Here is a 57671-nt window from a genome sequence, read left to right as displayed (position 1 = left end):
CATTGGCAGGCTATGACAGCTATTATTTAAATGTTATGGCGGGGCCTGTACGGTTATGGAAATTCACTTGGGAAAAAGATCATGCTTGGATCAATAGTGATCAATATCCGATAGAAAAAAACTAAGCCGCTGCTTGAAGAATTAATTGAATGGGTAGGCGGGCTGCTACCCATATTATTGATCCCCGAAGATGATATTTGGCTCTGACGAGCCTGATGACCTTACCCGAAGACTTACTCTTTTGCGTTATTGAGCGCCAATGAAACCGCCAATGTTTGCGCCAAACACATAGAGGCCACTTGGGAACGGAACCCATCAACTTGTGCTTCTCTCACCACAAAACAGACATCGCTGAAAGCCGCTAATGGGCTTACCTGACTATCAGTAATGGCGATCTGCTGGGCACCACTTTTCGCACCCAATTCAACCAGTTCTAATGCTTCTTGTGCATAGGGTGAATAACTGATGGCAATAACCACGTCTTTGGGTTTTACCATACTCAATTGTTCCGCGAACATTCCACCTAGCCCATCAATCAGAAAGGCTCTGCGTTCTAAATGACGCAATGCATAGGTCAGGTAAGAAGCAACGCTGAAAGAGCGCCGCAAACCAATCACGTAGATATTTTCAGCGTTATTCAACAACTCAACTGCTTTATCCAATTGTTCTGCATTGGTTTGCACCGCCAGTTGTTGCAGAGCTTGCGCATTTACCATTGTGAATACATTCAGTATTTCAGCAGGTTTCTCTGGTGCAGTGTTGCCGTCGGTTGAGGTTTGACGGAATAACCGTGCACGTTCGGTATAGTTAACCGTTTCCTCCATCAAGTGTTGGCGAAATACCTGTTTCATTTCGTTAAAACCACTGAAACCGAAGGCATTTGCAAACCGAATTAATGTTGATGGTGGCACACTAGCTTGAGCCGCAATGGAGGCAACTGTATCAAATGCAATGCTATTACTGTTATCCAATATATAACGGGCAACTTGTTTTAAGCGTTTGCTTAATGTCTCATAACGATGACGAATCTGGTCTTGTAACAATGATAGTTGAGTAGGGTTATTCATCCATTCGGCCCACGGCAGAGGAAAATTCAAGGGTTATTCACGTCGTACTTGATGTTGCAGAGTGGTTAGCTACATATACTCAGCTGAATCACTTATTTACGTAAGTTCATCGGGATTTGCCCGCTTTACCAGGCCGCAACTGCAAGTTTTGGGTATATCTGTCTGGTATTCTAACAGATGGTTGGAAAATTTCATTTATTGATGTTTGCATTTGTTTTTATTTCATTGCGAATTCAAATTATTCACTAAACCATAATAAAGGAAATGGTTGTAAGCAAAAGGTATTACTTTATTAAGTTTGACAAAAATCAGGATTTTTTCAGGCTGATAAGGATGAAACAATGCAGATGGCAGCATAATGGCGCTGACGGGTTTCCACGGCAGCGCTAATAAAGTGGTATTTAACTCAGTCTACTGGGCGGTAGTCTCGCCAATAACCTATTAGTGTTTGATAATTTTGTTTCACTTGTTTGATTAATTCCGCATCACTCAGTTCACCTTGCAACCAATGCCGAGATGCCTGGCCGAAGATTGTGCGGCCGACAGCAAAACCTTTAACCCATGGAGCTTTTGCTGCCGCAGCAAAACCTACTTTTAATGTAGCTTCTGGAGAATCTAATCCAAGAATTAATACGCCTCTGCAATAGGGATCTTGGGTTTCAATCAGTTTACCCACTTGCTGCCAGTTTTCTGCACTAAGGGGGGGCAGTTTCCACCAATCTGGCTGAATACCTAGCTCATAAAAATGAGCCATAGTTTCGATGTAATAACGCTCATCTTTATCTTTATTGTCTTCAGGTAAAATGACTTCTAACAGTAATTCATGCCCCGATTTACAGCATCCGCGGTAAACATCAACAATCACTTCATCCTGCTGCTGGCGTAGCTCCTCACTGTCTTTAGGATGATAAAAGACTAAACATTTCACAACATGTTCCAGCGGCCAATCAATGAGTTGGGAACCAATATTGCCATGCTCAAGGCGTAATGGCCTTGAACTAGGCAACTCAATTGGGCGGCCAATCCACCACCCTTGGCCAGTAATGGTATTGAGTGCTTCCTGCCCGTAAGTCGTGTCTGCCAGAATGCCACTTTTATGCTCCAGCCCAGATTCTTGAGCTGCTTGTTGTGCAGCCTGCAATAATAAAGTTTTGAGTTTAGGGATACGGCCTTCACTCACTCCCGCCTCACGGGCCATGTCGGCCAGCTGTTTGCGGTGGTCAAAAGCAAAAACACACAGTTCTGGCCACTGCTGTTTACGGGTTGTCACCCGATGCAAATGATTAAGGTGGGCATCACGATCAGGGTACGGTACGGAGTGCTCGTGGCTAAGGTAATCGTCTAATTCTATTTTGGTCGGCATGGCAGGTGCGCAGCCATGACGTGAAACAACAAGTGCGCCACAGGCATTAGCATAGCGACAAGCTTGATCCCAGCTTTCATCATTAAGATAACCGCGCAGCAAGCCAGACATGAAGGCGTCACCGGCCCCCAATACATTGAGCACTTCTACGCGAACGCCAGAATGGAGTTTGACGAACTCCCAACTGAGGGGAATTTCTCCTTCGAACACTGAACAACCCTGTGCTCCGCGCTTACAGACCAGTGTCGCTTGTGTTGCTTTACGTACATTTTGTAGGGCTACCAGGGTATCCGTGCTACCTCCGGCAATATGGAATTCTTCTTCGGTGCCGACAATTAAATTGAAATGGTGTAGGACTTCTTGCAATTGTTGAGTCACTTTTTCCGATTCAATAAAACGTGTTTCACCGTCACCCAGTGAAGTTAGCCCCCATAATACCGGGCGATAATCAATATCCAGGGCTGTTCGTAGCCCATTCTTATGCGCATAATCTAATGCTCTCAATACAGCTGCGCGTGTATTAGGGTGCGAAAGGTGTGTACCCGTGATAGCGAGTGCTCGTGATGAAGCGATATAAGACTCGTCAATATCATCCGGTGTTAGCGCCATATCTGCGCAGTTTTCACGGTAAAAAATAAGTGGAAAAGTCTCTTTATCTTTAATGCCCAAAATAACTAAAGCGGTTAGTCGTTGCTTATCAGTAATAAGGAAACGGGTATCGGCCCCAACACGTTGTAATTCCTCACGTAGAAATCGGCCCATATGCTCATCGCCGACACGTGCCAACATACCTGACTTCAAGCCTTGAATTGCCGTACCATAGGCGACATTACCTGATGACCCTCCTAAGTATTTGGCAAATGTACTGGTATCTTCCAGCCGGGAACCAATCTGTTGCCCATAAAAATCGACGGCGATTCGCCCGATACATATGACATCCAGCACTTTGTGTTGTGTACCCATCCCCATTTCCTTCTGTATTAAATCAAACCCCGACAATGACCGATGAAATAAACCTGTATTAACGTTTCTGAAACCAGTATGAGGAATAAAAATTTCAACTTCAAGATTAAATGAAATTTATTCCCCGGTTATGTGACACGGATAAAAGCCTTATTTAACGCTCAAGAATAGGGTTTACACCAAAGAATAGTGCAAGTTATTGGTGGTTTTCTTATGGGAAATACAAGGTATCAAATATATTAATAACTTAATAATATCAATTAATTAATTATATGCTTGGTGAGGGCTGCGTGCTGCTATTTCTAATGAGTAGACGAAGGTTGCGCTGTTTCAGTGTTTCTCAGATTATTTGATCTTCATCGCATAATGAAATATTTTTTCTGTAATGTGATTTTATGAAAAAAATATTTGTTTATAATCTCTGCTATGTTTCACCTTATTGTTGTCAACATAGAGAAAGTTACCAAAGTCTGCTTCTTCTCTCCGGCAAACGTATCCTCAGGGGCTGAAAATACTCGGCCACCATGGTATCGCGCAAACAGAGCAAAGGATGGGTAAATGAATAAGATTCGGCTAACCACAGCACAGGCATTAGTCCGGTTTTTGGACAATCAATACCTGCAAGTTGATGGTCAGGAAATCAAATTTATCAAAGGGATTTTTGCTATTTTTGGCCATGGCAATGTACTGGGGGTCGGGCAGGCGCTAGAACAAGATTGCGGCGAGTTAGTGGTTCATCAAGGGCGAAATGAACAAGGAATGGCACATGCTGCTACTGGGTTTGCAAAACAAAAATTACGTCAGCAAATTTATGCTTGTACATCATCTGTCGGGCCAGGTAGTGCCAACATGGTTACTGCTGCCGCTACTGCAACGGCTAATCGGATCCCATTGCTATTGCTTCCTGGTGATGTGTTCGCATCGCGTCAACCTGATCCCGTACTACAGCAGATTGAACAATCGCATGATCTGAGTATCAGTACCAATGATGCCTTTAAGCCCGTCAGTAAATATTGGGATCGCATTACACGGCCAGAACAGTTGATGAGCGCGTGTCTTAATGCCATGCGAGTCCTAACTGACCCAGCAGAAACGGGGGCTGTAACACTTTGTCTACCGCAGGATGTTCAGGCGGAAGCTTATGATTATCCTGACTATTTCTTCCAAAGGCGCATTCATCGCCTTGACCGGCGGCCAGCCAGCGCTGCTATGTTGGCTGATGCTATTGCTTTGCTGACCTCAAAACGTAAACCGATTTTGGTATGTGGCGGGGGGGTTAAATATTCACAAGCCGGTCAGGCATTGCAACGATTTGCGGAATGTTTTGGTTTGCCATGGGTAGAAACACAAGCCGGTAAAGGCACAATCAGCTCCGAACATGAACTGAATCTCGGCGGCATAGGTGAAACCGGCTGTCTTGCGGCTAACACATTGGCAAAACAAGCTGATCTCGTGATTGGTATTGGCACTCGCTATACCGACTTTACGACCTCATCTAAGTGGTTGTTCCAGAATCCGGATGTTTCATTCCTCAATATTAACGTTAGTGCGTTCGATGCTGGAAAACTGGATGGTTTGCAATTATTAGCGGATGCGCGAGAAGCATTATCAGCATTGCATCAACAACTCGGTAGTACTGGTTATCTGGCGAATTGGGGCGGTGAAATTGCGCGGATGCGTGCTGAACAATTAGCGGAGACGAAGCGGGTCTACCAGGTGGAATACAGCGCCGATGATTTCACTCCTGAAATTAATGACCATTTAGATCGTGAACAGGTATTTGCTGAATTCATCAATAAAACCGGCTCGTCTCTAACACAAAGCCAGGTTATCGGGATACTAAATAACCAATTACCTCAAGATGCCATCATTGTTGCCGCCGCCGGCAGCTTACCCGGTGATTTGCAGCGAGTGTGGCGCACAAAAGGGAGTAATGGATATCACGTCGAATATGGTTACTCCTGTATGGGTTATGAAGTCAGTGCTGCATTAGGTGTGAAGCTGGCCGAACCCGATCGCGAAGTTTATTCGTTAGTCGGCGATGGTGCTTTCATGATGCTGCATTCTGAGTTGGTCACATCCATCCAAGAGCGCTGCAAAATTAACGTGGTGTTGTTCGATAACATGACAAACGGCTGCATCAATAATCTCCAGATGGAACATGGGATGGACAGCTACGCCACTGAGTTCCGTTTCCGTAATCAGGAAACTGGCCAACTCGATGGTGATTTTGTTCCGGTAGATTTTGCCATGCTGGCTGCGGCTTATGGTTGTAAGACATACCGTGTTTCTACTGAACAACAACTGATCGATGCATTGGCAGATGCCCGTATGCAAACGGTTTCAACTTTGATCGACATAAAAGTTCTGCCAAAAACCATGGTGCATAAGTATTTGAGTTGGTGGCGAGTCGGGGTTGCTCAGGTTTCTGATAGTGAAAGGACGGACGCCATAGTGCGGGTATTAGAGCAAAATATCGCTAAAGCTCGTGATTATTAGTGCTTGCGCTGGCCCGTAGGATGAGCCTCTGATGAGACTCATAATCCCCATGAATCTACACAATTAAGTTATTTGCGTGAACACATCTTCAACTTGAAAGATGGTGGGGACGTTTGATCTGGATGTGAAGTCGTACAACTAGCAGGTATCACCTGCAAACCGAAACTTCATGAGGGAAATGATATGTCGTTAAATATTGGTGTGATTGGAACAGGGGCTATTGGCCAGGATCATATTCGCCGTTGTAGCAAGGTTTTGCAGGGTGGTCGCGTAGTCGCTGTAACAGATATTAATCGTGAGCATGCCACTAATGTTATTCGTGACTTGGGTATTGAAGCGAATATATATGCTGATGGCTATGAAGTGATTAATGCAAAAGAAGTGGATGCGGTGTTAGTTACCTCTTGGGGGCCAAGTCACGAAGAGTTCGTGTTGGCGGCGGTTGCTGCGGGTAAGTACGTTTTCTGTGAAAAACCCTTAGCGATTACCGCTGAAGGATGTAAGCGAATTGTAGAAGCGGAAACTGCACAAGGTAAACGATTGGTTCAAGTCGGGTTTATGCGACCTTATGACCAGGGTTATCGTGCACTGAAAGAGGTCATTACCAGTGGCAAGATTGGCGAGCCATTAATGTTACATTGCGCTCACCGTAACCCGCGAGTGGGTGAAAACTACACCACGAACATGGCTATCACTGATACATTAATTCATGAAATTGATGTACTGCGCTGGCTATTAGATGATGATTATATCTCTGTTCAGGTTGTTTTTCCGCGTAAAGCCAAGTATGCCAAAGCACATCTGAAAGACCCGCAAGTCGTGCTGTTTGAAACGGCTAAAGGGACTCGTATTGATGTTGAGATTTTTGTGAACTGCCAGTATGGCTATGATATTCAATGTGAAGTTGTGGGCGATAATGGTATTGCAAAATTACCTGAACCCTCTTCAGTATTGTTGCGTAGCGAAGCTCGCTTATCACATGAAATTCTCACTGACTGGAAAGATCGTTTCATCGATGCCTACGATGTCGAGTTACAAGCCTTTATCAACGATGTGTTAGCGGAAAAACTCACCGGGCCTTCTGCTTGGGATGGCTTTGCAGCTGCAGTTACCGCAGATGCCTGTATTGCTGCGCAGGATAATGGCGAGATTGTGCCGATAAGTTTGCCGCCACGGCCCACTTTTTATAATAAATAATATCAATATCAGCTGACTATGCGTCAGCAAACAAACTGTCGCATAGCCAGGTTTTTATTGGCGAACGGGCCTATCTCAAGCTTGCATATATCTCACGTGAAACTGGGAGTGCGATGAAGATTTGGAGTGTCGCCAGTATGCTGAAATATGCTGGTGATAACCTTTCTCATGCATTGATTGCCGTCACCATGAAGCATTGCCGCTATATTGTGAATCCGCTAGGTGTTAATGCCGTGATTCTTCAACACATAAGTATTAGTGAAAGGGAAGTTGATTTCTCTTTTTGGTTATCCGGAAAAAATGGTGCATCAGGCTGTTGCTACCCGCGAACGTATTGAACGCGAATTGTTGGGTAAATAAAACCCTATAGTAGCCTGAGTATTAGGCACTATTTAAAATTTCAATAAAGACTATTTTTTGCATTAAAGGACGGGCAATTAATTACCTTTTAATTGTATTCATCTGTATAAATTAGATGTATCGCAGAGGTTCATTATGAATAAAGATCGTGTGAAGTTGGCAATCGCTCCTATTGGTTGGACGAATGACGATATGCCAGATTTAGGCAAAGAAAATACTTTCCAACAATGTATCAGTGAAATGGCACTGGCTGGGTTTACCGGTAGTGAAGTTGGCAGTAAATATCCACGAGATCCTAACGTATTGAAACCTATGCTTGAACTACGTGGTATACAGATTTGCAATGCATGGTTCAGCACTTTCTTTGCTGATGATCAACGTGCCAAAACTATTGACGAATTCACTAACCACATGAATTTTCTTTATGCCATGGGAGCAAAAGTGATTGGTTGCTCGGAACAAAGCAAAAGTATTCAGGGAACCACAAAAGCTGTTTTTGAAGAGAAGCCTTACTTTACTGATATTGAATGGCAACGTATCGCGGATGGATATAACGAGTTAGCCAAAATTGCTGCCACGAAAGGGATGCAGGTGTGTTTACATCACCATATGGGGACAGGTATTCAAACTAGTGAAGAAATAGATCGTTATATGAGTATGGTTAACGACGATGTTTATCTGCTATTTGATACTGGTCATGCCTATTATTCCGAGGGCAGTCAGGAAGCGATGTTAGCTATTTTAGAGAAGTACTTACCGCGTATTAATCATGTTCATCTAAAAGATGTTCGTGATGAAGTTGTTGCGGAAGTTAAAGCGAAAAAACTCAGCTTCCTTGATGGTGTGAAAAAAGGCTCTTTCACAGTTCCCGGTGATGGTGTTATTGATTTCCGCCCAGTATTTAGCTTGCTGGACAAAAAAGGCTATCAAGGATGGATGGTGGTAGAAGCAGAACAAGACCCAGCTCTTGCTAACCCATTTGAGTATGCGGTGAAAGCCCGTCGTTATATCAAAGAAACCGCGGGTATTTAGAGACAACTATTATCTTTTAAATTGCAGATTTATTGATGATCTTGCGTGTTGCCAGCTGGCAAACAGTTATCGCAGGGGATAGGCATAAACCTTATCCCCTGGTGGTTATCCTGATATCTTAATTCGGCCCATATGATAGGCATCAACAAACTGGCCATCACGGAAAGCATAGCGTGGGCTGGTACCTTCAATTTCAAATCCAAATTTACGGTAAAGGGCGATTGCTGCTTGGTTATCGACAAAAACTGTTAGCTCAATACGCTGTATATTCAGCCAGTTATCGCATAAGTCAATCATGGCTGACATCAATGCACTGCCTACCCCCTTCCTGTAAAAACCAGAATTAACAGCAATGCCAAAAGTAGCAACATGACGGCGGCGTGCTCGTTGGTTTGCTTCAACAGTCAGTTGGCCAACAATATTCTCATCAATACATGCCACCAAATTATGTACCCCTGGTGGTATCTCTTTGATTTTTTTCGCCCACATATCTAGAGATGGTAGAGGAAGCTGTAATGTGTCGCGATAAACCTGTGGATGAGCAAATAGCTGTTGCAAGGCCGAATAATCGGTGGGTTCCACATGGCGTATCTGCACATTTTTCATGAATATATCCCTACTCTTTCTGTTTGAATTAACTAGTAAAATAGTGTTTTATTTACCGGAGTCAATAATATTGTCAGTGGCTAAAAAAAACACTTTACAAGTGAGAGTGATAATGATTATCATTGTCGTGCTTTCAGATGAGACCATCAAAGTTTAGGTGTTCACATTACGAAGGCACGACATTGCTCACATTGCTTCCAGTGTTTACTTAGCCAGCCGGGTGCTGGCTTTTTTTTTGCCTATTCTCATCATCCGCTTTCGTTAACTTCCGGTCTAACACACTCATATACCCAGAAATTGGTCTGTTCTCGTTCTCTAATTATTTCAAATTCAAATGATTTGTCTTTTAACTTATTAATCAGTCGAATTTTTTGAACAGAGGAGTGAGTTTTTTGCGCTTTCATATTTTCCAGCGGCATCTAGACTAAAGAAAACGTTGAGGAGAACTGAACATGATTTATTTACGCAAAGCAGAAGAACGTGGCCATGCTAATCACGGTTGGCTGGACAGCTGGCATACCTTCTCATTCGCCGATTATTACGATCCAGAATTTATGGGTTTTTCAGCACTACGTGTGATTAATGAGGATGTTATCGATGCAGGTCAGGGTTTTGGTACCCATCCACATAAGGACATGGAGATCCTGACTTATGTGTTGTCCGGTACTGTTGAACACCAAGACAGTATGGGTAACAAAGAGCAAATTCATGCCGGTGAGTTTCAAATTATGAGTGCCGGCACCGGTATCCGCCATTCGGAATATAATGGTCGCGATGATCAACCGCTGCATTTATACCAAATTTGGATTATTCCAAATAAGACAGGTTTGGCCCCACGTTATGAGCAGCAGATGTTTGATATCCCGCAAGGGCGGCAGCTTGTGCTATCACCGGATGCCCGTGATGGGTCTTTGAAAGTCTTCCAAGACATGACTCTGTGGCGCTGGGCATTGAAACGTGAAGAGCAGTCGATATATCAGATTCAGGCTGAGCGCCGCATCTGGATACAAGTCGTACGTGGTAATGTGTCTATCAATGGTCACCGTGCTGGGGCTAGCGATGCATTGGCTATTTGGGATGAAGCGGCACTTTCTATTCATGCCGATGAAGATAGTGAAATCTTGCTGTTTGATTTACCACCAGTTTAACGTTTGTCATTCTATACCCTAATAATTCGAGTTGCAGGAAAGCGGCAATTGAATGAGTTCCTATGAGCTTACTGAGGTAAGTGGCCCGGATGAACGAAAAATGCCAACACACATGCAGCTTGAAGTATGATGGGAATACGTAAAAAAGGGTATGCGCATCGCGTCATACCCTTTTCTTTGCTAGAATGGCACCCCATTTACTCTGCCTCAGTTCATTGATAATGAAGAAAAAAAGGCCAGTGCTACAAGATGTTGCCAATATGGTTGGAGTCACTAAAATGACAGTCAGCCGTTATTTGCGCAATCCAGAACAAGTTTCTGCGGTGTTGCAGGAAAAAATTGCATTGGCGCTAGATGAACTTGGCTATATCCCTAATCGCGCGCCCGATATCCTCTCCAATGCTACCAGCCATGCTATTGGTGTGTTACTGCCGTCATTAACTAACCAAGTTTTTGCTGAGGTGCTGCGAGGGATTGAAAGCGTAACGGATGCCCATGGCTATCAAACCATGTTGGCACATTATGGTTATCAGAAAGAACGTGAAGAGCAGCGGCTGACCTCTTTGCTTTCCTACAATATTGACGGGCTGATCCTCTCTGAGCGCCATCACACGGTGCGTACACTGAAAATGATTGAGGTCGCAGGCATTCCTGTTATTGAGCTAATGGATTGTTCCTCACCTTGCATTGATTTGGCTGTGGGTTTTAATAACTTTGAAGCCGCAAGGCAGATGACGCAGCAGATTATTGCCAAAGGCCACCGTTATGTGGTGTATTTTGGCGCGCGTCAGGATGAGCGGACGGTTATTAAGCAGCAAGGTTATGAGCAGGCGATGCGTGAGTCAGGTTTAGAGCCGAGGAGTGTGATGACCAGTCGGTCTTCATCATATTCTGCTGGAGCCGAGTTACTGCGCGAAGCACAGGCGAATTACCCGCAAATCGACAGTATTTTCTGTACCAATGATGATTTGGCAATTGGTGCTGTATTTGAGTGTCAGCGGCAGGGGCTTTCTATTCCCCATGATATGGCAATAGCCGGTTTCCATGGTCATGATATTGGCCAGTCGATGGTACCGAAGCTGGCCAGTGTGCTGACCCCACGCGAAAGAATGGGGCAAATCGGCGCTGAGCGTTTGTTAGCTCGGTTACGCGGGGAGGTGGTCACACCCAAGATGGTTGATGTCGGTTTCACCATCCTCCCCGGCGGCAGTATTTAACATGCTGATTCTGTTATGTTGCTGTTATATAAGTATTAAATTTATATAACCATTGCTAGCAACAGGCAACCGACCAATCCGCAGACGGAGATAATGGTTTCCAGCACGGACCATGATTTGAAGGTCTCGACGATAGTCAGGTTAAAGTATTCCTTAAATAGCCAGAAACCAGGGTCATTGACGTGAGAGAAAATCACGCTGCCTGAACCAACGGCAATAACCATCAATTCAGGGCTGGCGCCGGTGGTGGCGATTAATGGTGCCACAATGCCCCCCGCCGTAATGGCAGCTACCGTCGCTGAACCCAGTGCAATACGCAGGACGGCGGCGATTGACCATGCCATCAGAATTGGTGATAACCCGCTGCTGTTCATCATGCTGGCGATATAGTGATCAACACCGCTGTCGACTAAAACTTGTTTGAAAGCCCCGCCACCGCCAATAACCAACAGCATCATCGCAATAATTTTGATGGAGTCAGTGACGGTATCCATCACAGATTCCATTGAGCGACCACGGTTTAGGCCGAAAGTGAAAATTGCGATTAACACGGCAATCAATGTGGCGATCACTGGGTCGCCCAAAAACTCGGCATATGAGAGGACAGGGTGGCCTTTTGGCAAAATCATCTCTGCCACCGCCCGCATTGCCATCAAAATAACAGGTACCAGCGCAGTGCTCACACTGACGCCAAAACTTGGCATTTCTTCATCGGTAAAGGTTTTTGGGTTATACAGCCCTTCAGGAACTGGCTTATCAATACCTTTCAGGAAACGAGCAAATACCGGGCCGGCCAGAATAACGGTTGGAATGGCCAGCAACGTCCCGTACAACAAGGTTTTACCCATGTCGGCGTGGAAAATAGTGGCAATGGCGGTTGGGCCGGGGTGAGGGGGCAAGAAGCCGTGAGTCACAGACAACGCAGCAGCCATCGGGACACCCACATATAACAATGGAATGCGCGCTGAAGCGGCAATGCTGAATACCAGTGGCAGCAACAGTACGAACCCGACTTCATAGAACAGAGCAAAACCGACGGTGAAACCAGTCAGCACTACCGCCCACTGAATATGCTTTTTACCAAATTTATCAATTAAGGTCGTGGCAATTCGTTGAGCGCCACCGCAATCAGCCAGTAATTTACCGAGCATAGCACCGAAGCCCATAATGAGCGCCAGGCTACCGAGTGTTCCACCGACCCCTGCTTTGATTGAGCCGACGACTTTATCGACCGGCATCCCTTGCATCACACCCACTGCCAGCGCGACCAGTATCAGGGAGATAAATCCGTTGAGTTTGAAACGGATCATCAGTAACAGCAGCATGGCAACGCCAACCGCAACAATGACTAATGGCATAATATTTCTCCACTTACTTTGGGTATTTATCGCTTTTTATTATGGTTACAGTCAGCTGCGGCCAGCGTGATTGCGCGATTGAGTTCAATTACGATGTTCTATCCTTTGTGATAACAGTCACATCTCCATTTGTTACCGGTATCATGATACCGGTAACATGGTAAAATACGGAACCATAGCAAGCAGTAAAATTCCCATTCTGAGATAGAGATCAACATTATGGCTGGACGTAGCATTATCGTGATGGGTGTATCGGGTAGCGGTAAAACCACGGTGGGAGAAGCCGTAGCGCGCCGAATTCATGCCAAATTTATTGACGGTGATGACCTGCATCCCCGTGCCAATATTCAGAAAATGGGCAGTGGGCACCCTCTCAATGATGAGGACCGCATGCCGTGGCTGGAGCGCTTGAGTGATGCAGCTTATAGCCTGCACCATAAGAACGAAACCGGCATTATTGTTTGTTCGGCACTGAAACGGCGTTATCGCGACCGGCTGCGCGAAGGTAATCCGGAAATGGTGTTTTTATATCTGAAAGGCAGTTTTGAGGTGATTATGGAGCGGCTAAAAGCTCGTTCTGGTCATTTTATGCCCACTGATTTATTAAAAAGCCAGTTTGAAGCATTAGAGGAACCGGGGCCAGAAGAGCCGGATGTTATCTGTGTGGATATTGATGCGGATATTGATGAAGTTGCACAGCGGTGTGTGTTGGCGCTGGAAAAGCAAGCCCGATAGTTGCGTGATGAAAACTGCTGACAAACCTCGACGACGCGAGATCTAGAGGGAAGGACTGGCCGAAGAGTCAAGCGTCCGCGCCAGATATGGCGCGGTTCTAGCCGATATAAATGATTGTTTTAAAAAGAAGTTCGGCGTCATTACTATCAGCCTGTTCTCACCGCTGCTGGCACTTTGTCATTAACTTCATCCCTCTTTGGCCAAAGATTTACTGAGTCAGGTACGCGCGTACGCCATCTAAAAACATCTGCGTTGATAGCATCACCAGAATTAACCCCATCAGCCGTTCCAATGCGCTGACGCCTTTACTGCCCAGCAAGCGCAGGAATAGATTCGACATCAATAAAATTGCCGCCGATAGACCCCAGGCAATCATCAATGCCAGCACTAAATGACTCAGTTGATTAGGATATTGATGGGACAACAACATCAGGGTCGCCAGAATCGACGGGCCGGCTACTAATGGAATTGCCAGCGGAACCAGGAAAGGTTCCTCCCCCGCAGAAAGTCCGGTCACATTGCTTTCGGGCGAGGGAAAAATCATTTTAATAGCGATTAAAAACAGAATGATACCGCCGGATATCGATACCGTTTCAGTCCGCAGATTCAAGAATGCCAGAATTTTCTCGCCCGCAAACAGGAAAACTAGCATCAATATGAGTGCGATCAGCAATTCGCGAATCAAGACCACGCGCCGCCGCTTGGGCTCAAGATGTTTAAGCACCGACATAAAAATCGGTAAGTTTCCCAGTGGGTCCATAATCAAAAACAGTAACACTGTTGCCGCAATCATCTCAGTCATTATTACCTCAAAATAATCAAAACGGCTGGCGTTTCCCGCCAGTCAAAGTCACATATTAGGAAGATTGCTTTGAATCATTCTGGTATCGAATAATTTAACTTGCCACTTTGTCCATATTTTGTAAGGTGGTATTAGGTCTGTCCTCGTCAGTTTGCCGATTATCACCAGCAATGATGCGAGACAGACATCCATTAATCGGTGTCACCTTCCAAGGCAGGGCAGTAAACATGAAAAACGTTGGTTTTATCGGCTGGCGCGGTATGGTCGGCTCAGTACTCATGCAACGCATGATTGAAGAACGCGACTTTGACGGGATCCGCCCAGTCTTTTTCTCTACCTCTCAACACGGCCAAGCCGCACCGTCTTTCACCGGCCAGCAGGGAACGCTGCAAGACGCTTATGATATTGATGCGCTGAGTGCATTGGATATTATCATTACTTGCCAGGGAGGAGATTATACCAACGAAATTTATCCAAAGCTGCGAGAAACTGGCTGGCAAGGTTATTGGATTGACGCCGCTTCTTCTCTGCGTATGCGGGATGATGCGATTATTATTCTGGACCCAGTGAACCACGGTGTGATTCAACAGGGGCTGGACAAGGGCATCAAGACCTTCGCGGGGGGTAACTGTACTGTTAGCCTGATGCTGATGTCATTGGGCGGTTTGTTTGCTAATGATTTGGTTGAATGGGCATCTGTCGCGACCTATCAAGCAGCATCTGGCGGCGGCGCGCGCCATATGCGCGAGTTATTAACTCAAATGGGCATGTTGCACGCTGATGTGGCCAAAGAGTTGCAAGATCCCGCCTCGGCCATTTTGGATATCGAACGTAAAGTGACTGCGGCGACCCGCAGCGGCAAACTGCCGACCGATAACTTTGGCGTGCCACTGGCGGGCAGTTTGATCCCATGGATAGACAAAGCGTTGGATAACGGCCAGAGCCGTGAAGAATGGAAAGGTCAGGCTGAAACAAACAAAATCCTGAATACCAGCCATGTTATCCCGGTTGATGGCCTGTGTGTTCGTATCGGCGCACTGCGTTGCCATAGCCAAGCCTTCACGCTGAAGCTGAAAAAAGACGTGCCACTGCCAGAAATCGAGCAACTGCTGGCAACTCATAATGACTGGGTTCGTGTCATCCCGAATGACCGCGAGCTAAGTATGCGCGAACTGACACCCGCTGCGGTGACCGGTACATTAAACACTCCGGTTGGCCGCCTGCGTAAACTGAACATGGGGCCGGAATATCTCTCCGCCTTTACCGTCGGTGACCAGTTGCTATGGGGTGCGGCAGAGCCACTGCGCCGGATGTTGCGCATTTTGCTGTAATTGCGGATCTCAACATGATGATAAAGCCCTGAATTTAGACATCAGGGCTTTTTTGTTTCTGCTTATTTGCGGCATGATAAAAACCGACAGCGCTACAACAACTGACTGATATTCAGCTCTTCCATCAAACGATAATTATCCGAATAATCCACCGGAATGGCGATGACTGCGGGGCCTTGGACATCCATGGCCTGATGTAACTTTGTGGTTAGCTCATCGGCAGATTCGACGGCGAAGCCTTTTGCACCAAAGGATTCCGCGTACATTTTGAAGTCTATTGGACCAAAACGGACACCGGATGGCCGGTGGTATTTTTTCTGCTCCTGAATTTCCACCATGTTGTAACCGTTATCGACCCAAATGATATGTAACAGGTTGCTTTTTAACCTCACCGCGGTTTCTAACTCCATGCTCGATTGCATAAAACCCCCGTCGCCAGAGACAGAAACCACTTTTTGCTGCGGATTCACCAGTGCGGCCGCTATTGCCCACGGCAGGGCAACGCCCATTGTTTGCTGGCCATTTGACATCAAAATTTGCCGGGCGCGGAAGCTGTAGAGATAGCGGGCAATCCAGATATGAAAGCTCCCCATGTCGACACAGAGTGTCACGTCGCTATTGACGATATCCTGCATGGCATGCACCAGCCGCAAGGGGTGGATGGCGAAACCACTCATAGCATCCGCCCGGTTAGCCAGGTCTTGCCGTTGACGACAGCAATCTTCCAGTATGATTTGCGAATATGAGGTTAAGGCCAGTGGGCTGTGTATTTGCTGATTGAGAGCCCTTACTGTGGTGGCAATATCACCCAATAGCTCTTTTTCTGGTTGATAAGCGGCGTCTATTTCGGCAGGTAAAATATCCAGATGTATCAATGTTGCCCGGCCGTTATTCCACAACACCGGGTCATATTCGACAGGGCTGTAGCCGATTGTCATAATTAAATCAGCCTGTTGCAGTAGCTTATCGCCAGCCTGATTATTAAATAACCCCACGACTCCGGCAAAATGATCGAAATGGGCTTGGTCAACTACGCCCGCGGCCTGATAAGTACTGGTGACCGGTATTTTGCTGTTATGAAGCAAGAGCCGTATGGCTTGTGCATTCGCCGGCTGGCTGGCCATCAATCCCAACAACAAGATGGGATTTTTCGCCTGACTAAGTAACTTGGCGACCGCCATGATTTCATTGTGTGGCGCGCCGCCGTTGTGTGGACAAGCTTGGTGGCTCAGCGCCAGGCCGGTGATGGGCTTGTTGAGAATATCTTGTGGCAAACTCACGAAGGCCGCGCCCTGCCTGCCAAACTCAGCGGTTCTGAAGGCATTTCCCAGCACTTCGCTGAGTGCTGCGGAAGAGGTGACCTCGGCGCTAAATTTGGTTACTGGGCGGAAAATACTGACGGTATCCATACTTTGGTGGGTTATTTTCAAGCTATCAGAGCGCTTGACGGCCCCTCCTAACGCCACGACCGGATCTCCTTCGGAAGTTGCCGTGGCTAAGCCAGTCACTAGATTGGCACAACCCGGTCCGGAGGTGACCAGAGCAACCCCAGCTTTCCCGGTCAGTCGGCCCACTGCTGCGGCCATAAATGCGGCATTGGCTTCGTGGCGCACGATAATAGTGTTGATGTGGGAATCTTCCAGTGAATCAAAAACCCGATCAATTTTAGCACCAGGAATACCGAATACCTGTCTCACACCTTGCTGCTCTAAGTAGTTTACGACCATATCGGCACCACATTTCCAGGCGAGAATATTGGGTTCACTCATCATGATATTGAGTCCTTTTTAAGACGGAGTGAGTCATTCAGTCGTTGGATTCATTTTTACGGCTGATTAACTTTCTACGGCGCAGATAGCGCTATTGAGATTCTGAGGGGAGAGATTTGCCTTAAGAAAATCAGTCTCTTGCGGCAGGTCGATAACTAACTTGGCGACGGTGCCAAAGGTCAAAATGCCGTTCTCCAATTGGTAATCCAGTACGTGTCCGCCGCCACAGCGGTCATCCGTAATAAAATGTTCGTGATAACCCGCCACATTAATGCCTTGGGTATAGTTTGGGCTGCGAAAACCAATTATCACCCCTTGGCGATGCTCAAATTCAAAAGTAGGTTGCTCAGCAATCGCTTCGATCATGGGTTTGAAGGGGCGCTGTTGGCGCGATACTGTGCGGGTTTCAACATGGCTGAACTTGCCGTCAATACGGAGTGCGCAAAACAGATTATCGGTTTCGACAACTTCGTTAATCACATCGTGAAGTTGTTCTCGGCTTATTTTGTGTTTGAAGTGACGTTTTTCAGTCGGCTGAAAAAAGGTCATTACTGCAAAAGGCGTTTTCTGTTCTGGTCGGACTGAACGGGCGCTGCTATCCGACCGTAATTGATAAATTTTATTGTTTAATGCGACTAATTCACCATCAAGACTGTTAAATGTTCCTAATCCAAAGTCCCCGTGTTTCAGCAACTCGGCCATCGTGACCTGGCCTTCGTAAACCCCACCAATTAATGCACTCATCAGCGAGGTTTGATAAATTGCGCACTCTGGGTGCTGACTTTGATAGGCAGTAAAGTTTTCTGTGACCTCTTGAATACATGAGCAATGTGGTTCCATTGATTTAGTCATATTCTTCTTTGCCTCCTTATAACATAAATTATATTTATATAATGTTGGCGTTGAAAGAACATAAGTACCAATATAGGAACCTCACTTTTTCGATATCAAAAAAATATGGAATTACGTTATCTACGATATTTTGTTGCAGTAGCCTCGGCCCGGCACTTTACTCGGGCAGCGGAAACGTTGGGTATTTCTCAACCTCCACTCAGTCAGCAGATTCAAAAACTGGAACAAGAGATTGGAACACCGCTGTTTCGCCGGTTGACTCGCGGGGTCGAACTGACCAATGCGGGGAAAGTCTTCTATGATGATGCGTGTCATATATTGACGCTGACGGATGAAGCAATAAAACGGGCCAAGAGTATTGCGCGGGGAGAAACGGGTAAACTACGGGTGGGTTTTGCCAGCTCGACTGCTTTCCAACCCATTGTTTTACAACTGCTTCATGCTTATCGTGATAACTACCCGGAGGTGATATTGTCGCCCAGCGAAGAGATCATGCCAGTCTTAATGAATGATTTGCATAATGAACATATTGATGTGGCTTTTATCCGCCAGCCCTGTGATGCCAGTCATGAATTCACCTGCAAGGTGCTGGTGGAGGAAGACATGTTGTTGGTGTTGCCACAGAATCACCCGCTGCACCACTTGCCAAAAATCAATCTGCAAGCACTACAGAATGATAAGCTGATTATTTTCCCGCGCGAAGTCGGCCCCGGATTGTATGATGCCATTATTAGTGCTTGCTACCGCGCAGGATTCCAGCCAACTTTAGGGCAACAATCGCCACAGATGATCACGGCGATAGGGATGGTTTCTGCTGGATTTGGTTTTACCCTGGTTCCCCGGTCACTCACAACTATTCAAGCGAACAATGTCACTTATCATGAGATTGATGACAGCCAATTAAAAACCAAGATAACTTTGGCATGGCGGCGGCATGAGCGCTCAGCCGCCGTGCTTAATATGGTGAATATCATGGCTCGCAAAGTCATGCCGGCAGGTTAGTCCTCACTCGCTGTGATAAATGGCAGCTTAATAATAATTCGAGTGAATTCCTCTGCTTTATTTATGACTGTTACGCCATATTCATTGCCATAACGCACTTTAATCCGCCGATCCACCAGGTTCATGCCCAGCCCATCACCATTTGGCCGTGGTTGATACAATCCGGCGTTATCTTCCACTTCCAGCACCAGAACATTGCCCTCCAACTTACCGTGTAAGGTGATGCGCCCATTGCTGAACATCTGCGATATGCCGTGCTTAATGGCATTTTCAACCACGGGTTGCAGGGAGAATGCGGGTAAATGCGCATCCATTAACTCATTCGGTAATGAAATTTCGACACTCAGACGATCAGCAAAACGCGCTTTTTCTATTTCCAGATAAGCATTCACATGCTCAATTTCATCACTCAGCGTGACCACATCGTGGCTGCGTTTAAGGTTTTTGCGGAAAAATGTCGACAGCGAAAGCACCAGTTTTCGGGCATGGTCAGGATTGCGGCGGATCACCACTGACAAAGTATTAAGCGCATTAAACAAGAAATGGGGATTGACTTGAGCATGTAGCAGTTTGATTTCTGATTGCGCCAGCATCTGTTTTTGCTGCTCAAATTTACCGGCCAGAATTTGGGCCGACAGCAAGTGAGCAATACCTTCGCCCAATGTGCGGTTAATACTGGAGAATAATTTACTTTTTGGCTCATACAGCTTGATGCTGCCAATCACCCGATGCTCTTCACCACGTAAGGGGATAACCAAGGTGGAGCCCAGTTTACAGGTCGGCGAAATTGAACAGGTATAAGGCACGGCGTTGCCGTCTGCATAGACGACCTGATTGAGTTCTATTGCCCGATGGGTATGGTCGGAAGTAATGGCACCGCCCACTCGGTGGTGGTCAGAACCGGTGCCAATAAATGCCAACAGCTTCTCGCGGTCAGTAATAGCCACTGCGCCAACGCCTAATTCTTCATACAAAATACGCGCCACCCGCATACTGTTTTGCTGGTCAAAACCATGGCGTAACAACCCCTCAGCTCGTGCGGCAATCTGTAATGCTTTGGCTGAGAATGCGGTCGTGTATTTTTCGAAAATAGCCCGCCGGTCCAATAAGATACGCATAAACATAGCCGCGCCTATGGTGTTGGTTATCATCATTGGCAGCGCGATATTCCCAACTAATTCAACAGCTTCATGGAATGGGCGAGCAACAGCCAGAATAATCAACATTTGTATTATTTCAGCCACCAAGGTAATTCCGGCGATCACTAATGGTTGGAATAACAGATCGAGGCGATTTTTGCGGATTAAATAGCTATGGAGTAGCCCACCCAGTAACCCTTCTGTTATTGTGGATAACATGCAAGCCGTGGCGGTCATTCCTCCCATGGAGTAGCGGTGCAAACCGCCCGTCAACCCAACCAGAAAACCGACAGATGGCCCGCCCAGAACACCACCCAATACAGCGCCGATAGCACGGGTATTGGCGATGGAGTCCTCAATATGCAAACCAAAGTAAGTACCCATGATGCAAAACATGGAAAACGTGAGGTAGCACACCAGTTTGTGGGGCAACCTAATGGTAACCTGCATTAAGGGGATAAAAAGGGGGGTTTTACTCAACAGATAGGCAATGACCAGATAGACACACATCTGTTGCAAAAGGGAAAAAATCAGTTCGACTTGGCTAACGCCCATGTTGGATGGCCACTGTTATTACTACGATTATTTAATTCTGTCGCTATTGTATCCAAATTTCGCTGCGGAGAAGTTAACCCGCTCCTTTTTTTAATAAAAAAGCCCTATGGGGCTAAATTCGAGTCAGTTTGTTGTTTTCCACATTTTATCTGGCGGGTATCACGTGATCTTTGTGTTACTCATAAAGGCATTTACATCACTTATGTGCCTCTTGCACAGCTTAATCTCCTTTTTTTCACTTATTTTCGTGAGAAAGAAAATTTCATTAATCATAAGCCAATTTTTTTAGCTCTCATTGACTATGATTATGGTTTGGGCGCGAAAAGTTTGATAGTAATTCACAGTTTTCAGAAAAACAGGTTAGGGCATTAAGTCCATTTTTTGACCTTAACCCTGCCTATACATTAAATGGATTACATGACTAGTCTGACGGTTTTTGACTGTGTATCTCCAAAAAACGTCATAAAATCATGTTATTAATCATAGGAAGAAGATATGCCAGTACTTCCCGACCGTCAGGTGATTAATCAGATTATTTCCGGCCATTATGCTGATCCTTTTGCCGTCTTGGGCATGCACCAAACTGAGCAGGGGTTACAAGTGTGCGCGCTGTTGCCGGATGCCAAAGAAGTGTGGTTAGTTGAAACAGAAACTGGGCGTAATGTTGCTCAACTGACGAGTGAAGATCCGCGTGGTTTTTTCATAGCCAAACTTCCCCGCCGTAAAAAACCTTTTCGTTATCAGTTAGCTGTTACATGGCAAGAAAGTACGCAAATCCTCGACGATCCCTACCGGTTCGGCACGTTATTACAGGATATCGACACCTGGTTATTGGCCGAAGGTACGCATTTACGCCCTTATGAACGCTTAGGCGCACATTTGATGAGTTTGGACGAGGTGCCGGGTGTCAGTTTTGCGGTTTGGGCCCCAAATGCTCAACGTGTTTCTGTTGTGGGGGAATTTAACTTTTGGGATGGCCGCCGTCACCCCATGCGGAGACGGCGTGAAAACGGGATTTGGGAGCTATTCCTACCCGGAGTGCAGGCCGGGCAACTGTATAAATTTGAGATAATAGATTGCCATGGCCAGGTGCGGTTAAAGGCGGATCCCTATGCTTTTAAAGCCCAAATGCGCCCGGAAACTGCTTCACTGATTAGCCCGTTACCCGATGTGGTGGAAAATACCGCCACACGGCAAAAAGCCAATGACTTGCGCTCGCCAGTTTCTATTTATGAAGTGCATCTTGGGTCATGGCGACGCCATACCGAGAATAACTTTTGGCTCAGTTATGGGGAGTTAGCCGACCAACTGGTTGAATACGTTAAATACATGGGCTTTACCCATGTGGAATTACTGCCGATTAATGAGCACCCATTTGATGGCAGTTGGGGGTATCAGCCGCTGGGGTTGTATGCGCCGACTCGCCGATTTGGTACACCGCAGGACTTCAAAGATTTCGTCGCCAAATTCCATGATGCGGGGATTAACGTCATTCTTGACTGGGTTCCCGGCCATTTCCCCAGTGACGAGCACGGATTATCGACCTTTGACGGCACCGCCTTATATGAATATGCCGATCCGCGTGAAGGCTATCATCAGGATTGGAATACCCTGATTTATAACTATGGCCGCAATGAAGTTCGTAACTATCTGGCGGGCAATGCGTTTTATTGGATGGAGCGTTTTGGTATCGACGCATTACGCATTGATGCTGTTGCCTCGATGATTTACCGCGATTACAGCCGTGCTGAAGGGCAATGGGTACCTAACTACTACGGTGGCCGGGAAAATCTGGAAGCCATTGCTTTCCTGCGCTACACCAATCACACCATCGGTGTTGAGCGCCCCGGCGGTGTCACTATGGCCGAGGAATCTACTGATTTCCCCGGCGTGACATTACCCCCGGATGCCGGCGGATTGGGCTTTAACTACAAGTGGAATATGGGCTGGATGCATGACACGCTCAATTACATGCAATGTGACCCTGTCCACCGCAAATATCACCATAACCTTATGACTTTCGGTATGTTGTACGCCTATACCGAGAACTTTATTTTACCGATTTCTCACGATGAAGTTGTGCACGGCAAACGTTCAGTACTCGACCGGATGCCCGGAGATGCATGGCAGAAATTCGCTAATTTGCGGGCCTATTATGGGTTTATGTGGGCGCATCCGGGCAAAAAATTGCTATTTATGGGATGTGAATTCGCCCAAGGACGCGAGTGGAATTTCGATACCAGTCTGGACTGGCATCTGCTAGACGATGAAAACGGTTGGCATAAGGGAGTGCAGCGGTGGGTTCGTGATCTTAACCATTGTTATCAACAAAATGCGCCATTATATGAGTTGGATTATCAACCCGCAGGTTTTGAATGGCTGGTGGTCGATGACCATGAAAACTCGGTATTTGCTTTCCTGCGCCGTGATGCCAATGGTAACGAACTGATTGTTATTAGTAATTTCACTCCGGTCCCGCGTTATAACTACCGGGTGGGTGTCCCGCATAGTGGACATTACCGCGAAGTGCTGAATTCTGACTCTGAGTTTTATCGCGGCAGTAATTTAGGGAATCAGGGAGGCATTCATTGCCATCATGTTAGTAGCCATAATCACAGCCATTCATTGCTGCTAACCCTACCGCCGTTATCAACTCTCTATCTGGTGCGGGAGGGTTAGTATGACGAGGTTGACGAGCGGCTCCCCGACACCGGCTGGCGCTCATTTTGATGGTGTCGGGATAAATTTCACCCTATTTTCGGCCAATGCTGAACAGGTTGAACTGTGCTTGTTTGATGATAACAATCAGGAATTACGTCTGCCGCTACCGGCCCGCAGCGGGGATATTTGGCATGGTTATCTTCTCGGAGGAAAGCCGGGGCAGCGCTATGGTTACCGCGTAAGTGGGCCATTCTCCCCGCAACATGGCCACCGCTTTAATCCACATAAATTGCTGATAGACCCCTGCGCCCATGCACTGGATCGAAAAGTGGGCGACGACCCCAGCTTAAATGGCGGGGTTAACCAACCCGACGATCGCGACAGCTCGATTGCGGTGCCTAAGTGTATTGTGGTTCACGAAGAATATGATTGGCAGGGGGATCATTCACCCACCATTCCGTGGGGCAATACCGTCATTTATGAAGCCCATGTGCGCGGTTTAACCCAATTGCATCCGGATATTCCGGATGACCTGCGTGGCACTTATGCTGCGCTGGCTCACCCGGCCATGATTCATTATTTGAAAAAACTGGGTATTACGACATTGGAATTGCTGCCGGTGCAATTCCATATCGATGAGCCGCGGTTACAGAATATGGGGCTGAGTAATTATTGGGGCTATAACGTGCTCGCCCCCTATGCAGTTGATCCGGATTATGCATCGGGTCGAGAAGGTATATCTCCACTGCAAGAGTTACGCGATGCGGTTAAAGCACTGCATAAAGCTGGGATTGAAGTCATTCTGGACGTGGTGTTCAACCACAGTGCCGAGCTGGATGTGTTTGGCCCAATGCTGTGCCAGCGCGGGATTGATAATGCCAGTTACTACTGGCTCACTCCCGACGGTGAATATGACAACATGACAGGCTGCGGCAATACATTACGCCTTAGCCAACCTTATGTGATGCAGTGGGTGATTGACTGCCTGCGTTACTGGGTTGATAGCTGCCATATTGATGGTTTCCGTTTTGACTTGGGCACTGTTCTGGGCCGGACACCTGAGTTTGATCAACATGCGCCCCTTTTTGCCGCACTTGCGGCGGATGAAAAACTCAGTGGCTGCAAGATGATTGCGGAGCCTTGGGATATTGGTTGGGGCGGCTATCAACTGGGTAACTTCCCGACCGGTTTTAGCGAATGGAATGATCAATACCGTGATGCAATGCGCCGCTTCTGGTTACGCGGTGATTTACCGTTGGGGCAGTTCGCCCAGCATTTTGCGGCATCAAGCAATCTGTTCAAGCAACGGGACCGTTTACCTTCCTCTAGCATCAATCAAATTACTGCCCATGATGGCTTTACTTTGCAGGATTTACTGTGTTTTAACAAAAAACACAATGAAATCAATGGTGAAGAAAACCGTGATGGGAGTGATAACAATCTTAGCAATAATTTTGGTAGTGAAGGTTTAGTGGCGAATGATGCTATCTGGCAGCGGCGTAAAGCTTGCCAGCGGGCATTGCTTACCACTTTGTTACTCTCGCAAGGAACGCCGATGCTGCTGGCTGGAGATGAACATGGCCATAGTCAGCAAGGCAACAACAATGCGTATTGTCAAAACAACATTCTTACTTGGCTCGATTGGGGCAGTTGCGATGGTGAATTAACGGCGTTTACTGCCGAACTTATTCGGTTACGCCAGCAGATTCCGGCCCTGATTAGAGACTCATGGTGGGAAGAGGGAGATGGCAATGTGCAATGGCTGGATAGTCGGGGGCAGGCGCTGAGTGATTCGGCTTGGGAGCAGGGCGGCCAGAAACAACTACAAATCCAATTATCTCAGCGCTGGTTGGTGGTGATAAATGCCACTGAGCAAGAGTGTGAAATGCATTTACCTGTGGGGGAATGGGTAATAGTTCCTCCTTTTGAGTCGTCAGTGCATACGGAACCGTTAACCGTATGGAGCGGATCTGCGCATGCCGTTTGCGTGCTCGTACAGAAATTTTAAGGAGTCCCCATGGTTAAGTTTGAGAGCAAAGACCCGTTGATGTTAGCCAGATTATTACCCAATAAATCTGTGGCGCTTATCTTGGCGGGGGGCCGTGGCTCGCGGCTGAAAGATTTAACGGCTACCCGGGCTAAACCCGCCGTTCATTTTGGTGGCAAATTCCGCATTATTGATTTTGCCCTTTCCAATTGCCTGAACTCCGGTATTCGGCGCATCGGCGTCATAACGCAATACCAGTCTCATAGTCTGGTTCAGCATATTCAACGGGGCTGGTCATTTCTTAATGAGGAAATGAACGAGTTTGTGGACTTACTGCCAGCCCAGCAGCGGCTAAGCACTGAGCAGTGGTACAAAGGCACTGCGGATGCGGTTTATCAGAATTTAGATATTATCCGCCGCTACAAAGCGGAATATATTGTCATTCTGGCGGGTGACCATATCTACAAGATGGATTACTCCCGCATGTTGCTCGACCACGCCGAGAAAGGGGCTGAATGCACCGTCGCCTGTATTCCAGTCCCGATTAAAGAAGCCACTGAATTTGGTGTTATGGAAGTCACTGAGGATTACCAGATAACGGCGTTTTATGAAAAACCGGCCAATCCTCCCGCCATGCCGGGCCGCCCGGATATGGCGCTCGCCAGCATGGGGATTTACATTTTCAATGCTGACTATCTATTTAAATTATTAGAAGAAGATAGGAATACCCCCGGCACGAGCCATGATTTCGGTAAAGATCTCATTCCGAAATTAACGGAGCAAAGAGTTGCGTGGGCGCATCCTTTTGACCTTTCCTGTGTGACATCTAATGCCGAACTCCCCCCTTACTGGCGTGATGTCGGGACGTTGGATGCTTACTGGCGAGCCAATCTTGATTTGGCATCGGTGACCCCAGAGCTGGATATGTATGACCGCGATTGGCCGATTCGTACTCATATGGAGCCGCTGCCGCCGGCCAAGTTTGTGCAAGACCGCTCCGGTAGCCATGGTATGACCATGAATTCACTGGTTTCTGGCGGCTGTATTGTGTCTGGTTCAGTGGTGGTGCATTCGGTGTTATTCCCCCGGGTGCGGGTGAATTCGTTCTGTACCATTGATTCCACCTTATTATTACCTGATGTAAATGTCGGCCGTTCGTGCCGCTTGCGCCGTTGCATTATTGACCGCGCCTGCCAGATTCCCGAGGGCATGGTTATTGGGGAAAATGCCGAAGAGGACAGCGCCCGGTTTTACCGTTCCGAGGGCGGGATAGTGCTAGTAACGCGTGCGATGCTCGCCAAGCTTAAAAGTGAATAGGAGTCATGATGCGGGTTCTACACGTATGTTCAGAGCTATTTCCTTTGCTGAAAACCGGTGGGTTGGCTGATGTTGTTGGCGCGTTACCTGCCGCTCAGATTGCTGAGGGGGCTGATGTTAGGGTCATGCTGCCGGGTTTCCCTGACTTACGCCGTGGTATTCCAGATACCGTTCTGGTGAGGGAGATTGATACCTTTGCTGGCCGTGTTTCTTTACGTTATGGGCATTATCAGGGAATTGGTATTTATCTGATTGATGCGCCCGGTCTTTATGACCGGGCGGGTAGCCCATATCACGACCAGTCTTTGCATGCTTATGCTGATAATTATCGCCGCTTTGCATTGCTGGGGTGGATGGCTTGTGAACTGGCTTGCGGGTTGGATGGTTATTGGCGTCCAGAAGTGGTACATGCCCATGATTGGCATGCCGGGCTGGCTTGTGCTTACCTTGCGGCGCGTGGCCGTCCTGCGCGATCAGTCTTTACCGTCCATAATTTAGCTTATCAAGGCTTATTCTCAGGCCATCATTTGGCTGAGATACAGCTGCCTGCTGCATTTTTCCAAATGTATGGGCTGGAGTTTTACGGCCAAATTTCCTATCTGAAAGCCGGGTTGTTCTTTGCTGATCATGTCACAACAGTCAGCCCGACTTATGCCAAGGAAATTACCCAGCCTGCTTTTGGTTACGGTATGGAGGGGTTGCTACAAGAGCGGGCTAGCCAAGGGAGATTGACCGGGATCCTCAACGGCGTGGACAGTGCTATTTGGGACCCCCAAACGGATACTTTGCTTCATGCCCGTTATGACGCAGAAAATGTGCAAAAGAAAGCGGTCAATAAAGCCCATCTGCAAACCACGATGGGGTTGGAGGTGACTGAAAAGAAACCTATTTTTGCGGTTGTCAGCCGATTGACGGAACAAAAAGGGTTAGATTTAGTGCTGGAAGCGTTGCCCGACTTACTGAAATTGGGTGGTCAACTGGCGGTTCTGGGGGCGGGTGATGCCATTTTACAAGAGGCATTTTTGGCGGCAGCGGCGGACTATTCCGGCCAAGTTGGGGTACAAATAGGTTATCACGAGGCATTTTCACACCGAATCATTGCTGGTGCGGATGTGATTTTGGTGCCCAGCCGTTTTGAACCTTGTGGACTAACACAGCTGTATGGTTTGAAGTACGGCACATTGCCACTGGTCCGACATACGGGCGGTTTGGCAGATACCGTGGTGGATTGCGCGCTGGAAAATCTGGCGGATGGCAGCGCCTCGGGGTTTGTGTTTGATGAATGCGATGCACAGGCATTGGTACGGGCGATTCGCCGTGCTTTTGTGCTGTGGAGCCGGCCAAAACATTGGCGTCACGTTCAGCGCCACGCGATGGGGCTGGATTTTGGCTGGCAAGTAGCAGCGGCAGATTATCTGTCACTTTATCGGCGTCTCTAATTGCCGATTTGTTGTAACCACGAATTGGGAAAAACGCTATGACATCACCGTTCAGTTATACCTCACCTGTTGTCAGTGTGGATGCGCTGAAACATTCCATTGCCTATAAACTGATGTTTATTGTGGGCAAAGACCCTTCTATTGCGACTCAGCACGATTGGCTGAATGCGACCTTATTTGCCGTGCGTGACCGGATGGTCGAACGCTGGCTGCGTTCTAACCGCGCACAATTATCACAAGATGTTCGGCAGGTTTATTATTTGTCGATGGAATTTTTATTGGGACGAACGCTCTCTAATGCACTGTTATCGATGGGTATTTATGAGGATATCGAGCAGGCTTTAGATGAAATGGGCCTTAACCTGTCTGAGCTGTTGCAAGAAGAAAATGACCCCGGCTTAGGTAATGGTGGGCTAGGGCGATTGGCCGCGTGTTTCCTGGACTCACTGGCAACATTGGCACTTCCGGGCCGTGGCTACGGTATTCGCTATGAATATGGCATGTTTAGCCAGAAAATAGTTAATGGTCAACAGATGGAGTCGCCAGATAACTGGCTGGAATACGGCAACGCTTGGGAATTCCCACGACACAACACCCGTTATAAAGTGCGTTTCGGGGGGCGAATTCAGCAAGAAGGCAGTAAGATCCGTTGGCTGGAAACTGAAGAAATCCTTGCCTGTGCTTATGATCAAATCATTCCTGGTTTTGATACAGATGCGACTAATACACTGCGCTTATGGTCAGCCCAGGCCAGTAATGAAATCAATCTGGGTAAATTCAATCAGGGCGATTACTTTGCCGCAGTTGAAGATAAAAACCATTCAGAAAACGTCTCCCGCGTACTTTATCCCGATGACTCGACATACTCCGGACGAGAGCTGCGTCTGCGGCAAGAGTACTTTTTAGTCTCTGCGACGGTGCAAGATATTCTTAGCCGTCATTGGACGATGCACCAAACATTCGACAATTTGGCAGATAAGATCGCCATTCACCTGAATGATACTCACCCTGTGCTCTCTATCCCTGAAATGATGCGGCTGCTGATTGATGAGCATAAATTTAGCTGGTTGGATGCTTGGGATGTGGTGCAGCAAGTCTTTTCTTACACCAACCATACCCTTATGAGTGAAGCGCTGGAAACCTGGCCCATCGACATGATCGGTAAGATTTTGCCACGCCATTTGCAAATCATCTTTGATATCAATGACCATTTCCTCAAGCTGGTACAGGAACAATATCCGGATGAACCAGAATTGTTGCCGCGCGTATCAATTATTGATGAAAATGATGGCCGACGTGTCCGTATGGCGTGGCTTGCAGTGATTGCCAGTCATAAAGTCAACGGCGTGTCTGCCCTGCATTCAGAATTAATGGTGCAATCGCTGTTCGCTGATTTTGCCCATATTTTCCCGAATCGCTTCTGCAATAAAACCAATGGCGTTACCCCTCGACGCTGGCTGGGGCTGGCGAATCGGCCACTGGCGGCTGTACTGGATGACAGTATCGGCCATAATTGGCGCACTAATTTGAGCCAACTGAGTGAGCTGGAAAAGAACCTCGATTATCCGAGCTTCTTGCTGGCATTACAGAAAGCCAAGTTGGAGAACAAGAAGCGGCTGGCGATATATATTGCTGAAAAGCTGAATATTGTGGTCAATCCGGCGGCGCTGTTTGATGTGCAAATCAAACGTATCCATGAGTACAAACGCCAACTGCTGAATGTTTTGCATGTAATCACGCGTTATAACCGTATTCTCGAAGCTCCTGATGAGAAGTGGGTACCGCGGGTGGTGATTTTTGCGGGTAAGGCGGCATCGGCTTATTACAATGCTAAACAGATTATTCGGCTGATCAATGATGTCGCCAAGGTGATCAACAATGATCCGCGCATTAATAATCTGCTGAAAGTGGTGTTTATCCCCAATTACAGTGTCAGTTTGGCGCAGTTGATCATTCCAGCGGCGGATCTTTCTGAACAGATCTCACTGGCGGGAACCGAGGCCTCTGGCACCAGCAATATGAAGTTTGCGCTGAATGGGGCGCTGACGATTGGCACTCTGGATGGGGCCAATGTTGAGATCCGCGAACATGTGGGTGAGGATAATATCTTTATCTTCGGTAATACCACTGAGCAGGTTGAGGCATTGCGTAATAATGGTTATAACCCGCGGAAATATTACGACGAAGATCCTGAGCTGCATTTGGTGCTTACACAGATTGCTACCGGTGCTTTCAGCCCGGAAGAACCTAATCGGTATACCAGTCTGTTTGATTCACTGGTCAATCTGGGGGATCATTATCAGTTACTGGCTGATTATCGCAGTTATGTGGATACCCAAGAGCAAGTTGATACGCTATATCGTCACCCAGATGAATGGACACGTAAAACCTTACTCAATATCGCCAATATGGGCTATTTCTCCTCAGACAGAACCATTGAGGAGTATGCCGATGAAATTTGGCATATTAAGCCTATCAGGCTGTAGTGAAATCCTTTGTGCGTGAAATTACAAGGGGTTATCTGCGCGCTGCTGGCCTGTAACACCAATGACTTTGCGAGTTAATAACAAAAACCCTCTTCAACAGTGAACTGTGAAGAGGGTTTTCTAGTAGATTGATGACGGCTATTTATTATCAGGAAACCAGAGAGAGAGTCTGTTGTTTCTCAGCCTGCACTTCTGCCAACCATTCGGCAACACGCTGCTTCTGCGCATCATCCAGAGTCATACCTAACTTGGTGCGACGCCAGATAGCATCATCAAGTTCAACGACCCACTCTTTTTCAACCAGATAGCGCAATTCAGCTTCATACAAGCCATGGCCGAAATGTTCGCCCAAGTTTTCGATGCTGGTGGCATCCGCCAGTATCAGTTCGCTGTGGCTGCCGTAGGTTCGGGCATAGCGGCGTGCCAACCCTTCTGGTAGCCAGTTATAGCGATGGCGCAATTGCACAGTATAGTTGTCACGGCTGCCGCCAATATCCCCGCCCGGTAAAGAGCCGGTTTTTGTCCATGCAGGGCCGACATTCGTATAGTAACCGGACAGTTTTTCCAGCGCGTGCTCTGCCAATTTACGGTAAGTGGTCAGTTTGCCACCAAACACCGACAGCAGTGGCGCTTTGCCACCTTCATCAGCGACATCCAGTGTGTAATCGCGGGTTACTGCTTGTGGTGAATCTGATTCATCATCACATAATGGACGGACACCAGAGTAAGTCCAGACGATATCATCACGGCCCAGTTGCTTTTTAAAGTGGTCGTTATACACCTTCAGCAGGTAATCAATTTCCTGGTCGTCGATCTTCACATCTTTCGGATCGCCATGGTATTCCACATCAGTAGTGCCGATGATGGAATATTCATCCAACCATGGAATGACGAAGACAATACGGTGGTCTTCGTTTTGCAGAATATAGGCCTGCGGTTGGTTATGGACCCGTGGCACGACAATATGGCTGCCTTTGATCAAGCGGATACCATAAGGTGATTTCAGCTTCAGGCCATCATCGAAGAACTGTTTAACCCATGGGCCGGTAGCATTTACCAAGCCTTTAGCGCGCCAGGTAAAGGTCTTGCCGGTGTTTACATCTATGGCTTCCACCATCCACAGGCCCTGTTCACGCCATGCTCGGGTCACTTTGGTACGGGTACGAACTTCACCGCCGCGCTCGACCACTTCTTGCGCGTTCAACACCACCAGACGGGCATCATCGACCCAACAGTCGGAATATTCGAAACCGCGCACGAGCTCCGGCTTTAATACTGATTCTGGTCCAAAACGCAGCCCTTTGCTGGCAGGCAAGCTGGTACGTTTGCCCAAATGGTCGTACAAGAATAAACCGGTACGAATCATCCAAGCTGGGCGCAGATGGGGTTGGTGGGGCAGACGAAAGCGCATTGGGAAAGCAATATGAGGAGCCAGCTTCAGCAATACTTCACGTTCGGCCAATGCTTCACTGACCAGCCGGAACTCATAGTGTTCCAGATAGCGCAGGCCACCGTGGATCAGTTTGGAGCTGGCCGAAGATGTCGCACAGGCCAAATCTTGTGCTTCCAGCAGCAGAACGGACAGGCCACGTCCTGCAGCGTCTGCAGCGATACCGGCACCGTTAATACCGCCGCCGATCACGATCAAGTCTTTGGTTTCCATGCTTACTTCCTCCGGATGTTCGAAACAGCTCTTTAATGTTCGTTTTCGCTCATGATTGTAATCAAAAACCAACAAACAAGCCAAGACTTAACCAAAAAAAAACATTTATGCGTGATGGAAGTAACAGTTTTGTTATTGATATGTAGTGGGGGCGATAGATTTGGATTTTGTCAGGTGATCAGTTCGGTTGATATTCGAATAGTTGGTTCGCGCTGATTCGCATCCATGCTCAATGTGCTTTGAACGTCAGAACCTAAAAACCATCGTTTTGACGTTGAGCGCAATGAGGAATCTTACTGACAAAACAAGGGGGAGAGTGAGCGGGCATGGACGCCCGCGAAAAGTGCTGGCTCGTCAGGCCACTGCTTTGCAGCCCAACGCGGTTGAGGCCGAGTAGCCAACAAAGATAACTGTTCGAGTATCAAGCGAATAACTCAAACCTCAACATAACTCTAATTGAACTTCATGCTGTTCAATAATCTTCATCACACTGGCCGGTGGCATTTGATCGGTAAATAAATAATCAATCAGATTCATATTTCCCAGATTCACCATCGCGTTACGACCAAATTTGGAATGGTCGGTTACTAGCATCACACAACGGGAATTCTCAATAATCGCCCGCTTGGTGCGCACTTCATGGTAATCAAACTCCAGCAGGGAGCCGTCCATATCAATACCGCTAATACCGAGAATGCCGTAATCAAGACGGAACTGAGAAATGAAATCCAGTGTGGCCTCACCAATAATTCCACCATCACGGGTACGCACTTCACCGCCAGCTAAAATTAGCCGGAAATCCTCTTTAGCGGTCAGCAATGTGGCCACGTTGAGATTATTGGTGACCACGCGTAACCCTTTATGATTCATTAAGGCGTGTGCGACCGCTTCTGGTGTCGTGCCGATATCAATAAACAGTGTCGCGCCATCGGGGATCTGGCTGGCAACGCGTTGGGCAATGCGCGCCTTTTCTTCCGACCACATCACTTTGCGGTCATTATAAGCCGCGTTGACTGAGCTGGAGGGTAAAGCAGCGCCACCATGATGACGGTGAATCTTGTTTTGATCCGCCAAATCATTCAAATCGCGTCGGATGGTTTGCGGGCTAACGGCAAAATGTTCCACTAGCTCTTCAGTACTGACGTAGCCTTGTTGGCGTACCAATTCAATAATCGCATCATGCCGCTGCGTTTGCTTCACGATAATCCCCTAATGCGCCTGGTTGCTCCAGGCAGTTATTGTGTGGTTCTCGCGCTGTTGCGCGTATCCCAAAATGCCATCAATAGCCCGATAATAAGACCTGAAACATGCGCTGCATTGGCAATCGATAAACCTAAAATGTCGAAATATCCCGCCACCAACCAGAGAACAGAAAAAGCCATTAAGCCGCGAGGCAACGAAATGCCGCGCTCGGGTGCGCGTTCGCCAGTCAGCCAGACATAGCCCATTAAGGCGTAAACCACACCAGACAGGCCGCCAAAATTCACGCCGCTAAACAGCGATTGCCCCCAGCCACTGAATAAGGCTGAAACAACAGTTAATACCAGCAATTTGCCGGTGCCAAGCCGTTTTTCCATCTGTCCGGCCAGATACCACCACCACATCAAGTTAAACAAGATATGCAGCAGCGAAAAATGTAATACAGCATGGCTGACCCAACGCCAAATTTGCAAATACTGGCTGCTATCACGGGGCCACGCCAGCCAAGACATCACCTCGGCATCACCGACGATTTGCATCAAAATATAGATGGCGATACACAGCACCATAACACTCAGCGTCAGTGGCCCGGCCTGACTGCGTAGCGTCTGGAGGTAAGAAAAGCGCTGGTAAGGCAAATTAGAGTGCAGATTACCCGATTGCCAACTGGCGGCCTGATAGCGCGGATTGAGGGGATCGAGTAAAAACTGTTCCAGCTCATGCTGCACCAGCGGCAGTTGCTCATCATCGGCGAGCCAGATCTCAGCACCCTGAGAATCCGGCCTGACTTCCAGTACCACATTGCGAGTGGCCATATAGTCAATGAAGGCTTGCGCCAGACGTAGATTAGAAATTGCTATCACACGAATCATATTACCAATCACCGCCTAACGAGATTTCAATTAAAGTGCTTAAAAATATCACAATCTGGTCGGCCATGGCGAATGGCAGGCTACAAACGGGTAACAAAATTAGGCATTCTCACGAATGATTTCTTGCGGATAGCTTTTGGCCCAGGCTTCAAAACCACCATCAATGCTGTAAACCGCTTCAAAACCTTGCTGGAGCAGATACTGCGCGGCACTTTTGCTGCTGTTGCCGTGGTAGCACATCACCATCACAGGTTGTTCAAAATCAGTTAGTTGCATAAAAGTGTGCAAGCTGCTGTTGGTCAGATGGAACGCCTCCGGCGCATGACCCGCCTCATAGCTTTGTGGATCGCGGATATCAACTAAAACCGCCTTGTTTTCTTTCAAGTGGTTATAGGCCTGCTCAATACTTATTGTTTCAAACTGTTCCATGCTGCTGATGACCTTTAATCGCGATTGAATATTCAAGCGCGAGATTGTAATCAATTTTTCGCCAATAAAGACCAGTAAAACATAATGGTCTTTATTGGCCGCCATACCCCGGCAGAGAAATAACCTTGGGGTAAACGGCGGTCTGTTATTGATATATGGTCACTGTTGCCAATGAGTCAGATACGCAAAATTCAACTTAAAACACTGATATTTAAACATAATAATGGGGTTTTAATTAAACATATCCCATCATCTGTAATAATCTTTGGGCTTGCTGTACCGCGTCTTGCCGGTGAGCGACCCCCAACTTTTGATACAAATTACGAATATGCGTTTTAATGGTCGTCGCGGCGACTTCAAGCTCACCGGCTATTTGGTCATTGCTGTAGCCGGAGTAAATCAGCCCCAAGACCTGCCATTCGCGTTGGGTTAGTGGGCTGGTGCGTATTAGCTCGGGAACTTGTGGGTGAGTCAGCAGCTTATCGACGAAAATCTCATCGAAATGAGCAAATTTATGCCGATGGTGCTGATTAATATCTTTCAAGATCCGCTGGGCGCGGTGTTGTTCCAATTCTGGTAATGCATTGAGTTGGATTAGCTGCCGCAGCTGTTGCGCCATTGCCTCGCCCTCAATCACAAAATGGCTGATAAAGCCGGTGCGATTGGCCAATGAGAGTGATTCAATCAGGGCTTTCTGCGCCTCACTTTTCCGCTCGGTTTGCCAGTAAAGAATGTTACTTAACAATAGATTACGATTTAGATCACTGGTAAGTCGTAAGCGGCGGGCATTCTCATTGAGTTCTTCCAGCACCACTTCCGCTTCATTAAAGCGGCCCAACATAATCTGGATCCGGGCAATATTACGCCACTGCCCCTGTAAAAAGTGGTTATCAGCCATTCCCGGTTTTTCTGCCTGGCGCAGCCAATTTGCCGCCGCGACTTTATCCCCGGTCATTTGCCAGTGAATAACCCGTGGTTTATCAGCATTGGTAATCCAGTCGAGGTGATATTGGCTGCCGTGTTGCAAAGCCTCGCAACGCTGAATATACATATTGGCATTATCCAAATCCCCACGGGCCAGTGAACATTTTGCCAGCATCGCCAGGCACTGTAACTGCTGCTGTGGTTGGTAGTTGACCAGTATCTCGATACCTTTGCGCGCAGCTTCTTCGGCTTCATCCAGCCGTGACCACGACCACAAGACCTGAGAGCGAATTCGCAAAAGGAACTCATGCATTGGCAGTTGCTCAAGATGTTGTTCATGAATCAAATCAAAGGCTTTATCTTGTGTTTCATAAGCAGCTTGCAAGAACCCCTGCGCAATCAGGATTTCACTCTGCTGCAATAGCGCCCATAATGCATAGTGATAGGCTTCGCGGCGGCGCGCCATTTGCTCAGTTTGCTGCATCATAGGCAGCGCGCGGCTCAGTTCCCCTTTGCAATGGTGAACTTCTCCAGTGACCGACGTGGCGACAATACGGCTGTAAAAGTTAGCCATTGGCAGATATTTCAGCGCATCTGTGGCCAGTTTTTCAGCTTCATCCGGCTTACCGGCGTTGATGGCCACTTGAGCACGCAGCGCATCAAACTCAGCACGCAAAACCTCATCAATAGGAATTTTACGCTCTTGCATTGCTGATTCGGCGCGCTCAAGCAAGGTATTGACCTCGCCGTAACGATGCTGACTTTGCGCCAGCCAAGCTTGTAGCAATGCCAGCTCAGGATTTTGCACTAATAAAGAATAGGGCAGTGCGACCAGACATTGTTCCAGCAGGGCTAACTCACTGTGGTTAAACAGTGTCCAGGCGTGTTGTAGCAAGATATCACGTAGCATGCCGACATCACCCGCCGCCAATGCGTGGTGGATGGCTTCCGCAGGATAGCCCAGCGCCATCCAGCCTTCAGCTGCCGCATGGTGTAATTCGGGCAGCTCTAATGCCAGTTCCCACTGGCAGCGCTGGCGCAGGAAAGTGGCAAACAACGGATGGAAACAGAACCATTCGCCGCTGTCATCCATGCGATGAATAAATAGCCCCTGACGTTCCAACTCTTCCAGCCGTTGCTGGCCGTTATCTTCACCGGTCAGGCGCACAATCAGGGCATCATTCATCGAGCGCAATACCGAGCAGCGCAACAGGAAAGCCCGCGCATCACTATCAACCTGATCCAGCACTTCATCGACCAGATAATCTGACAAATGGCTGGCATTCAAACCGGCCAGCCGTTTTGCCGATTTTTGTGCTGAGGAATTGGGTTGGCGAGATGACAAAGCAATCAATTGCAGCGCGGTTGCCCAGCCTTCAACTTCATCACACAGGCGGCTGCTATCACCTTGTTCTAATGGTACCGAGAGGCGGCAATCGAAGAATTGTTGCGCTTCCTGATGATTAAATGCCAGCTGCTGCATGCCCAATTCCAACAGTTGGTCGCGTACCCGCAGGTTAGCAATCCCCAATGGCGGCAAGGTGCGAGAGAGCAGAATCAGCGTCAGATTTTCCGGCTGATGGCGCAGGAAAAAGCGCATAGCTTCATGAATGGCATCATTAGTAATCAGGTGAAAATCATCAATGACCAAATAAAGCGGGCCGTGCCAATCGGAAAGCTCGATAAATAGTTGTGCGAACAGCGCAGAAAGGCTGGCGTACTGATGCTTTTGGCTCAGCGCTTCACTTTTACTGCAATGGCCTCGGGTCGCCAATTGTATCGCGGCAATTAAATAGGTAGCAAAGCGCTCCGGCTGATTGTCACTTTCATCCAGAGAGTACCAACCAAGATCAGATTGGTCGGCTGCCCACTGAGCAATCAATGTCGTTTTACCATACCCTGCCGGGCAATTTATTAAGGTTAAACGGTAATTTGCAACACCCGATAACTTCACTAATAAGCGATCGCGTATCACGGTATTTTGCAGCCGTACCGGGCGGCTCAGTTTTGATGGGATCAGCATGCTGTATCCGGTTTTAAAGGGATCCGGTGAGAAGACGTCCTGGCGATTGATATATCCATTTGTAGTGAGTTGTTACAGGCATTCATAAGAGTAATTATTTTTAGCCTCGTAATTAATCAGCACTGCTAAGGTCTGATAACGGCCATCTTATTGCAATAGAGTTAATGTTTCCTGTGGCTGTAAGTTGCACCGGATCACAATTTTAGCTACGCCCTACGACTCATCCCCAGCTAATCCCTCGGCAGGATGATGATCTTGTCAGCTCTCATTGGCAGGATAAGGGTAAAATTACCCAACTCACAGGATAGAGACCTCCCTATGTCACAGCCTATGCTTAAAAAGGAAGATTTCCTGGCCGCACTGACCCGCCAGTGGCAGCGCTTTGGCTTAACTTCTGCTCAGCAAATGACGCAACACCAATGGTGGGAAGCTGTTAGCGCGGCATTAGCCGAACAATTATCTGCTCAGCCAGCGCCGGGTAAAACCCAAAAAGTGCAGCGCCATGTTAACTACATTTCGATGGAGTTTTTAATTGGCCGGTTAACAGCAAATAACCTGATTAACTTGGGTTGGTATGACCAAGTAGAAGCGCTGTTAGCTGAGCAGAAGATTAATCTGAGTGACTTGCTAGAGCAGGAAACTGACCCCGCATTGGGTAATGGTGGCTTGGGGCGTCTGGCGGCTTGTTTTCTTGACTCGATGGCGACTGTTGAGCAGCCCGCGACCGGTTATGGTCTGAATTATCAATACGGCCTGTTCCGTCAATCTTTCAGTGAATGTAAGCAACAGGAAGCACCGGACAATTGGCAGCGCGAAAGCTATCCATGGTTCCGCCACAATGCCGTATTGGCTGTGGATGTTGGTTTTGGTGGCAAGTTGGAGAAACAATCTGATGGCCGTCAGTTATGGCGTCCGGCCTTTACTTTACGTGGCGAAGCATGGGATTTACCGGTGCTGGGCTATCGTAATGGGGTCACTCAACCATTGCGTTTATGGCAGGCAACTCATCAGCATCCTTTTGATTTAACGAAATTTAATGACGGTAAATTCTTGCTTGCCGAGCAAAATGGCGTTGAAGCAGAAAAACTGACTAAAGTGCTGTATCCGAATGATAACCATTTGGCCGGTAAACGCCTGCGTCTGATGCAGCAATATTTCCAATGTGCTTGTTCGGTCGCCGATATCTTGCGCAAACACCATCTGGCAGGCCGCAAGTTGGCCGAGCTGCCGGACTATGAAGTTATTCAGTTAAATGATACCCACCCGACCATCGCTATCCCTGAAATGCTGCGCGTATTGCTGGATGAACATCAACTGAGCTGGGATGCGGCTTGGGCGATTACCAGTAAAACTTTCGCCTACACCAACCACACCTTGATGCCAGAAGCCCTTGAGTGCTGGGATGAAAAACTGGTGCGCAGTTTGTTGCCACGCCATTTTGTCATTATTAAGCAGATCAATGCGCAATTTAAAAAGTTGGTCGATAAACAATGGCCGGGTGATGAAGAAGTCTGGGCCAAACTGGCTGTGCACCATAATAAACAAGTGCGGATGGCCAATTTGTGTGTGGTGAGCGGCTTTGCGGTCAATGGTGTGGCGCAGTTGCACTCTGATTTGGTTATCAAAGATTTATTCCCTGAATATTATCAATTATGGCCAAATAAATTCCACAACGTTACCAATGGTATTACACCACGTCGTTGGTTGAAGCAATGTAATCCGGCACTGTCGGGTTTGATTGATGACACATTGAAAGTGGAATGGGCAAATAATCTGGATGCATTAGCCGGGCTTGAGTCTTACGCTGAAGATAAAACTTTCCGTAATAGCTATCAGCAAATCAAATATGACAACAAAGTTAAGCTAGCTGAATATGTTAAGCGCGTCATGGGGATAACCATCAACCCGGATGCCATCTTTGATGTACAGATTAAGCGCTTGCATGAATATAAACGTCAGCATTTAAATCTGTTGCATATTCTGTCGCTATATCGCCAAATCCGCGACAACCCGAATCTGGATATTGCGCCGCGTGTATTCCTGTTTGGTGCTAAAGCAGCTCCGGGTTATTATTTAGCCAAGAACATTATTTATGCTATAAATCAGGCGGCTGAGAAGATCAATAATGATCCGATCGTCAAAGATCGCCTGAAAGTTATTTTTATCCCCGACTACCGTGTTTCGGTTGCGGAGTTGATGATCCCTGCGGCAGACGTGTCCGAGCAGATTTCAACTGCCGGTAAAGAAGCTTCCGGGACAGGTAACATGAAATTGGCCCTGAATGGCGCATTGACAGTCGGCACATTGGACGGTGCGAATGTTGAAATTGCTGAGCAGGTGGGTGACGAGAATATCTTTATTTTCGGTAACACCGCCCCGCAGGTAAAAGCCATTCTGGCGAAAGGTTATAAACCACAGACTTATTTAAAAGCTGACGCACACCTGAAAAGTATTCTGGATGAGCTTGCCAGCGGTGCATTTAGCCAAGGTGATAAACACGCATTTGACATGATGTTGCATAGCCTGTTGGAAGGGGGAGACCCTTATCTGGTACTGGCTGATTTTGCTTCATATTGTCAGGCACAGAAGCAAATTGATGCCCTGTACCGCGATAAGGATGAATGGACCCGCCGTACCATTCTTAACACCGCCCGGGTAGGGATGTTCAGTTCTGACCGTTCAATTCGCGACTATCAGACGCGAATCTGGCAAGCCAAACGTTAAGGAGAAGACTGCATGGATCGTAAATCGCTCGATCAAGCAGCGACACTGGCAGGGATAGCCGCCAATTATATAAATGCTCACGGTAAGCCGCAGGCTATTTCGGCACAAACCAAGCAGCAGTTATTGGCGGCCATGGGGCGCACGAGTGTGCCCCCAGATTCTCAGGCAGAAAAAGCACCATTACCACCGGTAAAAGTATTTACTTTTGGCAGCCCAATGCAGTTGCCAATGGCGGGTTCAGGCGATTATCACTGGCAGTTGCAGACCGAAAAAGGTGATTTGCATCAGGGGCGGATCAGTGCCAAAAAAACGCTGACATTACCGGCTTCACTGCCGCAGGGTTATCACCGGTTGGTGCTAGAGCAAGGCTTACAACAGTGGCAGTGCTCGGTTATCGTCGCCCCGAAACGCTGTTATGAGCCGGATGCTTTGCTGGCAGGGAAAAAACTCTGGGGAGCTTGTGTTCAGTTATATACCCTGCGCTCTGAGAACAACTGGGGGATCGGCGATTTTGGCGATTTAAACCAGATGTTGGAGCAGGTGGGTGAGCGCGGTGGGGCCTTTATTGGCCTTAACCCGATTCATGCGCTCTATCCGGCCAATCCACAAAGTGCCAGCCCTTACAGCCCTTCTTCAAGACGCTGGCTGAATGTGATTTATATTGATGTAAATCAGGTGGATGAATTTCAGCACAGCGAAGCAGCACAGATTTGGTGGCATCAGCCCGAGACACAAAGCGCGCTGGTCAAAGCACGTGCTAGCGAATGGGTTGATTATCCGCAGGTCATGCAACTCAAACTGACCGCTTTGCGTTTGGCTTTCCCACTTTTTTCCGCCCGCAAAGCAAAAGATGCGCGGGTACAGGCATTCCATCGGTTTGTTGAGCAAGGGGGAAGTAGCCTACATCAACAAGCTGCTTTCGATGCTTTGCATGCTCATTTGAGTGAAAACGACCCCATGATGTGGGGCTGGCCAGTGTGGCCGGAAAAATACCGCGAAGGGCACAGTGCAGGAGTGGCTGATTTTTGCCGTGAGCATGGCGAGGAAGTGAACTTCTATCTGTGGTTACAGTGGTTGGCTGCCAGCCAGTTTGATGACTGCTTCCGCGCCAGCCAAGCACAAAAAATGCCGCTCGGGTTGTATCGTGATTTGGCAGTAGGTGTCGCGGAAGGCGGCGCTGAAACCTGGTGTGATCGCGAGTTATACTGCCTTAAAGCTTCTGTAGGGGCTCCGCCTGATATTTTAGGGCCGCTGGGCCAGAACTGGGGCTTGCCACCCATGGACCCGCACGTCATGGTTGCCCGCGCTTATCAGCCTTTCATTGATTTGCTACGTGCCAATATGACCAGTTGTGGCGCGCTGCGCATTGACCATGTGATGGCATTATTGCGTCTATGGTGGATTCCTTATGGCCAAACGGCTGATCAAGGCGCTTATGTCAAATACCCGGTTGAAGATCTGCTGGCGATATTGGCTTTGGAGAGCCAGCGCCACCGCTGCATGGTCATTGGTGAGGATTTAGGCACGGTGCCAGTAGAGATTGTTAGCAAGCTGCGCGACAGTGGCGTGTATTCTTATAAAGTGCTCTATTTTGAGCATGATAGCGAAAATATATTCCGTGCTCCGCAGTCTTATCCAGTGCAAGCGATGGCAACCATTACGACTCATGATTTGCCGACCTTACGGGGTTATTGGCAAAGTGATGATTTGAAGTTGGGAAATGAGCTAGGGCTATATCCGGATCAACAGATATTAAAGCAGCTTTATCTTGATAGAGAACGTGCTAAGCAAGGTTTGCTGGAAGGGCTGCATCACTATGATTGTGTGCCAAAGAAAGTGGGCCATAAAGCATCGTTACTTTCAATGAACTCTGTTCTGAATCGTGGATTGCAGCGCTATGTTGCTGGCAGCGCTAGTGCGCTATTGGGGTTGCAACCAGAAGACTGGTTGGATATGGCGGCTCCGGTCAACATTCCGGGCACCAGTGATGAATATCCAAACTGGCGACGTAAGTTGACAGCAACTTTAGAAGAGATGTTTGCAGACGACCAAGTTAATCGTTTATTGAAAGACTTGGATAAGTGCCGCAAGAATGTCTCGGTGGGCTGATACCTGCGCGATTCAGGTGAAATGTATAAAAGGGGGAATAATCCCCCTTCAAGTTACTGAAAGTGCTAAAGATGAAAGCTAATTAGTAGTAAGAGTGCTCGCCGCGCTGATGCTCAGTCAAATCTCTCACCCCTTTCAATTCTGGGAATTTCTGCAATAGCTCTTTCTCGATGCCTTCTTTCAAGGTCACATCGACCATGGAGCAGCCGTTACAACCGCCACCGAATTGCAGGATAGCCAATGCATCCGGCGTGATTTCCATCAAAGTGACTCGGCCACCGTGACCGGCTAATTGCGGGTTAATCTGCGATTGCAGAACATACTCGACCCGTTCCATTAGCGGCGCATTGTCATCCACTTTGCGCATTTTGGCGTTAGGGGCTTTCAGTGTCAGCTGTGAACCTAACTGGTCAGTGACAAAATCGATTTCAGCATCTTCCAGATAAGGTTTGCTCAGTTCATCAATATAAGCTGATAACTGTTCGAATTTCAGTTCGGTATCTGTTGCTTCAACGGCATCCGGTGGGCAGTAAGACACGCCGCACTCAGCGGTAGGTGTACCGGGGTTGATAACAAATACGCGAATTTGGGTGCCTTCTTCTTGATTTGCCAACAGTTTGGCAAAATGAGATTGTGCTGCGTCTGTTATTGTGATCATGGCATCTGCTCAATAGTTGACTATTCTTGTCGGTTATAATACGCCCATTGTTAGGGTGACTACAAGGTTCGGCAAATACACCAGACCTGCAATGAGGCAATCCCCTGCGCCCATAGTAGCTTGGCAATCTCATTCACGGTACTGCCTGTTGTCACAACATCATCCAACAGAGCAATATGTTGGCCGCGAACCGACTCCATACAGTGAAATATTCCCTGCATATTTTGACGGCGTGCTGCAGCTTTTAATTGCTGTTGCGGGGGCGTCGCACGAATACGTCGCAAAGTGGTATTGCTGTAGTGGCAACCCAGCCAGTGTGCTAATGGCCGTGCTAATAAATCTGTTTGATTATATCCGCGCCGCCAACAGCGCCAGCGGTGCAGCGGCACACTGATAATTCTGTCTGGTTTGATGACGTTGCCGTGTCGCCTGGCATCAAGCCAGCGTAGCAGGAATAATCGGGCCAATACCGGTGCCAGTGACGTCGCCCCGTTAAATTTTAGCTTTTTTATTAGCCCATTCAATGGGGGAGCATAATCGCTGACAAAAATCATACGCATCCAGCGCGGCGGCTGTTTTAGACAGCGGCCGCAGGGCAAAACAGTATTACCACAAGGTAAGCCACAGTAAGAGCAGCAGGGAGGTAAGGGAGGGAAATGGCGGCGGCAATAACAACAAATACCGTGTTTAGGGTGATATAGCGGTTGCTGGCATAGCCAACATGGACTGACGATTGTTAGCATGTGTATCTTCCTTAAATATCCTCCGTTCATGAGGCCGCAGGGGGCTACGCTCACGCGCCGCCTGGCGACAACGCTAATGACTTTGGATATAGGCTTTATTTCCATTAAACAATTGAATCTGGCAAGGTGCCTGACATAGCTGTTAGCACGATTGCGATATCGGATTAGTCAGGGATACTAATGTATGAAACAACTTTATTGGAACATCTGTGGTGAAGGCGATCGTGATCTTGTGTTGCTGCACGGATGGGGGCTGAATGCCGAGGTATGGCATTGCATAATTGACAGACTCGCGCCGCATTTTCGCCTGCACTTGGTTGACCTCCCCGGGTATGGGCGCAGTCATGGTTTTGGTGCGATGTCACTGGCGGAAATGGCTGAAATAGTTTTGCAGCAAGCTCCCCAACACGCGATATGGCTGGGTTGGTCAATGGGTGGGTTGGTTGCCAGTCAGGTAGCTTTGACTCACTCCGAGCACGTCCGTGGGCTGATAACGGTTTCTTCTTCCCCATGTTTTACTGCCCATGATGAATGGCCGGGTATCCGCCCAGAAGTGCTGGCGGGTTTCCAGCAACAGCTCAGTGAGGATTTCCAGCGCACTGTTGAGCGTTTTCTGGCACTGCAAACCTTGGGGACGGAAAGTGCGCGCCAGGATGCCCGTTTATTGAAAGCCGTAGTGTTGCAGCACCAGATGCCAGCAGTGGACGTGTTGACGGGAGGGCTGGATATTCTGCGCACCGCAGATTTACGAGAAGAGTTGGCTAACAGTTCTCTCCCTTTCTTGCGCATTTACGGTTATCTGGATGGGTTGGTGCCCCGCAAAGTGGCCTCATTATTAGACAGCAAATGGCCGCATAGCCCATCCGTGGTGATGAAAGGATGCGCTCATGCGCCATTTGTTTCTCATCCTAATGAATTTTCAAAACTAATTATCGATTTCTCACAGCAGAATGATGCTTAGCATCCCATCTTTTTGGGTTTTCGGCGCGCCAATGCTGACGATAAGGACACCCTGGAAATGGGGCTTAGTAAAATTTAATCGTCGATTTAATGGCTAAATATTAAATTTAATTAATAATTGTTACTGCGTTTGTACAATATTTATAAGCCGTATTATTCATTTGCGAGGTATTCGGTATGAATTTATTGAAAAATCTGGCGGTAGCTCTGGTGGTGACTGGGGTTTCTTTTGGCGCGATGGCGGCTAAAGAAATTACGAAAGAAGAAGCGAAGAATTACGAGAAGATCGGCACTATCTCGACGTCGGGTGAAGCAACATCACCGATGGATGTGAAGCAAGAACTGTCTAAATTGGCCGATGAGAAAGGCGGTAAGTATTACGTGATTATTGCCGAGCGCGAGAAGAAGAAGTTTGATGCCGATGCAGAGGTCTACAAGTAATATTGGTAGAGATGCCCAAGCGGGCATCTCATTCACTTTAATTTTTTAACTGATAAATCACAGTGTTACATTGATTTCGCCCCTCTGGGCAGCTCTTGCAACTGCCCGTCAGGCACCCGCTATTATCTTGTTCAATTCGTTCAATCTTGCCCATTGCGGCTAACTTTTCCAGCATGGCCTCAACCAGAGGTAAAGGCATCGCCAATTGATGACTTAACTGATTTGCATCAGCACTGCCGCTGAGGGCGATTGCATCGCGCAATTGCAGTAGGCTTGCCATAGCACCTCCTCGTTAGTGACAGTCATTACCGGCGTGTTGGCAACAACTGCTGGTGGGCGTATTATTTTGTAATCTCACCGTGACCCGGCTACGTGCGCGGCGCAAACCAAACAGAATCAAAGCATTAATAATAATAACTAAAGCAATAATGCCGAGGCTCTGTTGCGGATGGTCACGCAAAGTGGCTACTTGATAGAACAAGGTGGCCAGTGAGTAAGCAACATTCAAGCCCCACAGTATTGAGAAAGTCATCCAGCCCCGGCTGGTTTCCCGCGCAATTGCCCCCATCACCGAGACACAAGGCACATACAGCAAGACGAAAATCAGGTAGCTGTAGGCAGAGATACTGGAGCCGAACTTGCTGCTCATCATCCCCATCGAACCGGCCGCCATTTCGCCGTCACCTTTACTGGCCTCAATAGGGTTGGATAACACACTGAGACTGAAAGTATCTTTTAATCCCTGCCAGGTTGTATGAACCGCTCCGCCTAATTCACTCCATAAATTAAAGCTTTCGGCATCAAAGGGCTCATTTTTAATTTGCTCGGCGGTGTAAAGGGTATTCAGTGTTCCTACCACCACTTCTTTTGCCATGGCTCCGGTCACCAACCCCACAGTGGCTTGCCAGTTATCCTCATGGATCCCCATGGGTGACAGTAAGGGGGTCAGCACTTTACTGACAGAAGCTAGCGCCGAGTCATTGATACTGTCTACTGCTTTGCCGCTGAAAGAAAAACTGTTCAGGCCACCAATAAAAATACTCGCGATAACAATGACTTTCCCCGCGCGCAAGACAAAGCCTTTGAGCCGCTGCCAGGTTTGCAATAACAAACTTTTAAGGTGTGGCACATGGTAAACCGGCAATTCCATCACAAAGGGGGATGCTTCACCGCGCATGATGGTGTATTTGAGTACCAGGCCGGTGAGGATGGCGACGGCAATACCTAACAGATAGAGAGAAAAGACAATACTGGCGCCGTCTTGTCCGAAGAATGCAGCGGCAAATACAGCAAATATAGCCAGCCGCGCACCGCAGGACATAAACGGTGCCATCATGATGGTTATCAAGCGCTCGCGTTGGGCATCCAAGGTGCGCGCGCCCATAATCGAGGGCACATTGCAGCCGAAGCCGACAATCAGTGGCACAAAAGATTTACCCGGTAACCCCAGCGCTTGCATCAGCCGGTCCATGACAAAGGCGGCGCGGGCCATATAGCCGGAGTCTTCCAAAAAGGAGAGGAATAAATACATCATGCCAATTTGTGGCACTAGCGGTAGCACGGTGTTTATCCCGCCGCCCACACCTTGAGCCAGGAAGACGGTTAGCCACTGCGGGAAATGCAGAGTATAGCCAATCCATTGTATTCCTTGAATAAAAATGGCAGCAGAGCCGATATCAAATATCGGTTGTAACGCCCCGCCGATATTAATGGCTAAGACGAACATTAAATACATAACAAACAAGAAGATAGGCACACCTAACCAGCGGTTCAGAATCACTTTATCAAGAACTTGGGTCAGGCGGTTGGGTTCGGCTTGCTGGGAGTTGCCGACGATATCGCAGATACGGGCAATGCTTTGATAGCGGGCATCGGCGATCACCAGTTCCGGGTCTTCGTGCTGGTTTTGCCGCAGATTTTCACGGGCCAGTGCCACGATAGAAGGGGAGATGCCCGCGCGAGCCAAGCTATAAATATCACCTTCTAATATTTGCAGTGCCAGCCAGCGGCGCTGCTGCACCGGCCAAGACTCCGGCATCGCCTGCACCAACTTATCCACCTCGCTCAGGAGTACCGGCGGGTAGTTAACCAGTGCTTTAAAGGGCACGGGTTGAAGCTCATCAATGCTGTTTTTTAATTCATTGATACCGCGGCCTCGCGTGGAAACCAACGGAATAACGGGACAGCCCAATTGCTGAGAAAGTGCTTCGATATCAATATCAATGTGCTGACTTTCGGCAATATCCAGCATATTGAGTGCCACGATGCAGGGGATACCTAATTCTATCAGTTGCAGTGTTAGGTAAAGGTTTCGCTCCAGGTTGACCGCATCAATCACATTAATCAGCAGGTCAGCTTCGCCGCTCAAAATATAGTGGCAGGCAATTTGCTCATCCAGTGACGTTTGCTCGGAAATGGTTGTTAGAGAGTATGTTCCGGGCAGGTCAACTAAGGTCACTTGATGCTGTGCGGTGCTGAAGTGGCCTTCTTTACGCTCAACAGTGACCCCAGCCCAGTTACCTACCCGCTGGCGGGCACCGGTTAACTGGTTGAAAAGGGTGGTTTTACCCGCATTCGGGTTGCCAATCAGGCCAATGGTGAGTGCTTTCATTTTCCAACGTGATATCAATAAATTAACGTGTGCAAGGCGGTTTTGTTACATCACACCGCAGCCAGAATAAGACGTTGACCTAAAATATTAGGGTTGCAGGTCGAGTGTCAGCAGATCCAAATCTTTTTTACGCACCACCAGACTAACCCGACGGGTTTCTATCTGAATGGGGTCACCTAAGGGCGCCAGGCGAACAACATTAAATGAAGAGCCGGGTAGCATACCCAGAGACAATAATTTCTGCCGATAAGCCGGGCTAATTTCAGGTGAGAAACCAACAATTTTGTAGGAACGCTGTGGAATAAGATGCATTGGAGCCTCTTGATTTATCGTTTTATTGGCGTACCAGAGTTCAGAGTAATATTAGTCTAAAAACTAATGGATGAAATAATGATAGTAATAATCATTTTCATATTCAACTAAGGCAAAATACTCAAAAGTAAGTATTAGTAACAATTCTATTCTTGGAATTAATGAGTCTGATTTCTATTTTGTGCCTGTTTTACCACCAAATTAGCGCGATCGCAAATGCGAATGATGAGTTAAATCAGTTGACTGAATGTTTCTATCACGGCCTGCTTGTTCTGTAAAATACTCATAAGTTACATAATTGATTCACACTGATTTGAATCAAATAACATTCGCATTTTAATGAAGTGGGCATCTGACGACGTAATTAATTATAAATTAATGGTAATTTCTAATAGATTAATGTCTTTGTTAAATAGATTGTTAAAATCAATTTATTCCTATCATGTATCGTATTTTTAATATCACCATAAAACGGATTTGTTATTTTTTGTGTCTGTAAAAATACGCTGCTCTGCCCAAAGCCATTCTTAGCATTCAATCTCTGTGTCACTAACGCATAATCCGGCGGGTCAAAACTTAATTCATCGTCGTTAAAGCACAATTCATGAAATTCTGAAAATACTCTGTCTTGGCCTGACTCATGCATCCATCAACTAATATTAATACGCAAACTCACGGAGGGTCTCTCTTGTGTCCTTTATTCGACGTGAAACCGAAATAAGCTGAGGGAGTTCTTGGATGTCATTCAGATAGTTATCTTCTCTGACAGGAAGAAATAATGAAAATTGCGATAATCGGTGCTGGGCCTGCGGGGTTGATAGCTGCACGCAATGCGCTGAAGCTCGGATTTGAAACTGTACTCTTTGAGAGGCTCGAACGGGTCGGCGGCTTATGGAACCCCGACAGCAAGGGGGTCTACAGTAATGTCAACATGCAGATCTCGCGACACACCTTCCACTACGCCAATTTCCCCAGTTACACAGGTGGGAATTTTCCAGATGTCCATCAAGTGATTGATTATTTAACACTTATGGCCACAGCGACAGGAGTTTTAGATATTACTAACCTGAATACAACGGTGACAGGTGTGGTGCATACGCAGCAAGGTTGGCGAGTCTCTACTGAACAGGCTCAACAGCATCAGCGGGCCTATTTTGATGGCGTTATTATTACTACCGGTGAGCAGTGGCAGGCGCGAAAACTGGCAGTGCCAGGGCTGAACGATTTCCGTGGAGAAATCGTTTCATCTCAAGATTATTGGCATCCAGAAATATTCACTGACAAAAACGTTTTAGTCATAGGTGATGGGCTTAGTGGTACAGATATTGCCGCAGATTTGGTGCCTTTTGCCCGTTCTGTTTCACTCTCGGCTAAAAAAATGGGGCTATTTCTACCTCGATATTTCCGGTTAGGGCCTCATGATTTGATGCACTCATATTTAGGGCGCTATTTGCTAAATCAGTTGCCTTACGATGAGTATCTGGTTTATCTGGATGAAGCGCTGCCGGAATATATGCAGCTTTATCGTGAGTCTGGGCTATTACCCGCCATGGCTAACAATACGGCAGTGTTGGTCAATGAAAAGGTGATTCCCTATATTGTGGCCGGCCGAATCACACTTAAACCCCAACTTGAGCGCATCAATGCGGATGGAAAAGCACAGTTCGCGGATAGTTCTTTGGCTGATTATGATGCCATTATTTCTTGCATCGGTTATGAGCGGCCAGATTATCGTTTTATCACCGGATTTGACCGTCGGCGGCTCTATGAACATTTCTTCTGGGCAGATAATCCGACCTTGTGCATCATCAGCCCACCGATTGGTTATGTTCCCTTTGGCGCTGCTTTCCCATACTTCGAAATTATCAGCCAATGGATACTGAGGGTAATAATTGGCAAGGTGCAGCTTCCATCATTGGAGGTTATGAGTCAGTGGTGTCAAGAGAATGAAAGCTCTCTCTATGCGAAACGGTTCTATGACAGTTGGCTGGAAACTATCCGCATTGGCATTCACGCGGGTGTTTTGCCCGATCCTGCGGTGAATTTCAGCCGCTATTGGAACCTTATCAGCAGTGTTATTAAACCTGAGTTTTTAGTCTCAGTTCCGGTGCGACCAGTGCGGGGTATGATGGATAGCTGGTTTAATTTCGATGCGGCGAAAGTGAAAATTCTGGCCAGTTTACCGATGGGGGTTCGTGATAGCCTTCTGGCTAAAGGCGATATTTCGTCGGAGGAATACAGGGATGCGGCGAAAATAGGTGCAAACGATATTATTCATCCTGAATTACGGTATTCACATACCTATTTTTAATCGCTCTATCGTTTGCTTACTTTTATAGCAAATAGTAAAACAACAGAAAATCGCAAAAAACTCCACAATATCAGATGGATATCTAATATTGGGGAGCGAATCAGTTATTTCGATAAACAGTTAATCATCCCGACAATAAGCACTAGCGCTTTTTAAACGCGGCAGCCAGCGCGTCACTCATCGCACTGTTACTACCAGAGTTGCTGTCTGCCCGCCCTTTGGCTGGTGGGCGGCTATTGGACTCATTATTGCGTGGGCGGCTAGCACCCCGGTTGTCATTATTGGTATTGGCGCGGTTCTCGCCACCATTACCCCGGCGTGAGCCACTTTCACCCGGCTGTTCATCAAGGCGCATGCTCAGAGCAATACGCTTGCGCTGCAAATCCACTTCCATGACTTTAACTTTGACGATATCCCCGGCTTTCACCACCTTATGTGGGTCATCGACAAACTTATCTGCCAGTGACGAAATATGCACCAGACCATCCTGATGGACCCCGATATCCACGAACGCGCCAAAGTTAGTCACGTTAGTCACCGACCCCTCAAGGATCATCCCCGGCGTTAGGTCATTCAGTGTTTCGACACCTTCAGCAAAGGTCGCGGTTTTAAACTCAGGACGAGGATCTCGGCCCGGTTTCTCCAGCTCGCGCAGAATATCGGTCACTGTCGGCACCCCAAATTTCTCCGTGGTAAAATCACGGGCATTGAGATTGCGCAGTGCCGTGGCATTGCCCATTAAGTCTTGTAATGCTTGCTCGGTGGCCGCCAAAATGCGCTCGACAATCGGATAGGCTTCCGGATGCACCGTTGATGCATCCAGTGGGTTATCTCCGTGATTGATACGCAAGAAACCGGCACACTGCTCGAAAGCTTTTGGCCCCAAGCGGCTGACTTTCAGCAATTGCTCGCGGTTATGGAAACGGCCATTCTCATCACGCCAGTTCACAATGTTCTGCGCCATCATGCGGGTCAGACCGGCGACTCGGGTCAGTAGTGGCACTGACGCGGTGTTCAAATCCACCCCCACGGCGTTTACGCAGTCTTCTACAACCGCATCCAGTTTTTTCGCCAGTTGGCTTTGGCTGACATCATGCTGATATTGGCCCACGCCGATGGATTTCGGATCGATTTTAACCAGTTCCGCCAATGGATCTTGTAACCGGCGAGCAATAGAAACTGCCCCACGGATGGAAACATCCAGGTCTGGGAACTCCAACGCGGCCAGTTCTGAGGCCGAATAAACGGATGCCCCAGCTTCACTGACAATCACTTTCTGCGCAGTCACGGCCGGATACTGCTGTTGCAGCTCGGCAAAAAAGCGTTCGGTTTCGCGTGATGCGGTGCCGTTACCAATTGCCACTAATTCGACCTGATGCTTGATGCACAGGGCGGCTACCACAGCCGCAGCTTTAGCAGCTTGCCCGGTATGAGGGTAGATGGTGTCGAAGGCCACCAGCTTGCCGGTAGCGTCAACGATCGCCACTTTCACCCCTGTACGCAGACCCGGATCGAGGCCCATGGTGGCGCGCATACCTGCCGGTGCCGCCATCAGCAAATCTTGCATGTTACGGGCGAAAACATTGATTGCTTCGTCTTCGGCGCGCTCACGCAGAGTGCTCATCAGTTCAGTTTCAAGATGCAACAGCACCTTAATACGCCATGTCCAGTTGACCACAGCTTTGCGCCAGTTATCCGCGGGTGCATTATTCAGACGTAAATCCAGATGATTAATAATAATCTGCTCGCCCTGGCTTTCACGCGGCGGCTCGTCAAACTGAGGGTCTGGATTCAGCGCCAGTTGCAACACGCCTTCATTACGGCCACGGAACATCGCCAGTGCGCGGTGGGAAGGGACTTGGGCGATAGGTTCGTGGTGATCAAAGTAATCGCGGAATTTAGCGCCTTCCAGCTCTTTGCCTTCCACCACTTTTGCTACCAAATGGGCGTTTTTCCACAAATATTGGCGCACTTTCGCCAGCAAAGTTGCATCTTCAGCAAAGCGCTCCATCAGGATATAGCGCGCACCATCCAGTGCAGCTTTGGTATCAGCCACGCCTTTATCGGCATCGACATAAGCAAGGGCGACTTGCTCTGGGTCTTGCTGTGGGTCATTCCATAAGCTGTCAGCCAAGGGTTCCAGACCGGCTTCAATAGCAATCTGCCCACGGGTACGGCGTTTTGGCTTATAAGGAAGATATAAGTCTTCCAGCTCGGTTTTACTCATGGTGCCGGTAATGGCACCGGCTAGTTGCTCGGTGAGCTTACCTTGATCTTCAATTGATTTAAGAATGGTTTGGCGGCGATCTTCAAGTTCGCGCAGATAGCCCAAACGGCTTTCCAACTGGCGCAGCTGGGTGTCATCCAACCCGCCGGTAACTTCCTTACGATACCGTGAAATAAAGGGCACGGTATTACCTTCATCCAGCAGGCGTATCGCGGCAATCACTTGCTCGGGTCGCGCCTGTAGTTCGCTTGCAATAATGCGGCTCAGTTGTTCATTCATAAGTCTGATATCAATTTGTGAGTAGGAAAAATGGCAGAAGATAGTTATACGGATTGCCCGGATAAATTGCCAGTAGAGCGGTCGTCGGGCTTGAGCTAACGTCAACTTATCGGTAAAAAGTTAAGGTATAGTAGTGGCATTAATGCCAAAGGAATAAGTGGATAACTTTATGGCTAAAAGTAACTACATTACCCGCGAAGGTTGGCAGGCACTCGATAGTGAGCTGCATTTCCTGTGGCGAGAAGAGCGGCCAGTGGTGACACAGGCGGTGTCTGAAGCTGCTGCAATGGGTGACCGTTCGGAAAATGCCGAATATATCTATGGTAAGAAGCGCCTGCGGGAAATAGATCGCCGGGTGCGTTTTTTGACTAAGCGCCTTGAGGTGCTGAAAGTTGTCGATCCTGACCCGCGTCAGGAAGGGAAAGTCTATTTTGGTGCTTGGGTGCGGGTCGAAAATGAATTAGGAGAGCAGCGCATCTTCCGTCTGGTGGGGCCGGATGAGTTCGATCCAGCGAAAAAATGGATTTCTATCGATTCACCGGTTGCCCGTGCCTTGATTGGTAAACAGGTAGATGATGAGGTGACGGTTCAAACGCCCAATGGTGAAGCAACCTACTGGATTTTGGATATTCGCTACCGCCCATTCGACGAAAGTGTTGATAATTAAGCCCGACAATAAGCTTTGTAACAATTTCGACTAGAATATATACCATTAATAGCTGTCTGTTAGAGTAAGTTTTTCTAACAATGTGCAGATTCGGGCAATACGGCCTTTGGGAGTAATAAAATGCAAGAGAATCACAAGATTCTGGTCGTTGATGACGATATGCGCCTGCGTGCGCTATTAGAACGTTACCTGACAGAACAAGGTTTCCAGGTGCGCAGTGTTGCCAATGCTGAACAGATGGATCGCTTGCTGACCCGTGAGTCTTTCCACCTAATGGTGCTCGACCTGATGTTACCGGGTGAAGATGGCCTGTCTATCTGTCGCCGTCTGCGTAGTCAAAGCAACCCAATGCCTATCATTATGGTGACGGCAAAGGGCGAGGAAGTTGACCGTATCGTCGGGCTGGAAATTGGGGCTGATGACTATATTCCGAAGCCATTCAACCCACGTGAACTGCTGGCTCGCATCCGCGCGGTATTGCGCCGTCAGGCCAATGAATTACCGGGCGCACCTTCACAAGAAGAAGCGGTGATTGCTTTTGGTAAGTTCAAACTGAACTTGGGGACTCGCGAGATGTTCCGCGAAGACGAACCTATGCCACTGACCAGTGGTGAGTTTGCGGTGCTGAAAGCATTGGTCAGCCACCCGCGCGAGCCATTATCCCGCGATAAACTGATGAATCTGGCCCGTGGCCGTGAATACAGTGCAATGGAACGGTCTATCGACGTACAGATTTCACGTCTGCGCCGCATGGTAGAAGAAGATCCGGCGCATCCGCGCTATATCCAGACAGTGTGGGGTTTGGGCTACGTATTTGTGCCGGACGGCAGTAAAGCATGAGGCGATGGCGCTTTTCTCCGCGTAGCTCATTTGCCCGAACCTTATTATTGATTGTGACCTTGCTGTTCGTCAGCTTGGTCACGACGTATCTGGTGGTGCTAAATTTCGCCATTTTGCCCAGTTTACAGCAGTTTAATAAAGTGTTGGCATATGAGGTTCGTATGCTGATGACTGACCGGCTGCAACTGGAAGATGGCACGCTACTTGAAGTCCCGCCAGCATTTCGGCGCGAGATTTACCGTGAATTGGGTATTTCGCTTTATACCAATGCCGCGGCAGAGGAAAGTGGCCTGCGTTGGGCACAACATTACAAATTTCTCAGTGACCAAATGGCCCAGCAATTGGGGGGGCCAACTGATGTTCGGGTTGAGGTCAATAAAAACACCCCTGTTGTCTGGCTAAAAACATGGTTGTCGCCGGATATTTGGGTGAGGGTGCCATTAACTGAGATCCATCAGGGCGATTTCTCGCCACTATTCCGTTATACCTTGGCCATTATGCTACTGGCTGTTGGTGGTGCCTGGCTGTTTATCCGTATTCAGAATCGGCCCTTGGTTGAGCTGGAACATGCGGCTTTACAGGTCGGTAAGGGCGTTATTCCCCCTCCGCTGCGCGAATATGGTGCTTCTGAGGTGCGCTCCGTAACCCGGGCATTTAACCAAATGGCGGCTGGGGTAAAGCTGTTGGCTGATGACAGAACCTTGTTAATGGCGGGGGTCAGCCATGACTTACGTACGCCATTGACCCGTATCCGTCTGGCGACGGAAATGATGAGTGAAGCCGACGGCTACCTGTCTGAATCAATCAATAAAGACATTGAAGAGTGCAATGCCATTATTGAGCAGTTTATTGATTATTTGCGCACCGGGCAGGAGATGCCGACAGAACCGAGCGATCTTAATGCGGTATTGGGTGAAGTGATTGCCGCCGAAAGTGGCTATGAGCGGGTGATTGAAACCGATTTATGTGATGGCGAAGTGATGGTGGATATTCATCCGTTATCCATTAAGCGCGCCTTGGCGAACATGGTGGTGAATGCTGCCCGTTACGGCAATGGCTGGATAAAAGTGAGCAGCGGCACAGAGTTACAACGGGCTTGGTTCCAGGTGGAAGATGATGGCCCAGGTATTAAGCCGGAAGATTTGAAGCATTTATTCCAGCCTTTTGTTCGCGGTGATAGCGCCCGTAGCACCAGTGGCACCGGCTTAGGGCTGGCCATTGTGCAGAGAATTATTGATGCCCACGCCGGTTCATTGGATATCGGTACCAGTACTCGGGGCGGGTTACGGATTCGGGCATATATCCCCTTGCCGTTGGATGTGAAGCCAAAATTACCGGTGGTCGTGGGGCATGGGGGATAGTTTGGGTGAATATGTTGAGTTAGGTTTTGCTTAATATTTGCTGGGTAATCCGGTTCAGTTGTTGCCAATCTTATGTCAACCGAATTGGATTACTCATCAATCCTGCCCTTTACCACCAAAAGACTAAACCTATTTCACCACCCAAAGGCTAAACCTGCTTCTCCAGAAAAAACAAAAGGGGCACAACTGTGCCCCTCGCAATATAACCAATCTCAATCTAACTTAGATTTTCGGCCCAGCGCTGACTAACGCAGCCCCTGCCGGGGTATCGGTATATTTATCAAAGTTGGTGGTAAAACGCTTCGCCAAATCTTCGGCCTTCTCTTGCCACTGCGCAACATCTGCGTATGTGTCTCGTGGGTCGAGGATATCTGGGTTCACGCCAGGTAAAGACGTTGGCACGGCCAGATCAAAGATTGGTAAGGTGAAGGTTTCTGCCTTATCAATTTCACCATTCAGAATGGCGTCAATAATGCCACGGGTATCCTTGATGGAAATACGTTTGCCTGTACCATTCCAGCCAGTGTTAACCAGATAGGCTTGCGCGCCCACTGCTTGCATACGTTTAACCAGCACTTCTGCATATTGTGTTGGATGCAGAGATAAGAATGCTGCACCAAAGCAAGCAGAGAAGGTGGGGGTTGGCTCGGTGACACCGCGCTCAGTACCGGCCAGTTTGGCCGTAAAGCCAGACAGGAAGTGATATTGAGTTTGATTTGCCGTCAAGCGAGATACCGGTGGCAATACACCGAAGGCATCAGCTGTCAGGAAAATAACCTTGGTGGCATGGCCCGCTTTAGACACCGGCTTGACGATATTTTCAATGTGGTAGATAGGGTAAGAAACACGCGTGTTTTCAGTTTTGGAGCCGTCATTGAAATCAACAGTGCCATCGGCCAGCACCACTACGTTTTCCAACAGAGCATCGCGTTTAATTGCATGATAAATATCGGGTTCAGCTTCTTCGGATAACTTGATGGTTTTGGCGTAGCAGCCACCTTCGAAGTTAAATACGCCGTCATCATCCCAGCCGTGCTCGTCATCGCCGATTAACTTGCGTTTCGGATCAGTAGACAGTGTGGTTTTACCGGTACCGGACAAGCCGAAGAAGATGGCAACATCGCCTTTTTCACCGACGTTAGCCGAGCAGTGCATAGAAGCAATGCCTTTCAGTGGCAACAGGTAGTTCATCATTGAGAACATACCTTTCTTCATTTCACCGCCATACCATGTGCCGCCAATCAGCTGCATACGTTCTGTCAGATTAAAGGCCACAAAGTTCTCTGAATTCAGACCTTGTTCTTTCCAGTTCGGGTTAGTGCACTTAGCGCCATTCATGACGATAAAATCAGGCTCAAAATGGGCCAGTTCTTCATCTGTTGGGCGGATAAACATGTTTTTGACGAAATGCGCTTGCCAGGCTACTTCTGTG

General features: G+C 47.9%; 42 protein-coding genes and 2 pseudogenes (2 of these 44 cut by a window edge). 24 read left to right on the top strand and 20 right to left on the bottom strand.

Features of this window, described 5'->3' with window-relative positions; genetic code table 11:
- A protein-coding gene (iolB, locus tag F0T03_RS20600; RefSeq protein WP_159680405.1) for a 5-deoxy-glucuronate isomerase crosses the window boundary here: on the top strand, positions 1-125 show its end. Its footprint begins 700 nt before the window's first position; 125 of the gene's 825 nt are visible here — the last part of the coding sequence; its start codon lies off the left edge, out of view; it ends in the stop codon at positions 123-125.
- 108 nt (positions 126-233) lie between these two features.
- On the opposite strand, the gene F0T03_RS20595 is transcribed toward iolB, so the two are convergent.
- Positions 234-1067: a MurR/RpiR family transcriptional regulator gene (locus tag F0T03_RS20595; RefSeq protein ID WP_159680403.1), complete on the bottom strand. Its 834-nt coding sequence runs from the start codon at positions 1065-1067 to the stop codon at positions 234-236.
- A 406-nt stretch (positions 1068-1473) separates the two neighbouring features.
- Positions 1474-3393: a bifunctional 5-dehydro-2-deoxygluconokinase/5-dehydro-2-deoxyphosphogluconate aldolase gene (locus F0T03_RS20590; protein WP_162526994.1), complete on the bottom strand. Its 1920-nt coding sequence runs from the start codon at positions 3391-3393 to the stop codon at positions 1474-1476.
- Positions 3394-3951: 558 nt separating this feature from the next.
- Between F0T03_RS20590 and iolD the strand changes: the two genes are divergently transcribed.
- From iolD to iolE, 4 genes and pseudogenes are all read left to right on the top strand, one after another.
- Positions 3952-5892, top strand: coding sequence for a 3D-(3,5/4)-trihydroxycyclohexane-1,2-dione acylhydrolase (decyclizing) (iolD, locus tag F0T03_RS20585; RefSeq protein ID WP_159680401.1), 1941 nt, complete (start codon positions 3952-3954; stop codon positions 5890-5892).
- Positions 5893-6075: 183 nt separating this feature from the next.
- Positions 6076-7089, top strand: a complete 1014-nt coding sequence (gene iolG, locus F0T03_RS20580) for a bifunctional inositol 2-dehydrogenase/D-chiro-inositol 1-dehydrogenase (protein WP_145553801.1) — start codon at positions 6076-6078, stop codon at positions 7087-7089.
- Between the two features lie 128 nt (positions 7090-7217).
- Positions 7218-7449, top strand: a pseudogene (locus tag F0T03_RS20575) (sugar phosphate isomerase/epimerase); the annotation flags it as partial.
- A gap of 135 nt (positions 7450-7584) precedes the next feature.
- The gene (gene iolE, locus F0T03_RS20570; protein WP_159680399.1) at positions 7585-8481 is read left to right on the top strand and encodes a myo-inosose-2 dehydratase; all 897 of its coding nucleotides are present in this window, start codon (positions 7585-7587) and stop codon (positions 8479-8481) included.
- A 105-nt stretch (positions 8482-8586) separates the two neighbouring features.
- Here iolE and F0T03_RS20565 read toward each other — a convergent pair whose 3' ends face one another.
- Entirely contained in the window at positions 8587-9087 is a 501-nt protein-coding gene (locus F0T03_RS20565; protein WP_145553805.1) for a GNAT family N-acetyltransferase, read from the bottom strand.
- Between the two features lie 112 nt (positions 9088-9199).
- On the opposite strand from F0T03_RS20565, the pseudogene F0T03_RS21970 reads away from it, so the two are divergent.
- The 3 genes and pseudogenes from F0T03_RS21970 (at position 9200) to gntR (ending at position 11452) form a co-directional block, all read left to right on the top strand.
- Positions 9200-9462 (top strand): annotated as a pseudogene (locus F0T03_RS21970) (hypothetical protein).
- A gap of 77 nt (positions 9463-9539) precedes the next feature.
- Entirely contained in the window at positions 9540-10235 is a 696-nt protein-coding gene (locus tag F0T03_RS20560) for a pirin family protein (protein ID WP_145553807.1), read from the top strand.
- Between the two features lie 221 nt (positions 10236-10456).
- Positions 10457-11452, top strand: coding sequence for a gluconate operon transcriptional repressor GntR (gntR, locus tag F0T03_RS20555; RefSeq protein WP_159680397.1), 996 nt, complete (start codon positions 10457-10459; stop codon positions 11450-11452).
- A gap of 41 nt (positions 11453-11493) precedes the next feature.
- On the opposite strand, the gene gntT is transcribed toward gntR, so the two are convergent.
- The gene (gene gntT, locus F0T03_RS20550) at positions 11494-12810 is read right to left on the bottom strand and encodes a gluconate transporter (RefSeq protein ID WP_019084106.1); all 1317 of its coding nucleotides are present in this window, start codon (positions 12808-12810) and stop codon (positions 11494-11496) included.
- 219 nt (positions 12811-13029) lie between these two features.
- On the opposite strand from gntT, the gene F0T03_RS20545 reads away from it, so the two are divergent.
- A complete protein-coding gene (locus F0T03_RS20545; RefSeq protein ID WP_145553812.1) occupies positions 13030-13545 on the top strand; it encodes a gluconokinase in 516 nt (171 codons plus the stop codon).
- 208 nt (positions 13546-13753) lie between these two features.
- Here F0T03_RS20545 and F0T03_RS20540 read toward each other — a convergent pair whose 3' ends face one another.
- Positions 13754-14347, bottom strand: a complete 594-nt coding sequence (locus tag F0T03_RS20540; RefSeq protein ID WP_162526993.1) for a YhgN family NAAT transporter — start codon at positions 14345-14347, stop codon at positions 13754-13756.
- A 227-nt stretch (positions 14348-14574) separates the two neighbouring features.
- Here F0T03_RS20540 and asd point away from each other — a divergent pair, with 227 nt between their 5' ends.
- Positions 14575-15678, top strand: coding sequence for an aspartate-semialdehyde dehydrogenase (gene asd / locus F0T03_RS20535; protein ID WP_025376578.1), 1104 nt, complete (start codon positions 14575-14577; stop codon positions 15676-15678).
- Between the two features lie 92 nt (positions 15679-15770).
- On the opposite strand, the gene alsS is transcribed toward asd, so the two are convergent.
- On the bottom strand, positions 15771-17450 hold the full coding sequence (gene alsS, locus F0T03_RS20530; protein WP_159680395.1) for an acetolactate synthase AlsS: 1680 nt from the start codon (positions 17448-17450) through the stop codon (positions 15771-15773).
- A gap of 63 nt (positions 17451-17513) precedes the next feature.
- Complete coding sequence (budA, locus tag F0T03_RS20525) at positions 17514-18299, bottom strand: acetolactate decarboxylase (protein WP_159680393.1); 786 nt, start codon at positions 18297-18299, stop codon at positions 17514-17516.
- 105 nt (positions 18300-18404) lie between these two features.
- Here budA and F0T03_RS20520 point away from each other — a divergent pair, with 105 nt between their 5' ends.
- Complete coding sequence (locus F0T03_RS20520) at positions 18405-19301, top strand: LysR family transcriptional regulator (RefSeq protein WP_159680391.1); 897 nt, start codon at positions 18405-18407, stop codon at positions 19299-19301.
- Here F0T03_RS20520 and F0T03_RS20515 read toward each other — a convergent pair.
- A complete protein-coding gene (locus F0T03_RS20515; RefSeq protein WP_159680389.1) occupies positions 19298-20995 on the bottom strand; it encodes a sensor histidine kinase in 1698 nt (565 codons plus the stop codon). The genes F0T03_RS20520 and F0T03_RS20515 overlap by 4 nt on opposite strands.
- Before the next feature lie 495 nt (positions 20996-21490).
- Between F0T03_RS20515 and glgB the strand changes: the two genes are divergently transcribed.
- Genes glgB through glgP form a run of 5 tightly spaced genes read left to right on the top strand, consistent with a single transcriptional unit; the run spans position 21491 to position 30885 of the window.
- Positions 21491-23674: a 1,4-alpha-glucan branching protein GlgB gene (glgB, locus tag F0T03_RS20510; protein WP_145555393.1), complete on the top strand. Its 2184-nt coding sequence runs from the start codon at positions 21491-21493 to the stop codon at positions 23672-23674.
- A gap of 1 nt (position 23675) precedes the next feature.
- Entirely contained in the window at positions 23676-25664 is a 1989-nt protein-coding gene (glgX, locus tag F0T03_RS20505; RefSeq protein WP_159680387.1) for a glycogen debranching protein GlgX, read from the top strand.
- A gap of 9 nt (positions 25665-25673) precedes the next feature.
- On the top strand, positions 25674-26960 hold the full coding sequence (gene glgC / locus F0T03_RS20500) for a glucose-1-phosphate adenylyltransferase (protein ID WP_145555395.1): 1287 nt from the start codon (positions 25674-25676) through the stop codon (positions 26958-26960).
- 8 nt (positions 26961-26968) lie between these two features.
- Complete coding sequence (gene glgA, locus F0T03_RS20495; RefSeq protein WP_145555473.1) at positions 26969-28399, top strand: glycogen synthase GlgA; 1431 nt, start codon at positions 26969-26971, stop codon at positions 28397-28399.
- A 38-nt stretch (positions 28400-28437) separates the two neighbouring features.
- Positions 28438-30885 carry a glycogen phosphorylase gene (glgP, locus tag F0T03_RS20490; protein ID WP_159680385.1) on the top strand — a complete coding sequence of 816 codons (2448 nt, stop codon included), beginning with the start codon at positions 28438-28440 and terminating at the stop codon, positions 30883-30885.
- 148 nt (positions 30886-31033) lie between these two features.
- Here glgP and glpD read toward each other — a convergent pair whose 3' ends face one another.
- From glpD to malT, 5 genes are all read right to left on the bottom strand, one after another.
- Positions 31034-32548 (bottom strand): glycerol-3-phosphate dehydrogenase, encoded by a 1515-nt coding sequence (gene glpD, locus F0T03_RS20485; RefSeq protein WP_159680376.1) that lies wholly within the window; start codon positions 32546-32548, stop codon positions 31034-31036.
- 441 nt (positions 32549-32989) lie between these two features.
- Positions 32990-33748, bottom strand: coding sequence for a DeoR/GlpR family transcriptional regulator (locus F0T03_RS20480; RefSeq protein ID WP_005157500.1), 759 nt, complete (start codon positions 33746-33748; stop codon positions 32990-32992).
- 35 nt (positions 33749-33783) lie between these two features.
- The gene (gene glpG, locus F0T03_RS20475; protein ID WP_145555398.1) at positions 33784-34620 is read right to left on the bottom strand and encodes a rhomboid family intramembrane serine protease GlpG; all 837 of its coding nucleotides are present in this window, start codon (positions 34618-34620) and stop codon (positions 33784-33786) included.
- Between the two features lie 99 nt (positions 34621-34719).
- Positions 34720-35049 (bottom strand): thiosulfate sulfurtransferase GlpE, encoded by a 330-nt coding sequence (glpE, locus tag F0T03_RS20470; protein WP_145555399.1) that lies wholly within the window; start codon positions 35047-35049, stop codon positions 34720-34722.
- Between the two features lie 235 nt (positions 35050-35284).
- Positions 35285-37996: an HTH-type transcriptional regulator MalT gene (gene malT, locus F0T03_RS20465; RefSeq protein WP_145555400.1), complete on the bottom strand. Its 2712-nt coding sequence runs from the start codon at positions 37994-37996 to the stop codon at positions 35285-35287.
- Positions 37997-38314: 318 nt separating this feature from the next.
- Between malT and malP the strand changes: the two genes are divergently transcribed.
- The gene (malP, locus tag F0T03_RS20460; RefSeq protein WP_145555401.1) at positions 38315-40720 is read left to right on the top strand and encodes a maltodextrin phosphorylase; all 2406 of its coding nucleotides are present in this window, start codon (positions 38315-38317) and stop codon (positions 40718-40720) included.
- Between the two features lie 12 nt (positions 40721-40732).
- Positions 40733-42829: a 4-alpha-glucanotransferase gene (malQ, locus tag F0T03_RS20455; protein ID WP_159680362.1), complete on the top strand. Its 2097-nt coding sequence runs from the start codon at positions 40733-40735 to the stop codon at positions 42827-42829.
- 82 nt (positions 42830-42911) lie between these two features.
- On the opposite strand, the gene nfuA is transcribed toward malQ, so the two are convergent.
- Positions 42912-43487, bottom strand: coding sequence for a Fe-S biogenesis protein NfuA (gene nfuA, locus F0T03_RS20450; protein ID WP_005159611.1), 576 nt, complete (start codon positions 43485-43487; stop codon positions 42912-42914).
- 59 nt (positions 43488-43546) lie between these two features.
- The gene (gene gntX / locus F0T03_RS20445) at positions 43547-44230 is read right to left on the bottom strand and encodes a DNA utilization protein GntX (protein ID WP_159680359.1); all 684 of its coding nucleotides are present in this window, start codon (positions 44228-44230) and stop codon (positions 43547-43549) included.
- 184 nt (positions 44231-44414) lie between these two features.
- Between gntX and bioH the strand changes: the two genes are divergently transcribed.
- Positions 44415-45191: a pimeloyl-ACP methyl ester esterase BioH gene (gene bioH / locus F0T03_RS20440; protein ID WP_145555404.1), complete on the top strand. Its 777-nt coding sequence runs from the start codon at positions 44415-44417 to the stop codon at positions 45189-45191.
- Between the two features lie 176 nt (positions 45192-45367).
- Entirely contained in the window at positions 45368-45631 is a 264-nt protein-coding gene (locus F0T03_RS20435; RefSeq protein ID WP_004393202.1) for a YdgH/BhsA/McbA-like domain containing protein, read from the top strand.
- 37 nt (positions 45632-45668) lie between these two features.
- On the opposite strand, the gene F0T03_RS20430 is transcribed toward F0T03_RS20435, so the two are convergent.
- The 3 genes from F0T03_RS20430 to feoA all read right to left on the bottom strand — a co-directional run bounded on the left by F0T03_RS20430 (position 45669) and on the right by feoA (position 48554).
- Positions 45669-45911: a FeoC-like transcriptional regulator gene (locus F0T03_RS20430; protein WP_145555405.1), complete on the bottom strand. Its 243-nt coding sequence runs from the start codon at positions 45909-45911 to the stop codon at positions 45669-45671.
- A gap of 12 nt (positions 45912-45923) precedes the next feature.
- A complete protein-coding gene (gene feoB, locus F0T03_RS20425; protein WP_159680356.1) occupies positions 45924-48242 on the bottom strand; it encodes a Fe(2+) transporter permease subunit FeoB in 2319 nt (772 codons plus the stop codon).
- Positions 48243-48329: 87 nt separating this feature from the next.
- Entirely contained in the window at positions 48330-48554 is a 225-nt protein-coding gene (feoA, locus tag F0T03_RS20420) for a ferrous iron transporter A (RefSeq protein ID WP_004702177.1), read from the bottom strand.
- A 778-nt stretch (positions 48555-49332) separates the two neighbouring features.
- On the opposite strand from feoA, the gene F0T03_RS20415 reads away from it, so the two are divergent.
- Positions 49333-50865, top strand: a complete 1533-nt coding sequence (locus F0T03_RS20415) for an FAD-dependent oxidoreductase (RefSeq protein WP_159680352.1) — start codon at positions 49333-49335, stop codon at positions 50863-50865.
- A 142-nt stretch (positions 50866-51007) separates the two neighbouring features.
- On the opposite strand, the gene F0T03_RS20410 is transcribed toward F0T03_RS20415, so the two are convergent.
- Complete coding sequence (locus tag F0T03_RS20410; RefSeq protein WP_159680348.1) at positions 51008-53371, bottom strand: Tex family protein; 2364 nt, start codon at positions 53369-53371, stop codon at positions 51008-51010.
- 169 nt (positions 53372-53540) lie between these two features.
- On the opposite strand from F0T03_RS20410, the gene greB reads away from it, so the two are divergent.
- The 3 genes from greB (at position 53541) to envZ (ending at position 56239) form a co-directional block, all read left to right on the top strand.
- Positions 53541-54038, top strand: coding sequence for a transcription elongation factor GreB (gene greB / locus F0T03_RS20405; protein ID WP_145555409.1), 498 nt, complete (start codon positions 53541-53543; stop codon positions 54036-54038).
- A 120-nt stretch (positions 54039-54158) separates the two neighbouring features.
- On the top strand, positions 54159-54878 hold the full coding sequence (ompR, locus tag F0T03_RS20400) for an osmolarity response regulator transcription factor OmpR (RefSeq protein WP_004709363.1): 720 nt from the start codon (positions 54159-54161) through the stop codon (positions 54876-54878).
- A complete protein-coding gene (gene envZ / locus F0T03_RS20395) occupies positions 54875-56239 on the top strand; it encodes a two-component system sensor histidine kinase EnvZ (RefSeq protein ID WP_145555410.1) in 1365 nt (454 codons plus the stop codon). Before ompR ends, envZ begins: the two co-directional genes overlap by 4 nt.
- Positions 56240-56461: 222 nt before the next feature.
- Here envZ and pckA read toward each other — a convergent pair whose 3' ends face one another.
- Positions 56462-57671 carry the 3' portion of a phosphoenolpyruvate carboxykinase (ATP) gene (gene pckA, locus F0T03_RS20390; RefSeq protein WP_145555411.1) on the bottom strand. Its footprint extends 410 nt past the window's final position, so only the last 1210 of its 1620 coding nucleotides appear in the window; its start codon lies beyond the right edge, outside the window — the gene reads right to left on this strand; it ends in the stop codon at positions 56462-56464.

The organism is Yersinia canariae, from assembly GCF_009831415.1.
GTDB classification, from domain to species: Bacteria; Pseudomonadota; Gammaproteobacteria; order Enterobacterales; family Enterobacteriaceae; genus Yersinia; species Yersinia canariae.
Note: the sequence above shows the minus strand (reverse complement) of the source record. Positions and strands in the feature narration are given on the sequence as shown.

Excerpts from the sequence above, each read along its gene's own strand:
- F0T03_RS20595 (WP_159680403.1), bottom strand. The coding sequence starts at position 1,067 with ATGAATAACCCTACTCAACTATCATTGTTACAAGACCAGATTCGTCAT.
- F0T03_RS20590 (WP_162526994.1), bottom strand. The coding sequence starts at position 3,393 with ATGGGTACACAACACAAAGTGCTGGATGTCATATGTATCGGGCGAATC.
- iolD (WP_159680401.1), top strand. The coding sequence starts at position 3,952 with ATGAATAAGATTCGGCTAACCACAGCACAGGCATTAGTCCGGTTTTTG.
- iolG (WP_145553801.1), top strand. The coding sequence starts at position 6,076 with ATGTCGTTAAATATTGGTGTGATTGGAACAGGGGCTATTGGCCAGGAT.
- iolE (WP_159680399.1), top strand. The coding sequence starts at position 7,585 with ATGAATAAAGATCGTGTGAAGTTGGCAATCGCTCCTATTGGTTGGACG.
- F0T03_RS20565 (WP_145553805.1), bottom strand. The coding sequence starts at position 9,087 with ATGAAAAATGTGCAGATACGCCATGTGGAACCCACCGATTATTCGGCC.
- F0T03_RS20560 (WP_145553807.1), top strand. The coding sequence starts at position 9,540 with ATGATTTATTTACGCAAAGCAGAAGAACGTGGCCATGCTAATCACGGT.
- gntR (WP_159680397.1), top strand. The coding sequence starts at position 10,457 with ATGAAGAAAAAAAGGCCAGTGCTACAAGATGTTGCCAATATGGTTGGA.
- gntT (WP_019084106.1), bottom strand. The coding sequence starts at position 12,810 with ATGCCATTAGTCATTGTTGCGGTTGGCGTTGCCATGCTGCTGTTACTG.
- F0T03_RS20545 (WP_145553812.1), top strand. The coding sequence starts at position 13,030 with ATGGCTGGACGTAGCATTATCGTGATGGGTGTATCGGGTAGCGGTAAA.
- F0T03_RS20540 (WP_162526993.1), bottom strand. The coding sequence starts at position 14,347 with ATGACTGAGATGATTGCGGCAACAGTGTTACTGTTTTTGATTATGGAC.
- asd (WP_025376578.1), top strand. The coding sequence starts at position 14,575 with ATGAAAAACGTTGGTTTTATCGGCTGGCGCGGTATGGTCGGCTCAGTA.
- alsS (WP_159680395.1), bottom strand. The coding sequence starts at position 17,450 with ATGATGAGTGAACCCAATATTCTCGCCTGGAAATGTGGTGCCGATATG.
- budA (WP_159680393.1), bottom strand. The coding sequence starts at position 18,299 with ATGACTAAATCAATGGAACCACATTGCTCATGTATTCAAGAGGTCACA.
- F0T03_RS20520 (WP_159680391.1), top strand. The coding sequence starts at position 18,405 with ATGGAATTACGTTATCTACGATATTTTGTTGCAGTAGCCTCGGCCCGG.
- F0T03_RS20515 (WP_159680389.1), bottom strand. The coding sequence starts at position 20,995 with ATGGGCGTTAGCCAAGTCGAACTGATTTTTTCCCTTTTGCAACAGATG.
- glgB (WP_145555393.1), top strand. The coding sequence starts at position 21,491 with ATGCCAGTACTTCCCGACCGTCAGGTGATTAATCAGATTATTTCCGGC.
- glgX (WP_159680387.1), top strand. The coding sequence starts at position 23,676 with ATGACGAGGTTGACGAGCGGCTCCCCGACACCGGCTGGCGCTCATTTT.
- glgC (WP_145555395.1), top strand. The coding sequence starts at position 25,674 with ATGGTTAAGTTTGAGAGCAAAGACCCGTTGATGTTAGCCAGATTATTA.
- glgA (WP_145555473.1), top strand. The coding sequence starts at position 26,969 with ATGCGGGTTCTACACGTATGTTCAGAGCTATTTCCTTTGCTGAAAACC.
- glgP (WP_159680385.1), top strand. The coding sequence starts at position 28,438 with ATGACATCACCGTTCAGTTATACCTCACCTGTTGTCAGTGTGGATGCG.
- glpD (WP_159680376.1), bottom strand. The coding sequence starts at position 32,548 with ATGGAAACCAAAGACTTGATCGTGATCGGCGGCGGTATTAACGGTGCC.
- glpG (WP_145555398.1), bottom strand. The coding sequence starts at position 34,620 with ATGATTCGTGTGATAGCAATTTCTAATCTACGTCTGGCGCAAGCCTTC.
- glpE (WP_145555399.1), bottom strand. The coding sequence starts at position 35,049 with ATGGAACAGTTTGAAACAATAAGTATTGAGCAGGCCTATAACCACTTG.
- malT (WP_145555400.1), bottom strand. The coding sequence starts at position 37,996 with ATGCTGATCCCATCAAAACTGAGCCGCCCGGTACGGCTGCAAAATACC.
- malP (WP_145555401.1), top strand. The coding sequence starts at position 38,315 with ATGTCACAGCCTATGCTTAAAAAGGAAGATTTCCTGGCCGCACTGACC.
- malQ (WP_159680362.1), top strand. The coding sequence starts at position 40,733 with ATGGATCGTAAATCGCTCGATCAAGCAGCGACACTGGCAGGGATAGCC.
- nfuA (WP_005159611.1), bottom strand. The coding sequence starts at position 43,487 with ATGATCACAATAACAGACGCAGCACAATCTCATTTTGCCAAACTGTTG.
- gntX (WP_159680359.1), bottom strand. The coding sequence starts at position 44,230 with ATGCTAACAATCGTCAGTCCATGTTGGCTATGCCAGCAACCGCTATAT.
- bioH (WP_145555404.1), top strand. The coding sequence starts at position 44,415 with ATGAAACAACTTTATTGGAACATCTGTGGTGAAGGCGATCGTGATCTT.
- F0T03_RS20435 (WP_004393202.1), top strand. The coding sequence starts at position 45,368 with ATGAATTTATTGAAAAATCTGGCGGTAGCTCTGGTGGTGACTGGGGTT.
- F0T03_RS20430 (WP_145555405.1), bottom strand. The coding sequence starts at position 45,911 with ATGGCAAGCCTACTGCAATTGCGCGATGCAATCGCCCTCAGCGGCAGT.
- feoB (WP_159680356.1), bottom strand. The coding sequence starts at position 48,242 with ATGAAAGCACTCACCATTGGCCTGATTGGCAACCCGAATGCGGGTAAA.
- feoA (WP_004702177.1), bottom strand. The coding sequence starts at position 48,554 with ATGCATCTTATTCCACAGCGTTCCTACAAAATTGTTGGTTTCTCACCT.
- F0T03_RS20415 (WP_159680352.1), top strand. The coding sequence starts at position 49,333 with ATGAAAATTGCGATAATCGGTGCTGGGCCTGCGGGGTTGATAGCTGCA.
- F0T03_RS20410 (WP_159680348.1), bottom strand. The coding sequence starts at position 53,371 with ATGAATGAACAACTGAGCCGCATTATTGCAAGCGAACTACAGGCGCGA.
- greB (WP_145555409.1), top strand. The coding sequence starts at position 53,541 with ATGGCTAAAAGTAACTACATTACCCGCGAAGGTTGGCAGGCACTCGAT.
- ompR (WP_004709363.1), top strand. The coding sequence starts at position 54,159 with ATGCAAGAGAATCACAAGATTCTGGTCGTTGATGACGATATGCGCCTG.
- envZ (WP_145555410.1), top strand. The coding sequence starts at position 54,875 with ATGAGGCGATGGCGCTTTTCTCCGCGTAGCTCATTTGCCCGAACCTTA.